The organism is Arthrobacter sp. 05L417 (assembly GCF_056397865.1).
The window spans coordinates 1-49655 of record NZ_JBFTOG010000057.1; the positions used below are offsets into that span (position 1 = coordinate 1).

General features: G+C 64.1%; 37 protein-coding genes, 1 pseudogene and 1 riboswitch. Of the genes and pseudogenes, 9 read left to right on the forward strand and 29 right to left on the reverse strand.

What is annotated here, in order from left to right; translation table 11 throughout:
* Positions 1–288: 288 nt before the first annotated feature.
* Entirely contained in the window at positions 289–1026 is a 738-nt protein-coding gene (locus AC1DJW_RS25060; protein WP_459340770.1) for a response regulator transcription factor, read from the reverse strand.
* A 99-nt stretch (positions 1027–1125) separates the two neighbouring features.
* On the opposite strand from AC1DJW_RS25060, the gene AC1DJW_RS25065 reads away from it, so the two are divergent.
* On the forward strand, positions 1126–2793 hold the full coding sequence (locus AC1DJW_RS25065) for a sensor histidine kinase (RefSeq protein ID WP_476902811.1): 1668 nt from the start codon (positions 1126–1128) through the stop codon (positions 2791–2793).
* Between the two features lie 227 nt (positions 2794–3020).
* The gene (locus AC1DJW_RS25070; protein WP_476902812.1) at positions 3021–3488 is read left to right on the forward strand and encodes a very short patch repair endonuclease; all 468 of its coding nucleotides are present in this window, start codon (positions 3021–3023) and stop codon (positions 3486–3488) included.
* Here the strand turns inward: AC1DJW_RS25070 and AC1DJW_RS25075 are convergent.
* The 13 genes from AC1DJW_RS25075 to AC1DJW_RS25135 all read right to left on the reverse strand — a co-directional run bounded on the left by AC1DJW_RS25075 (position 3430) and on the right by AC1DJW_RS25135 (position 23166).
* Positions 3430–3666: a PLDc N-terminal domain-containing protein gene (locus AC1DJW_RS25075; protein ID WP_284751463.1), complete on the reverse strand. Its 237-nt coding sequence runs from the start codon at positions 3664–3666 to the stop codon at positions 3430–3432. The genes AC1DJW_RS25070 and AC1DJW_RS25075 overlap by 59 nt on opposite strands.
* Before the next feature lie 74 nt (positions 3667–3740).
* A complete protein-coding gene (locus AC1DJW_RS25080; RefSeq protein WP_459340781.1) occupies positions 3741–4931 on the reverse strand; it encodes a 5-methylcytosine restriction system specificity protein McrC in 1191 nt (396 codons plus the stop codon).
* Between the two features lie 91 nt (positions 4932–5022).
* Positions 5023–7257, reverse strand: a complete 2235-nt coding sequence (locus tag AC1DJW_RS25085; protein ID WP_459340772.1) for an McrB family protein — start codon at positions 7255–7257, stop codon at positions 5023–5025.
* Between the two features lie 141 nt (positions 7258–7398).
* Complete coding sequence (locus AC1DJW_RS25090; protein WP_476902813.1) at positions 7399–9330, reverse strand: DUF5107 domain-containing protein; 1932 nt, start codon at positions 9328–9330, stop codon at positions 7399–7401.
* Between the two features lie 151 nt (positions 9331–9481).
* Positions 9482–10222 (reverse strand): copper homeostasis protein CutC, encoded by a 741-nt coding sequence (locus AC1DJW_RS25095; protein ID WP_476902814.1) that lies wholly within the window; start codon positions 10220–10222, stop codon positions 9482–9484.
* A gap of 51 nt (positions 10223–10273) precedes the next feature.
* Positions 10274–10690 carry an acyl-CoA thioesterase gene (locus tag AC1DJW_RS25100; protein WP_284751504.1) on the reverse strand — a complete coding sequence of 139 codons (417 nt, stop codon included), beginning with the start codon at positions 10688–10690 and terminating at the stop codon, positions 10274–10276.
* Positions 10691–10716: 26 nt separating this feature from the next.
* Entirely contained in the window at positions 10717–12813 is a 2097-nt protein-coding gene (locus AC1DJW_RS25105) for an ABC transporter ATP-binding protein (RefSeq protein WP_476902815.1), read from the reverse strand.
* Positions 12810–14543 carry an ABC transporter ATP-binding protein gene (locus tag AC1DJW_RS25110; RefSeq protein ID WP_284751458.1) on the reverse strand — a complete coding sequence of 578 codons (1734 nt, stop codon included), beginning with the start codon at positions 14541–14543 and terminating at the stop codon, positions 12810–12812. The genes AC1DJW_RS25105 and AC1DJW_RS25110 overlap by 4 nt, the downstream gene beginning before the upstream one ends.
* 268 nt (positions 14544–14811) lie before the next feature.
* Complete coding sequence (locus AC1DJW_RS25115; protein WP_476902816.1) at positions 14812–16851, reverse strand: MFS transporter; 2040 nt, start codon at positions 16849–16851, stop codon at positions 14812–14814.
* A gap of 11 nt (positions 16852–16862) precedes the next feature.
* On the reverse strand, positions 16863–17345 hold the full coding sequence (locus tag AC1DJW_RS25120; protein WP_059388130.1) for a MarR family winged helix-turn-helix transcriptional regulator: 483 nt from the start codon (positions 17343–17345) through the stop codon (positions 16863–16865).
* Between the two features lie 179 nt (positions 17346–17524).
* A complete protein-coding gene (locus AC1DJW_RS25125) occupies positions 17525–19189 on the reverse strand; it encodes a thiamine pyrophosphate-binding protein (RefSeq protein WP_476902817.1) in 1665 nt (554 codons plus the stop codon).
* Positions 19186–20250 (reverse strand): agmatinase, encoded by a 1065-nt coding sequence (gene speB / locus AC1DJW_RS25130; RefSeq protein ID WP_390280931.1) that lies wholly within the window; start codon positions 20248–20250, stop codon positions 19186–19188. The genes AC1DJW_RS25125 and speB overlap by 4 nt, the downstream gene beginning before the upstream one ends.
* A 183-nt stretch (positions 20251–20433) precedes the next feature.
* Positions 20434–23166, reverse strand: a complete 2733-nt coding sequence (locus AC1DJW_RS25135; protein WP_476902818.1) for a sialidase family protein — start codon at positions 23164–23166, stop codon at positions 20434–20436.
* Positions 23167–23374: 208 nt separating this feature from the next.
* On the opposite strand from AC1DJW_RS25135, the gene AC1DJW_RS25140 reads away from it, so the two are divergent.
* Positions 23375–25363 carry an APC family permease gene (locus tag AC1DJW_RS25140; protein WP_390280927.1) on the forward strand — a complete coding sequence of 663 codons (1989 nt, stop codon included), beginning with the start codon at positions 23375–23377 and terminating at the stop codon, positions 25361–25363.
* A 30-nt stretch (positions 25364–25393) separates the two neighbouring features.
* On the opposite strand, the pseudogene AC1DJW_RS25145 reads toward AC1DJW_RS25140, so the two are convergent.
* The 3 genes and pseudogenes from AC1DJW_RS25145 to AC1DJW_RS25155 form a co-directional block, all read right to left on the reverse strand.
* Positions 25394–25681 (reverse strand): annotated as a pseudogene (locus AC1DJW_RS25145) (P-II family nitrogen regulator); the annotation flags it as partial.
* Positions 25678–27093, reverse strand: a complete 1416-nt coding sequence (locus AC1DJW_RS25150) for an ammonium transporter (protein ID WP_284751450.1) — start codon at positions 27091–27093, stop codon at positions 25678–25680. The gene AC1DJW_RS25150 and the pseudogene AC1DJW_RS25145, both read right to left, overlap by 4 nt.
* A 260-nt stretch (positions 27094–27353) precedes the next feature.
* Positions 27354–27929, reverse strand: a complete 576-nt coding sequence (locus AC1DJW_RS25155) for a helix-turn-helix domain-containing protein (RefSeq protein WP_059388136.1) — start codon at positions 27927–27929, stop codon at positions 27354–27356.
* Between the two features lie 303 nt (positions 27930–28232).
* On the opposite strand from AC1DJW_RS25155, the gene AC1DJW_RS25160 reads away from it, so the two are divergent.
* Both AC1DJW_RS25160 and AC1DJW_RS25165 read left to right on the forward strand, forming a co-directional pair.
* Positions 28233–29765, forward strand: coding sequence for a sodium:solute symporter family protein (locus AC1DJW_RS25160; protein WP_284751449.1), 1533 nt, complete (start codon positions 28233–28235; stop codon positions 29763–29765).
* Between the two features lie 85 nt (positions 29766–29850).
* A riboswitch (SAM riboswitch) is annotated at positions 29851–29970 on the forward strand.
* A 14-nt stretch (positions 29971–29984) separates the two neighbouring features.
* A complete protein-coding gene (locus AC1DJW_RS25165) occupies positions 29985–30305 on the forward strand; it encodes a hypothetical protein (protein WP_284751448.1) in 321 nt (106 codons plus the stop codon).
* Positions 30306–30356: 51 nt separating this feature from the next.
* Here AC1DJW_RS25165 and AC1DJW_RS25170 read toward each other — a convergent pair whose 3' ends face one another.
* Positions 30357–30545, reverse strand: coding sequence for a hypothetical protein (locus tag AC1DJW_RS25170; RefSeq protein WP_059388139.1), 189 nt, complete (start codon positions 30543–30545; stop codon positions 30357–30359).
* A gap of 267 nt (positions 30546–30812) precedes the next feature.
* On the opposite strand from AC1DJW_RS25170, the gene AC1DJW_RS25175 reads away from it, so the two are divergent.
* Positions 30813–31976: a VIT1/CCC1 transporter family protein gene (locus tag AC1DJW_RS25175; protein ID WP_284751447.1), complete on the forward strand. Its 1164-nt coding sequence runs from the start codon at positions 30813–30815 to the stop codon at positions 31974–31976.
* Between the two features lie 103 nt (positions 31977–32079).
* Positions 32080–32940, forward strand: coding sequence for a matrixin family metalloprotease (locus tag AC1DJW_RS25180; RefSeq protein ID WP_459342645.1), 861 nt, complete (start codon positions 32080–32082; stop codon positions 32938–32940).
* Between the two features lie 105 nt (positions 32941–33045).
* On the opposite strand, the gene AC1DJW_RS25185 is transcribed toward AC1DJW_RS25180, so the two are convergent.
* The gene (locus AC1DJW_RS25185) at positions 33046–34023 is read right to left on the reverse strand and encodes a polysaccharide deacetylase family protein (protein WP_476902819.1); all 978 of its coding nucleotides are present in this window, start codon (positions 34021–34023) and stop codon (positions 33046–33048) included.
* Positions 34024–34034: 11 nt separating this feature from the next.
* Positions 34035–35582, reverse strand: a complete 1548-nt coding sequence (locus AC1DJW_RS25190) for a purine-cytosine permease family protein (RefSeq protein WP_476902820.1) — start codon at positions 35580–35582, stop codon at positions 34035–34037.
* Between the two features lie 108 nt (positions 35583–35690).
* Between AC1DJW_RS25190 and AC1DJW_RS25195 the strand changes: the two genes are divergently transcribed.
* Positions 35691–37199 carry a PucR family transcriptional regulator gene (locus AC1DJW_RS25195; protein ID WP_476902821.1) on the forward strand — a complete coding sequence of 503 codons (1509 nt, stop codon included), beginning with the start codon at positions 35691–35693 and terminating at the stop codon, positions 37197–37199.
* Positions 37200–37205: 6 nt separating this feature from the next.
* Here AC1DJW_RS25195 and AC1DJW_RS25200 read toward each other — a convergent pair whose 3' ends face one another.
* The 8 genes from AC1DJW_RS25200 to glyA form a co-directional block, all read right to left on the reverse strand.
* Positions 37206–38696: an S-layer homology domain-containing protein gene (locus AC1DJW_RS25200; protein ID WP_284751443.1), complete on the reverse strand. Its 1491-nt coding sequence runs from the start codon at positions 38694–38696 to the stop codon at positions 37206–37208.
* 135 nt (positions 38697–38831) lie between these two features.
* Positions 38832–39740 (reverse strand): formyltetrahydrofolate deformylase, encoded by a 909-nt coding sequence (purU, locus tag AC1DJW_RS25205; protein ID WP_390283250.1) that lies wholly within the window; start codon positions 39738–39740, stop codon positions 38832–38834.
* Positions 39741–39742: 2 nt separating this feature from the next.
* On the reverse strand, positions 39743–41134 hold the full coding sequence (locus tag AC1DJW_RS25210) for an L-serine ammonia-lyase (RefSeq protein WP_284751441.1): 1392 nt from the start codon (positions 41132–41134) through the stop codon (positions 39743–39745).
* The gene (locus tag AC1DJW_RS25215) at positions 41134–41769 is read right to left on the reverse strand and encodes a sarcosine oxidase subunit gamma (protein ID WP_390283246.1); all 636 of its coding nucleotides are present in this window, start codon (positions 41767–41769) and stop codon (positions 41134–41136) included. Before AC1DJW_RS25215 ends, AC1DJW_RS25210 begins: the two co-directional genes overlap by 1 nt.
* A complete protein-coding gene (locus AC1DJW_RS25220; RefSeq protein ID WP_476902822.1) occupies positions 41762–44719 on the reverse strand; it encodes an FAD-dependent oxidoreductase in 2958 nt (985 codons plus the stop codon). The genes AC1DJW_RS25215 and AC1DJW_RS25220 overlap by 8 nt, the downstream gene beginning before the upstream one ends.
* Positions 44716–45045: a sarcosine oxidase subunit delta gene (locus tag AC1DJW_RS25225; protein ID WP_476902823.1), complete on the reverse strand. Its 330-nt coding sequence runs from the start codon at positions 45043–45045 to the stop codon at positions 44716–44718. The genes AC1DJW_RS25220 and AC1DJW_RS25225 overlap by 4 nt, the downstream gene beginning before the upstream one ends.
* Positions 45046–45084: 39 nt before the next feature.
* Positions 45085–46305, reverse strand: a complete 1221-nt coding sequence (locus AC1DJW_RS25230; RefSeq protein WP_284751437.1) for a sarcosine oxidase subunit beta family protein — start codon at positions 46303–46305, stop codon at positions 45085–45087.
* Positions 46302–47657, reverse strand: a complete 1356-nt coding sequence (gene glyA / locus AC1DJW_RS25235; protein WP_284751436.1) for a serine hydroxymethyltransferase — start codon at positions 47655–47657, stop codon at positions 46302–46304. Before glyA ends, AC1DJW_RS25230 begins: the two co-directional genes overlap by 4 nt.
* 153 nt (positions 47658–47810) lie before the next feature.
* Between glyA and AC1DJW_RS25240 the strand changes: the two genes are divergently transcribed.
* Positions 47811–48482, forward strand: coding sequence for a GntR family transcriptional regulator (locus AC1DJW_RS25240; RefSeq protein ID WP_284751435.1), 672 nt, complete (start codon positions 47811–47813; stop codon positions 48480–48482).
* 375 nt (positions 48483–48857) lie between these two features.
* Here AC1DJW_RS25240 and AC1DJW_RS25245 read toward each other — a convergent pair whose 3' ends face one another.
* Positions 48858–49139 carry a hypothetical protein gene (locus AC1DJW_RS25245; protein ID WP_476902824.1) on the reverse strand — a complete coding sequence of 94 codons (282 nt, stop codon included), beginning with the start codon at positions 49137–49139 and terminating at the stop codon, positions 48858–48860.
* Between the last annotated feature and the right edge of the window lie 516 nt (positions 49140–49655).

Sequence of the window (49655 nt, forward strand, 5' to 3'; positions counted from 1 at the left end):
CATCCAGAATCGCGTTTTTCTCCCCAACAGTGAAGTGGCGATTCGATTGGCGGACAGGAATAACAAAATCCATCACGGACCTTCCCCGCCCGCGCACCGGACTCCCGCCAACAGGGAACCTGTCACACAAGAGCCTGACACACAGGGTTGGCCGGACGCTCGCTCACATATAGCCACTTTTGGCCGGACGCCCGCTCACATCATGTGAGCAAATGTCCGCCACAGACCTCAGTCCGTACTTTGGGGCGTGACCCGGAGACCGTGACCCCGGCCCGCCACGCGAGAAATTCATGTTTTTGCCGGGGCCAGCCGATAGCCGACGCCGCGCACTGTTTGCAGCCAGCGCGGGTTCTGCGCGTCGTCGCCGAGCTTGCGGCGAAGATTGCCGATGTGGACCTCGACGGACCGTTCGTCGGCGTCGCTCGTGTAGGTCCCGACGTCGTAGGGTTCGTTCCGGAGGCGGCGCACAAGGTCCGCTTTGCTCAAGACGGTGCGGCCGGCCTCAAGCAAAGAGTGCAGCAGATCGAACTCGGTTGGGGTCAGCCGTACGTCCTGGCCGTCGATGGAAACGGTCCGCGTCGCGTAACTGAATACCAGCCCGTTGTGCCGGAAGGTCCGTTGGGAAGACGAAGCCATATGCCCTGTCGCTGGCCTTGAGCGCGGGCGACGCATCATGGCGGCCACCCTGGCGCGAAGCTCGCGGGGCCGGAACGGCTTGGTCAAATAGTCATCGGCGCCGGATTCCAAGCCGAGGAGGGTATCCAGCTCGTCGGCCTTGGCCGTCAACATGACGATATATGCATCGGAAAAGTTCCGGACCTGGCGTGCCACCTCGAAGCCATCAATATCCGGCAAGCCCAAGTCCAAGGTGATGACATGTGGGTTTAGATCACGAGCTGCCCGGATGCCGGCCGCCCCGCTAGTCGCCATATGAACCTCGAAGCCGGCCTGGCTGAGGACAACGCGGACCAATTCCCGGATGTCGTGATCGTCTTCTATGACGAGCCCAACCCGTAATTCAGTCATTTGCAGCCCTCCCAGCCCGCTACGAATGGAAGTATATCGGGCTGCCGGTATCCTTTCTGGCATGCGACGCGACCTTGAACAAATGCGAATTTTGGCCTGATGAAACGTCCGTTTGAATGGGACGCCCAAAGCGGCCGGGTGATGTTTTTTCAGCACGCCTTCCATGAGTACTCACTCAAGGATCGCGTTGCACTCAGCCAATTGCCGCTGACCGTGACGGTGTGCCTTACTGCGGTCTTGGTTGGCCTCTACTTCCCCGCAACCCTCGGCAATCCCCTCTTCGTCATCTTCCTGGCTACCCAAGCCGCAGCGTGGGTCCTCTGCCAGGTAGTCCCGTGGGACAGACTCCCCTTTCCAACATTCCTGACCGTCCCGCTCCTTGACATGGTGTCCATCGGGCTAGGGCGTGAGGGGGGACAAGACAGCCCCATCGGAATCAGCCTCCTGACTGTCTTTCCCGTCATCTGGCTCTGCGCCTCGGGGTTGTATCTACGCTCGGCCCTGGTTGTCTCGTTCCTGGGGCCACTCGCCATGATTTGGACGCCGCAATTCATCCATGGAACGCACACGCCGCAGGATCTGCTGCGGGGATTGCTGCTGCCCATCATGATGCTCGGTATCGGCGTTTCCATCGGCGTGATGACCCAGAGCATGGTCGCCCAGCAGAAGCGCCTTGAGGAAAGGGACGCCGCACTGCTCCGCGCCTTGGCGGACAGCCAGGAGAAGGAACGATTGCTCAACACAGTTCTTGAAACCGTCCACCTTGGCGTCGTCGCCATTGACGCCGATGGCCGCGAAATAATGGCGAACCGCAAGCAGCGGGAGAACCAGGTGCTCGAGGATTCCGGGGACACCGATCGCCACGGCGAGCCAGATGTCTTGGTTTTCGACGCGGACCGCGTGACCCCGACGGACGCGGATCGCCGGCCGATGCGTCGTGCAGCGTTGAGGCAGGAGTTCACGGACTACCTCGTCTGGGTTGGGACGGGCAGGGAGCAGCGTGCCTTCACCACCAGCGCGCGGTCCATGAAGGACTGCGATGGCAACTACCTAGGTTCAGTGGTCGTTTTCGGCGATGTCACGGCGCTGGTGGACGCGCTTGCCGCGAAGGACGACTTCGTCTCGAACGTTTCCCATGAGTTCCGCACCCCGCTGACGTCCATCACAGGGTACGTGGATCTTGTGCTGGAGGAAGCCGAAAACCTCCCGGGCTGGGTGGTGGAGCAGCTTCAGATTGTGCAACGAAACGCTGACCGGCTCCTCTCCCTCGTCTCCGACTTGTTGGCGGTCCGTTCCGGCCGCATGATCGTCCAGCCACACGCGGTGGACGTATCCGAACTGGTCAAGTCGAGCGTTGCGTCGGCCGGGCCGAAAGCGAACGACGGCGGGGTGCGGCTTCAGGTCGACGCCCCGGAACGCCTGGAGGCGCACGTGGATGCCAACCGGATCTCCCAGGTGCTGGACAACCTCATCTCCAACGCCATCAAATACTCCCCCGACGGCGGCGACGTGCGCGTCACGCTGCGGCAGGAGGAAAATGGGCTGGTGTGCCACGTCAAAGACACCGGCATGGGAATGGACAAGCAGGACCAAGCCGATGCCTTCACCCGGTATTTCAGGGCCGGAAACGTGCGCAACACTGCCATTCACGGCGTCGGCTTGGGACTTTCCATCTGCAAGGCAATCGTCGACGCCCACGGCGGGACCATTGGCCTTGAGAGTGTCCCCGGCGAAGGAACAACCTTCACGTTCCGTGTCCCGGCCTGACCCCCACCGACCCTCGCTCACCTATGGGCCATTTCCACCCAACGCTCGCTCACAAACAAGCCGCCCCCAGGCCAACCCTCGCTCACATCATGTGAGCGAGCGTCACGCCAAACGTTCCGACATGTGAGCGAGCGTTTTGGTTTTGGGCACCATACGTGAGCGAGCGTCCGAGGAAGTGCCCACATACCTGAGCGAGCGTTGCAGGGTGCGCTGCGTAGACTGAGGATATGGGCGAGAGCCGCGACCTGCTGACGCCTGAGCAACGCAGCCTGAACATGTCCAAGATCCGGGGCAAGAACACCAAGCCCGAGCTCTTGGTCCGTCGGCTCCTGCATGCCAAGGGTTACCGGTACCGGCTCCATGGCCGGGCCGCGGGCGGGAAGTTGCCCGGCAGCCCGGATCTCGTGTTTGCCGGCCGTCGCAAGGTGATTTTCGTGAACGGATGCTTCTGGCACTTCCACGACTGCAAGGCAGGTCAGCACGCGCCGACGGGCAACGCAGATTTCTGGGCAGCCAAGCGCAACCGCACCCGGGAGCGCGACGCCGGACAGCGCGAACTGCTGAGAGCCTCAGGATGGGAGGTTCTCACCGTGTGGGAATGCGAACTGCGGGACCGTTCGGCTTTGGAGAATCAGCTTACGCAGTTCCTCGACGGCGGCCGAACAGGAAGTAGCTCAGCGGCCCGAAGAAATTGATGAAGCTCGCGGCCCGCCATACAGCTTTGTTTCCCCTGATTTGGGCCGCAGGTGTCTTGGAAATGCTGCGTTGTGCCGCGATGAGCAACGCCATCTGTCCCGCACCCACCACAAGCACGCCTACCCGTTGCCCAGGGGTCATGTCCTTCCAGGACTTTTTCTTTTTCTTGCCGTGCATGATGCCTCCATCTGCAGTGACTTGCTCTCTCAGGCTAGTCCGCCTGCCGCCCGGACGGAACTAGAACCAGCACCTCATAGTCGGGCCTGGCGCACCACTTCTCCCCAGGACTGCTGGGCCAGGTCCGTGACGGCGGCAAGGATCTCCGCCGGTGGCCGCGACAAGTCCAGCGGGTACTCCACAATGTCGATATCCGTGTTGAGGATCCGTCGCAGCTTCATCTCGCCCTTGCCCGCGTAGACCAACCATGCGGTGGGAACTTGCAGCGCGGTGCAGTAGGCCAGGAGTTGATAGTGGTCCGCGTTCAGCGAGGCCCCGGAATCCGTGGCCGACGCGTATTTGGAGTCGTACACCACTACGGGCCGGCCACCCAGGAAATGCACGGCGTCGGGGCGCACGGTGAGCCGGTCCGAATCCCGGACAGCTTCGTTGAGGGTGGCGCCGTATTGAAGCCGCATTTCACCCGGATGTGCCCGCATGGCCTGGCGCAAAGCCACGCCAACGAATTCCTCAAACACAGTGGACATGTCCACGACAAACGAGGCGGTCTGCTGCTTCCCCTCGCCCGCTTCCGCAGAGGCATTCCGCAGGATGAGCTCGGCCAAGCGGAGGACAGGATGGTAGCGGAGGTTCATCCGGTTGGCTTGCCACTTCGGAAGGGGCGCCCCGGACTGCAGCCGCGTGACGGCGTCGAGCTTTCCCTTGAGCTGCCGCAAGCGGCTCAGGACGTTTTGCCGCACGCCGGGAACCTTGCCCATCCGCTCAAGGGCGGCACGCAGAATGCGGTTCTCGGCGATGTCCTCGGTGAATTCGTCGTAGGAGACTTCCAGCGGAACCAGCATCCCGGGGCGGCGCGAGATCTGGTCCGAGATGCGGATGCGGCCCTTGACCGTCCGGAGGGACTCGTCCACGGTGAGATAACCCTGCAGCGGGCCACGGCTGAGTGCCCGCTCCGCCAACTGGGCGAGGGACTCGGCGAGGGCGCTCCACAGGTCCTTGTGCTCGACGGCGGCCACGGAATCCTCGCGGAATCCCTGGTCCCCGGCGTAGCTGAGGAGGAAGAGGAGCCGGTTCAAGCCAAGGCGGTCCTTGGGCCGTACCTCGAACTGGACCGTCGGCGTCCGCACGGACCCGACCTTGCCCACCGGCTCGATGCGGTAGAGGCCCATCCCCATGGGCGAGGCCTTCGCGAGCCCGCTCGAGTTGAGGAGGGCGGCGGTGTCCGGATCAAGCTTGTCCACGATGCCACCGGAGAGCTCGTCCATGACGATGTGCCGCACAGCCGGAGCCTTCGTGGAAGCGCGGACCGCAGGCTTTCCGATGCCCGGGGCGCGGGCTGGCCGCGGTGGCGCGGTCTTAGCGGACCGCAAGTCGACCCAACAACTGGTCCAGACCGAAGCGCTCCTCCAGCTGGGCCCGGTTCAACTGACCGTGGTAGTGCTCCTCCAGGAGTGGCATGAGTTCGTACTTCCAGATCCGGCGCAGCCCGGCGGGGTTCTGGGCCGCGTTCTTCATGAAGTAGGAGGGGCCGATCATCAGGTCCCGGTCCCAATCGTCGATGGAGTCGTTGAGGGCGTCAAGAAGGTCCGCGTTGAGGGTGTCCAGGCCGCGGGCCGTGAGGAACCGCCGGAGCGAACCGCGGATCGGTTCCACCTTCGGATGCAACTCCACGAATGCGAAGCGACGGCGGATGGCCGCATCCATCATGGCGATAGAGCGGTCCGCCGTGTTCATGGTGCCGATGATGTAAAGGTTGTCCGGCAGGCTGAACGGTTCGTTGGGGCTGTACTGAAGGTAGATGCGGTCGTCGCGGTATTCCAGCAGGAAGTACAACTCACCGAAAACCTTTGCCAGGTTTGCCCGGTTCATCTCGTCGATGATGAGGAAGTACGGCTTGTTGGAGTTCCCGGGTTTCGCGGCTTCTTCCGCGAGCCGACGCAGCGGTCCGGCCACGAGCTTGAACGACACCTGGCCGTCGTCGGTCTTGTCCGGCCGGTACCCCTCGAAGAAGTCCTCGTACGCGTAGGACGGGTGGAACTGCACCAGCTTGACCCGCTCATCGGTGCTGTCGCCAGCGAGCTCGGCGGCCAAGTGCTTGGCGAGGTAGGTCTTTCCCGTCCCCGGAGGGCCGTAGAGCACCAATTGGCGGTTCTCCTCCAGGAGTTCGGCAATCTCCTTGAGTGGCTCGAGCTCCATGTGAAGGGAAGCTGCGAACTCTTCCGTGAGGGGGTGGAACCCTTCAATCACGGGTTCGACGACGGTGTCCGGGGCGGCGGTTTCCTCGCCGTCGGATTCGGCTTCGGCGGGCAGGAGGGACTGCAGCGACTGGATGACCCTGGTAACGTCCACGACGATCCCCGACGTGGAGAGCTGGCGCTGGACGTGCCGCGGTGCCTCGGCAATCGGGTGGGTCTCATCGAACCAACGCACCTTGCGGCGGAGCCGGCGGTTGTCCTCGTTGTGTTCCGGCTCGCCCAGGACCACGCCGATCCTGACGGCTCCGGAGTTCTGGAACAGGGCGAGGTCGCCGGGCTTCATCACGGTCAGGAACGCGAAAACGGCGGTCTTGGTGTCCTCCCGCTCCACGTAGCCGAGGTGCTTGTAGTCCTCGTCCACGGCATGCTGGACCACTCCAGCTGTCACCCCGGCGGTGAGTTCGCGGAGGTGTTCGACGTCGAGCGTCGCCTTTTCCTCTTCCCGCCAAGCGGCGAGGAGCTCGGCGGAGTCCTGGTGCGTGCGCAGCAGCCAGGCACGGCGGCCGGGATCTCCCACTTTGCGCCACTGGCTGACGAGCTGGCGATCGTACCAATCGATGCGCTGGCCCGCCTGTTCGTCCAGGTGAAGCCGGATGCGGTGGACATCCGCGGTGATGTCGGCTTCCGTTTCGCCGTGGGCACCGCCAACGAGCGAGGCGAAGGCGTCCCTGATTTCGCGCCGCTCGACGTCGGCGACCACGGGCTCGAAGTAGCTCGGCCATGCCAAGTATTCGATGCTGCGCCGGATGGCTGGCTGGTCCCCAGGAGTTGCCGCCGCGAGTTCATGGAATTTCAGCGGGTCCTTGAGGGCTTTGTTGATGCTCGCATTGGATTGGCCATCCACGTGCGCCACGAATCGGCACAGCCAGGTCAGGTGGTCCCAGATGGTCCAGTTGAACTCCGCGGTCCTGTCACGGATGACGCCGTGATCGGTCATCCCTTCGTACAGCTCCTTGGGGAGCTCGAGTTCGGGATCGAGCCAGGAGGCGGCTTCGGCAACGCGGGCGCGCTTGACCTTGAGCGATTTGACCTCGTGTGCAAGCGGCAGGGACTGCAGGAAGAGGAGTTCGACGGCGAGCAATTTGGCCTCGCGCGAGGCCCCTTCCAGGTTTTGGCGCAGGTTGGTCATCATCGGCGCTTTGGAGTCTCCGACGCCGCGTTCCAAGCGCTCCAAGAGCTCGCCGGCTGCGTCCACCGTCCAAGTGCGGGTGCTGCCGTCGAGCGCCGAGGCCTTGCCTTGCAGCCCCGGGGCCAGCACGAACCACGCCGCATCTTCGATCTCCTTGGAGATACCGGGGGCACGGGTCAGCGGGGTTTTGGTGGAGGGAGTCACCATGCCAACTTACATGGTTTGTCTTGATGCTGGCCAAGCAAAGTCGGCACCCCCGCCACATCCGTCCCGCCTCACACGTTCTGCCACATGCGTCCCACATCTTTCCTCCTGCCGCATGCGCCCCGCACCGGTGCACCCCGGAAGTCAGTGCATCCCAAAGCGGTAGCTGGCAGGCACCGGCTCCCCGGGGCACACTTCCTGCCACAAGGCTGCGATCCCGTCCTCACCCTCCCGGATGTCCGGTATTTCGACGCCGTCCCGCAGCATCGCCGCCGCCTCCGGGCCCCTGCCGACGCCCGCGAGGGCGAGCGCCGTCAGGAAGCGGACGCGTCCGACGTCGGACATTCCGGCAGGTGCCTCGCTCGCCAGGGCGAGTGCTTGGGCGGGGTCTCCGTGCCGGATGCTGAGGGTCATGGCTTCGCTCAGCAAGGGGAGGTTGGACGGTTCCAGCCGGCTCGCTGCGGCAAGTTCAGCCAAGCCTTCGTCGGTCTTGTTGGTGGCAAGCAGCGCAAGGGCCCGGCCACGGAGGGCGAGGACCCTGGAACGTGGTGAGAGTGCGTCGGCAATCAGGGCTGCGCCATACCCGGCGATCGCACCGGCGAGGTCCTGGCGGGCGTGCTTCATCGTGGCCAGGTGGAACTGCGCTTCCGCTCCGCCATCCTTTGCCAACAGTTCTTCCCAATCGGCCCCAGCCACGAAACTCCCGGCGCCTAGGAAACTCGCCCCGTCCAGCAGGCTGTGCCACGGGCCTGTTTCCTCGATCGCGTCAGGGGTTGCATCATCCGTGAAGGGAGTCCCGATTTCGTCCGGCCACGCGCGGCCTGAGTGTCGTCGTCGGGCACTCTCCAAAGCACCCCAGGCGCTGCCGCGCACCAGCATCTCGTCCGGGGGCAGGGCATAGTTCCGCGCGGCTTCGGCGAGGGCGACCTCGAGCTCGGCGTCCGGGACGAGGTCCTCGAGCCGGGTGCTGGCGTGGGTCACGGCGGCATCCCAATCCTGGCCGTGGGAGGTTGCGGGATCCAGCTTGGCGTTGCCGTAGGCCTCTACCCAGCTCCACTCGGCACCGGCAGGCATGGCCAGATGCTCGAACTGGGTTTGGGCGAGCCCAGCCTGGATCTCGGCGTAGGGGCCGGCACCGGGGCTGAGCCATTCCTGCCAGCGTTTCCCGCCGTCGCCCTGGCCCCACACGAACAACTTCTTCCCCCGCAGGAGGCTGGTGGACAGCATGGCCAGGCCATCGCCGTCGTGGTCTACTGCGGCGATCCAATGCCGGTGCCCGGGCTGGATGTCGAAGAAGGAGTCCGCGGCGTGCGCGCTATTGACCAGCCAGGTAGCGTCCATGCCCTGGTGTTCCGTGGGCCGGACCCGGGCGATATCGGTGGTGTAATCGCTCCCGAAAGCCTCCGTGGCGGGCGCGATCACGCGCGTATCCGCCGTCTCGGGAACAGCGGCGTTGCTCCACCAGTACATGGGGACCTCGTGGTCATGCGGGTTCCGGATCCGGACCGCCGTGAGGAGGACGTCCAAGTCCTCAGGAAGCCACATGTCCACTTGGAAGACCACCTCGCGGAGGCGTTCGAACTCCCACATGCGCAACACATCGTGGCCTTCGGGAGTCTTGACGATGGCAGCGTGCAGAGGATCGCACGTGGTGGGCGAGTGCCCGCGGGTGCCGATGTTCCATTCGAGCCCGCCGGCGAACCAGGCCTTGCGCAGTGCGATGTTGGCGAACTGCAGGGTTTCATGGGTGTGAAGGAGCTGCTTTCCCGAGGCCTTGTCGAAGAGCTCCCAGAGCCGGCCGCCCAAGGTGGGGAGGACAACTGCACGCAGTTTGCTGTTCTCCAGCACGACGGCGGGCACGTCGTGGGCGGTCCGCTCGCGGGAGTAGCCGTCCTGCATCAAGTACGGGAACATGTTCGGCACCTGGCCGTAGCGGGCCGCGGCCTGTAGTTCCTCCGGGACGCCGTCGCCGATTCTGTACGGCTGGTCCAACTCTGCCATGACCACCGGCAGCGGGCTATTGGGACCCAACTCCGCCATGTTCAGGGTGACGGTGGAGAAGCTCAGGTTTTGCATCTTTGTGACTCCTGGAGGCTATTTTCGATCGTAAGACTTCACCCATCTTTGACCCAAGTCGCCGCCGTGTAAAGGGACCCACCCAAGTAGCTGGCAGTTAATGTCGTTTTCAGGGCCCAAAACGACATTAACTGCCAGTCAGTTGGGGAGGTCAGCGGGACGCAGCGCGGGCAGCCCTCACCAGGTCCCGGTTGGTGACCATGTACGCCGTCGGGTCTGCTTCGCCGGGTGTGCCGAAGGAGTCACCTCGGTTCTTCCGCGTGGAAACCGTGGTCTTGGCTGACAAGTGGACCGCGCTTAGTCCCGCTGAGTGCAGGGCCGGGATATTGTCCAGGGCGAGTCCGCCGCCTGCCATGACCTCGAGCCGCCCCGCTGCCCGCTGGACCATGCGCTCGAGGGTCGCGATCCCCGCACCCACCGTGGCGGCACCGCCGGAGCTAAGCACCCGGGTGAATCCAAGCTCCACGAGCTGCTCGACGGCGGCCGCGGGGTCCGGGGTCTGGTCGATGGCCCGGTGGAAGGTCAGTTGGGCGTTGGGGTTTGCCTCCAGTGCTGTGTCGGCGAGCTTTCGCGTGGCGTGGACGTCGATGTGGCCGGCTGCCGTCAGGACTCCGATCACTACGCCCTGGGCTCCTTGGGTTAGCAGGAACCGGATCTCGCGGTCCATGGTGTCCACATCGGCGTCGGAGTACAGGAAGTCTCCCGGCCGGCTGTGGATCAGCGGGTGGATCTCCAGCCGTCCGTTGGCAGCTTCCTGCGCGGCGTCCATCAGGCCTTGGCTCGGGGTCAGTCCCCCGAGCTCCAAAGCGCTGCAAAGTTCAATCCGGTCCGCGCCTTCTTCGGCGGCAACGGCAGCGCCCTGGGCACCGACGGCGACGATCTCGAGTTTCATGGGGAAACTCTACGTCCACCGGCAATGCCCAGGGCGTGCTGCCATGCTTCGCTAGGCCCGGTAGGGCTCCAACTGCTCCTTCTGTTCGGGAGTGAGCCTGCGGACACGGCCCGTGGACTCGTCGACGAACGCCAGATGGGTGCTCGCGTTGACGCAGTCCTGGCCGGTCACGGGATCCTTGATGACGTAATGGAGGTCAAAACTTGCACCCTTCACGGCGCCGACCCAGATCTCAACGACTGCTGGAATGTTCCGGTATTCCAAGGTCCGGACGTACCGGACCTTGTGCTCCACCACAAGGGTCATGACCCCGTCTTCAACAGAGTCGAAGACGGAGACCGGTGGTTCCACTCCGGGGAGTCCGGCACCGCGGGGCGGACCGAAGGCCGCGATACGCGCCTCTTCGAGCATGCGCACGATCTGGACGTTGTTGATGTGCCCGTACGCGTCCATGTCTCCCCAACGCATCGGCACGTGGACCGTAATTCGCCGGCTCAGCTGTGCACCGCCGTCGAGTCATCCACAACGGTTTCCTCGGCATCCTCACCGGCAAACTGCGACATGTACAGGCGGTAGTACGCACCCTGCAATGCGAGCAGTTGGTTGTGGTTGCCCTGCTCCACGATGCTGCCGTTTTCCATCACAAGGATGGTGTCGGCGTCGCGGATGGTGGACAAACGGTGGGCGATGACAAAGCTCGTGCGATCCGTGCGGAGGGCAGCCATGGCCTTCTGCAACAACAGCTCGGTACGGGTGTCAACGGAGCTCGTGGCCTCGTCCAGGATCAACAGCGAGGGATCGGAAACGAAGGCGCGCGCGATGGTGATGAGCTGTTTCTCCCCCGCGCTGACGTTGTTGCCTTCCTCGTCGATGATGGTCTGGTACCCATCCGGCAAGGCGCGTACGAAACGATCCACGTAGGTTGCCTTGGCCGCCTCCATGATCTGCTCCTCGGTGGCGTCGAGGTTGCCGTACTTGATGTTGTCGTAGATGGTACCGCCGAAAAGCCAAGCGTCCTGGAGCACCATTCCCACCTTGGAGCGAAGCTCGGAACGGCTCAGCTCCTTGATGTCCACCCCGTCCAGGGTGATACGGCCCGAATTGAGCTCGTAGAACCGCATGACGAGGTTGACCAGGGTGGTCTTGCCCGCACCTGTGGGTCCAACAATCGCCACGGTGTGTCCGGGCTCCGCACTGAGGGAAAGGTTCTCGATGAGCGGCTTGTCGGCGACGTAGCTGAAGGACACGTTCTCGAACTCGACGTGGCCGTCCGTGCGCGGGGGCAGGTGACGGGCCGCGTTCTCCGGCATTTCCTCGTCTGCATCCAAGAACTCGAAAACGCGCTCAGCAGAGGCCACGCCGGACTGGAGCATGTTGGCCATGCCGGCGATCTGGCCGAGCGGCTGGGTGAATTCACGCGAGTACTGGATGAACGCCGTGGCGTCGCCAAGGCTCATGGACCCGGAGGCCACACGCAAACCACCGACGACGGCGATGCCCACGTAGCTGAGGTAGGACACGAAGTTCATGGCCGGGAAGATGATGCCGGAAACAAACTGTGCCCCGAACGAGGCCTTGTACAGGGCTTCGTTGCGTTCGTCGAAGCGCTCCAGCATGTCCGCGTCGCGCCCGAAGACCTTGACCAGCTCGTGGCCGGAGAACGATTCCTCGATCTGGCCGTTGAGAGAGCCGGTGTTCTTCCATTGGGCGGCGAAGAGCTTCTGGCTGCGCGAGCCGATCACGCCGGCAAGGACGCCGGAGAGCGGCAAGGCAACCAGCGCGATGAGTGCGAGCTGCCAGGACACGATGAACATCATGATGGTGATGCCGAAAACCGTCAGCACCGAGCTGACCAGCTGGGCGAACGCCTGCTGCAGCCCTTGCTGGACGTTGTCGACGTCGTTGGTCACGCGGGAGAGGATGTCTCCGCGCTGGCGGGTGTCGAAGTAGTTCAGGGGCAAGCGGTTGAGCTTGGCCTGGACGTCATTGCGGAGCCGGTTGATGACTTTCATGACGATCTTGTTCAGGATGTAGCCCTGGGCCCACAGGAAGATGTTGGCCACGAAGTACATCAAGAGCACGATCGAGATCAGGAACGTGAGCTTGGAGAAGTTGATCCCGTTGGTGAGCTCCATCTTGGAGACCATGTCCGCGAAGTTGTTCTGGCCGGCTTGGCGGAGTCCTTCGGCGAAGGCTGCTTGGCTCACTCCGGGAGGCAATTGCTTGCCCATGACGCCGCCGAAGATGACGTCCATGGCGCTGCCGAGGATCTTCGGGGCGATGACGTTCAGGACGACCGAGACCACCACGAGGCCGATGACGAAGACGACTCCGGCAGCCTCCGGCTTGAGCAGCCCGAGGAGCCGCTTGGCCGACGGTCCGAAGGCCTTTGCCTTCTTGGCCGGCAGGTTGCCGAACATGCCGCCGTCGGCTTCGCCCGGGGTGTATTCGGTTTCCTCGATATCGTCATCGTCCACCGCTGTAACGGCACGGGCTGCGTCGGCATCCTTCGCTTCCGCAGCGTCGCGCGCAGCCTTCGCTGCTTCGGCTTTCGCGGCCCAGCCGCGCTTTTGCTGATTCTGTTCGCTCATGCCACTTCCTCCGCGCTCAGCTGGGATTCGACGATCTCCTGGTACGTGGGTGACGTTTCCAGGAGTTCTTCATGGGTGCCGCGGTCAACGATTCTGCCGTTGTCCAGGACCAGGATCTGGTCCGCGTCCGCAATGGTCGAGACGCGCTGGGCCACGATGATGACCGTGGCATCCTGCGTCTTTTCCTTCAGCGCCCTGCGAAGGCGGGCGTCCGTGGCCACATCCAAGGCCGAGAAGGAGTCGTCAAAGAGGTAGACCTTGGGCTGTGTCACCAAGGCCCTGGCGATGCAGAGACGCTGCCTCTGGCCACCGGAGACGTTGGTTCCGCCTTGGGCCACCCGACGGTTGAGGCCGGAGGACTTTTCCATGACAAAGTCTTTGGCCTGCGCGGTTTCCAGCGCATCCCAGAGTTCCTGGTCCGTGGCGTCGGTCTTGCCGAAGCGCAGGTTGTGTTCGATGGTTCCGGAGAACAAGTACGGCTTCTGCGGAACGGTGGCCACTCGGCTGGTGATCTCGTCGCGGTCCAGGCTGGTGACCGGAACGCCGTCGAGCAACACATCGCCGGACGCGACGTCGTACAGGCGCGGCAGCAAGGACACCAAGGTGGTCTTGCCTGCGCCGGTGGACCCGATGATGGCGAGCGTTTGGCCCGGCTCCGCGGTGAAGGAAATGTTGCTCAACACGGGAGCTTCGGCGCCGGGGTATTTGAAGGTGACATCGCGGAATTCGACGCGCCCCTTCTTTTCCGCGGGCGCTACGGGCGCCTTCGGATCGTGGATGGAGGGTTCGACGTCGAGGACCTCACCGATGCGGTCCGCACACACGGACGCGCGCGGGATCATCATGGCCATGAAGGTACCCATCATGACGGCCATGAGGATCTGCAAGAGATACTGCAGGAAGGCGGTCAAGGAACCCACCTGCATGTTTCCCGCGTCCACCCTTTGGCCGCCGAACCACAGCACTGCCGCCGTGGAAAGGTGCAGGATCATTCCGATGGCCGGGAACATCAAGACAAACAGGTTGCCGATCTTGACCGAAACCAGGGTGAGGTCCTTGTTGGCGTCACCGAAGCGCTTGGCCTCGTAGGGTTCACGGACGAAGGCCCGGACCACGCGGATGCCAATGATCTGCTCGCGCAGGACACCATTGATGGCGTCGATCTTCTTCTGCATGGAACGGAAGAGCGGCATGAGCCGGACCACGAGGTAACCAACCACGGCCACGAGGACGGGCACCGAGACCCAGACGAGCCACGAGAGGCTGAGGTCCTCGCGCAAGGCCATGATGATGCCGCCGACACACATGATGGGCGTGGAAACCATGAAATTCAGGCCCATCAGCATGAGCATCTGGACCTGCTGGACGTCGTTGGTGCCACGGGTGATCAACGTGGGTGCGCCGAAGCTGTTGACGTCCTTGGCCGAGAAGCTGCTGACCTTGCGGAAGACATCCCTGCGCAAGTCGCGACCCATGGCCATGGCGACGCGGGATCCAAAATAGACCCCGGCGATGGCCGCGACGACCTGGCCGAGCGCGACCGCGAGCATCAGCGCGCCGGTTTGCCAGATGTAGTTGGTATCCCCCCGGGATACCCCTTCATCGATGATTTTTGCGTTGAGGCTTGGAAGGTAAAGGGTGGCAATGGTAGAGGCCAACTGGAAGATGATGACGGCCAGTATCTGCGGCAAATACGGCTTGGAGTAGCGCCGTATCAGGGTGACAAGCATGCCCACGGATCCTTAATGAGAGTGCGCGAATGAATTAGTGCGAATGACTTAATACATAGGTAGCAGCAGGCGCTGACAGTATTAGTCCCTCAACTCTACGAAATCCGTTGCCTCAGCGAAATATCGATAGCTAAATATCATCCTTGCGGCGTAGCTGAGCCGCTGCAGCGCTTCCAAACTCGCTGCAGCGGCTCCCCGCCCGCGTCCCGCAGACTCCCGGCCCGGCCGCGGTTAGCCCGCCTCCCGCAGGCGGCGGAGGCGACTCCCCCTAGCCCGCGTGCCGCCCGGTTTCCCCTGCCCTGGACGCATCCCCGGCAAGGAGTAGCAAGGCAGCCCTTTCCTGGCGGCGGCGTTCCCGCTTGAGTTCCTTGCGCAGCGCGGCCAATTCCTCGGCGATCTTCGACTGCTCGACGGCGGTGGCTTGCTGTTCGTGCACGCGCGCCTGGAGCTCGCGTTGTGCTTGGCTCAGCTGAAGCTGTTGCTCGGCCAGCAACCGTTGGGTGCGGGCCAGCTGGTCCTGGACTTCGCGCAGGCCCGCGGCCGGGTCCGGCCGTTCCTGCGTCAAGATGCGGGCGAACTCAAGGTCCAGCTCATCGTGCTCTTTCTCGGCCGCCGCACGGGCGCGGGTGGCACCCAAGGGGGTGCCGCCGTCGTCGGCTGCCAGGGCAAACTCAGCGGATTCGATAACCGGCAGAGTGGAGGTGTCCAGTGTCATGCTTGCCTCGCCGGAAGCGTTTGCCAGCAGCTCCTTCGCAGGCGTTGCGTCGACGGTCTTCCGCAGCGGAACCTCCTTGATGAAGAGCACGGCGATGAACGCGACCAGGGCAATGACAGCGGAGATCATGAAGATCTGGGCGGTCGCATCGCCGTAGGCGGCACGCATGATGTCGCGGATCGGGGCGGGCAAGTCCGTCAGGTCCATGCTCGCATTGCTTGAGCCACCGTTCACCGGAATGTGTGCAGCGGCGAGGCCTTGGGTGGCAAGGTCCTTGACGTGCGTGGCCATGATGGCACCGAGCACGGAAACCCCGATCGCGCCGCCGACGGAGCGGAAGAACGCCACGGAGGCGCTGGCCGTGCCGATGTCCTGGGCGCGGACGGTGTTCTGCACCGCAAGGACCAGGTTCTGCATCAGCAAGCCAAGGCCCAGGCCGAAGATGGCGGTGTAGCAGCACGTGATCCACAGTTCAGTGGTGTGGTCGATGGTGCCGGTGAAGGCAAGGCCGCCGGCAAGGAACACGGTACCCGCCAACAGGTATCGCTTCCATTTGCCGAATCGGCTGATCAGCTGGCCGGATGCCACGGAGCCCAAGAGGTTTCCGGCAATCATGGGCAGCGTCAGGAGGCCTGCCTCGGTGGGCGTCGCGCCGCGGGCTACCTGGAAGTACTGGCCCAGGAACGTGGAGGAGCTGAACATCGCGATACCGACGGCCACGGAGGCCAGGATCGCCAAAGCGGTGGTGCGCTGGGAGATGATCTTCAGCGGGATGATGGGCTGGGCCACCTTGGATTCGACCACTACCAGCAGGGCCAGGAGAAGCACGCCGCCGCCTACCATGAGGGCGGACTGCCAGGAGATCCAGTCGTAGTAGTCCGGGTTGCCGGCGAAGGAAACCCAGATCAGGAGCAAGCTCACGCCCGAGGTCAGCAGGATCGAGCCGAGCCAGTCGATCTTGGCCGGGCGCTTGATGTGCTGGATCTTGAGGGTCACCTGGAGCAGGATGAGCGCGACGACGGCCAGCGGCACGCAGACGAAGAACGTCCAGCGCCAGCCGAGCGGGCTGTCAACGATGAAGCCGCCGAGCAGCGGGCCACCTGCGGTACCGACCGCCATGACGGCGCCCATGTAGCCCGAGTACTTGCCACGGTCCCGCGGCGGAATCATGGTGCCGATGATGGCCTGGGCCAAGGCGGTGAGGCCGCCCATCGCGATGCCCTGGATGACGCGGGCGGTCAGCAGGAAGGGAATGCTCTGGGAGAAGCCGGCCATGACCGAGCCGGCCACGAAGACCACGATGCTCAGCTGGACCAGGAGCTTCTTGTCGAAGAGGTCGGCAAGCTTGCCCCAGATGGGCGTCGTGGCGGCGTTGGCCAGAAGCGCGGCCGTGATGACCCACGCGAAGTCCGTTTGCGTGCCGTGCAGGTCGGACATGATGGTCGGCAGGGCGTTGGCCACGATGGTGCTGCTCAGGATAGCGGTGAAGAATGCCGCTAGGAGGCCTGTCAGGGCTTCCATGATCTGGCGGTGCGTCATCGGCGCGGATGCCGCGGGCACCGCCGTCGAACGTTCTTGTATTCGGGTTGCCATTGCTGCTGCTCCTAAGCTGTGTGGTTCAAGTGGTGGGAGCCGGCCGCCGTTGCCCGGACTGAGTGGTTGAGTGATGTGGTCAATTTCTCCAGGACCTGCCCTGCCTCCAGGGCATCTTCCTCGCTCCATTCCGCGAGGTAGGCCCGCAAATTGAGGCTGCGCTGTTCTTCGAAGTTCCGGACCTTTTCGATGCCGGCTTCGGAGAGGGCCACCAATTGTGCCCGGCCGTCGGCAGGATCGGGTCGCCGAACTACCAAACCGAGTTCTTCCAGTTCGGCGATGTGCCTACTGAGGACCGGTGGGCTGACGCCGAGCCGGGATGCAAGCTTCGTGGCCCGGGACTCCCCCTCGCCGATGAAGCGCATGACCCCCTGCAAGGCGAACCCGACGTCGGCATCCTTCGCGATGTTCGCGGTGACGATGCAACGCAGCACCCGCTGGAGATCGAAAATCTGATGGACGAGTTCGGTTGCTGTGCTGGATGCTACAGCCATGGAAGACACCTCACTTTTGTTTGCCTAAAGCAACTATACGCCTAAATGATTGCTTTGGGAAACTAATGAAGTGTGAGGTGCGTTAAATGCCTAGCGCGAGCTGGCAGGTAATGCCCTCATCTTTCGACAAAAGGGTCATTATCTGCCAGCTCGCGCCGGGGTGGGAAGCGTCTTGGGTGTCAGTCGCCCAAGTGGGTGGGGCCGAACATCTTGAGGAGGGTTTCAACCACGACGACGTTGGGGCCGTCCGCGGCGAAGCCTTCCCGGAGCGCGTCCCCCACGTCGCCCGGGGCCACACGGCGGGCCGGGACGCCGAAGGCCTCGGCGAGCTTGACGAAGTCCGGGCGGGCGAGCTCGGTGGCCGTGGCCTTGCCGAAGGCTCCTACCATGTACTCTCGCAGGATGCCGTAGCCGCCGTCGTCCACGATGAGCCACGTGACGGGGATGTTGTGCTGCCTGGCGGTGGCCAGCTCGGAGATCGAGTACATCGAGGATCCGTCGCCGGAGACGGCCAGCACGCGGCTAGGTTTGCCCACGGTTTCCAGTCCCACGGCACCGCCGATGGCCGCCGGGAAGCCGTAGCCGAGACCGCCGGCGCCCTGGGCCGAGTGGAACTGGCCCTCGCGGGAATCCCAGCAGCTCCAACCCCAGTACGCTGAGATCGTCATGTCCCAGAAGGTCTGCATGTCCGCCGGAACGGCTTCGCGGATGTCGGCCATGAACTTCAGTTCCTTGCCGAGGTCCTGCTCTTCAAGCCGTGCCTTGACCTTGGCCAGGGACTCCTTGACGAGGTCTTCGGGCGTGGTGCCGTGCCAGTCCGGCGCGGCCGCCGTCGCAGCAAGCGCATCGTCCAAGGCAGAATCGAGGGCGGCAAGGGCCTGGCCAGCGTCGGCGCGAATGCCCAGGCCGGGCCGGTTGGACTCGAGGACCCGGGGTTCGGCGTCGATCTGGATGATACGACCGCGCGGCTCGAAGGTGAAGTAGTTGGACGTCACCTCGCCCAGGGAGGAACCAATGACGATCAGCACGTCGGCATCCTCGAGGACATCCGTCATGTGGCAGTCTTCGATCCAGGACTGCAGGGACAGCTCGTGGGTCCATGGGAACGCTCCGTTGCCACCGGGAGTGCAGATCACCGGGGCGCGGAGTTTCTCGGCGATCGACAAGAGCGACTTTTCGGCCCGGCCACGGCGCGTGCCGCCGCCGGCGATGATCGCCGGACGCTCCGCCGTCGAGAGCCATTTGACGGCTTCGCGGATCAGCTCCACGCGCGGCGGGTTGTCGGCCGCTTCGGCGAGGGCGTCCTCCACGGGCGGGACCATGATGGGGTCCAGGAGCACGTTTTGCGGAATCTCGATCCACACCGGGCCCTGAGGGGAGGAAATGGCCTCGGTCCAGGCATCCTGGATGGCCGAGGGAATCCCGGACGCGTGCTGGATGAGGCGCTGGCTCTTGGTGACGTTCGCGGCCGAGGCCTTCTGGTCATCGAGCTGGTGAAGCATGCCCTTCCGGCGCGCCCCCAGGCCCTCCAAGGGGATCTGGCTCGCCACGACCACCATCGGCACGCCGCTCGCGTACGCTTCCTGCAATCCGGCGAGGGACGTCAATGCGCCCGGACCGGTGGACAGGAACAGCACCCCGACCTCACCGGTTGCACGGGAATACCCGTCCGCGGCGAAAGCCGAGTTGTTCTCCACGCGGGAGGACACGAAATGCAGCTTGCCGCGGCCCATCGCGTCGAACAGGCCCAGGGCGTGCTGGCCCGGGATGCCGAAGACCGTCTTCGCACCGAGCGCCTCAAGGGTCTCGACGACGAGGTCCCCGCCGTTGCGCTGGTCCGTCACTTCGTGACCGCCGCGGCGAAACCGGCCGGGCGCCGGGATTCCTGGCCAAGGGCCTGTGCGGCATAGCCGTTCGGGGCGCCATGGCGGTTGCCTTCAACGGCGTTGTCGGCCAGGAGGGTGACGAGCTCGTAGGCAACGTGGCTGGCGGCGACGCCCGTGATCTCGGCGTGGTCATAGGCCGGGGCGACCTCCACGATGTCCGCGCCGACGAGGTTCATCCCACGGAAACCACGGATGATTTCGAGGAGCTCGCGGCTGGTGATGCCACCGGCTTCAGGCGTGCCGGTACCCGGAGCGTGGGCCGGATCCAGGACGTCGATGTCCACGGAGATGTACAGGGGACGGTTGCCGATGCGGTCCCGGATCTTGGCCACGGTTTCCAGGACGCCCTGGTAGTAAACGTCCGCCGAGGTGACGATGCCGAAGCCGAAGCGGTGGTCGTCGTCGAGGTCCTTCTTGCCGTAGAGCGGGCCGCGGGTACCGACGTGGCTGATGGCCTCGGTGTCCAGGATGCCCTCTTCGACCGCGCGGCGGAACGGGGTGCCGTGAGTGTACTCGGCGCCGAAGTAGGTGTCCCAGGTGTCGAGGTGGGCGTCGAAGTGCAGCATGGCAACGGGTTCGCCGGCGCGTTCGGCGGCGGCGCGGAGCAGCGGCAGGGCGATGGTGTGGTCGCCGCCGAGCGTGACGAGCTTGCTTCCGTTGGCCGTCAGATCCAGCGCGTTCTGCTGGATGGTCTCGATGGCCTCGTTGATGTTGAACGGGTTCACGGCCATGTCGCCGGCATCGGCAACCTGGATGTTCTCAAAGGGGCTGACGTCCCAGGCCGGGTTGTACGGGCGCAGCAAACGGCTGGCTTCACGCACATGGTTGGCGCCGAAGCGGGCGCCGGGACGGTAGGAAACACCGGAGTCGAAGGGGACGCCGACCACCGTGACATCGGCCTTGGAAACCTGGTCCAAGCGGGGCAAGCGGGCATAGGTGGCGGCACCGGCATAGCGCGGGATTCGGGCCGAATCAATGGGACCAAGGTTGCCGTTGGCCTCAATACGAAGCTCTTCCAAAATGCGCCACTCCTTTGTGAATAGGCGGGATGGGGTATGACTGTGACACCAATCATACACTCAAAGTTGTCTTATATGCATCACTTGTTTACGCCGGCAAAAGACCCGCAACTCCCCCACAACAAGACCAGGCCGGGCACCCCCGCGCCCGGCCCAGCTCGTCACCTCATGTCCCCTCGCGGGCTACTTGCTCCCGAAGGGCGTCACTTGGAAGTCTCCGAATGACACTTGACGGCCTTCGGTATCCAGCACAACGAGGCTGTCCATTCCGGTTTTCACGTCGTCGGGCAGCACGAAGGAAAGGGTGTTTTGCTGCGTCGGGAAAAACCAGCCCAGACGGTAGCTCCGCTTGTTCACATAGACGTAGTACCACTGGCCATACTCCACGTTGTGGACCGTCACAGTCTGTCCGCTGCGGTATTGATCCGTTCCGAGCCCCAAGTCCAGCGGCGGATTCGTGCCGATCAACTCCTGGGAAGCCAGGGCGGGCTCCCTGCTTGGCTTTGCAGGCTTGACCTTCAGCGCGACCGCTTCCCTGGCCAACTGAAGGGACGCGACCTTGGCGCCATTGTTCGCGCTGACCGGGATGGTCGTCGCCGGGAGTTGCTTGGCAGCAATATCGGCGTCTGTCAGCGTGTAGGTGGATGCGAGGTTGACCGACTCACCCACGGCCAGGGTGGGCTTGGACAATCCGATGACCGCAGCCGAAAGGTCGGTCAACGCCACATTGCCGCTATTGGTCAATGTGTAGGCGAAGGTCACCGTATCTCCCGCACCGGCAAACCCGTCCCCGTCTACATCGTTGAAGGCCGGCACCACCGATCCGTTCACTTGGGGATTGCGGACCAGCAGGTCCACCTCGTCACCCGTAACGGCGTAGTTCTGGGTGGCAGCACCACTGCCCGTTACCTGCCAGACGGTGCTGGGAACGAAGAATCCCTGAGCCACTTCGTCCGCCGTCACGGTGTGCTGCGGCGTGCCGCAGAGGTAGTTGCCCCACACACCAAGGGCGCTGAACCGGCAGTTGCCCGAGCCTGGCGGCAGGAACGGCTGGAAGTTGCCGGACTGCGGGACAACGGATTCCGTAATGTTGCCCGCGCTGTACACCCGGAACTTGTAGGGCACGGCACTGCCCACAGCATACGGATGGGTTGCCAGGTCCCTTCCGGCGTCATTGCGGGCGCCGAAAATGTAGGCGCCCACCACGTTGCTGGCGGAACCACCCGCAACAGTCACAGATACGGGTGCGGTTATCGATGACCCGCCGACGTTCAACCTGGCGGTCAAGGGGACCGCACCTGCCTTGGCGTACGACGGCGCCGTGACAGTCAGCTGGACAGTCGCCGAGGCGCCCGGATCGAGGAAGCCGAGCTGCGCCGTCGTCGACGTCCAATCCTGCAAGGCATCAAGGCTGACGGTCGAAGCGGGAAGCGGTGAACTGTCGTTGTTGGTGACGGTCACGCTGAGCTGGGCGCTGCCACCGTTCGTGACGGTGACGGCACCGGGGACGACGACGGCGGCAACCGGGCTCAGCCAGGCCGTGTCGAATTTCCCGAAGGTGATGGTGTTGCTGTCACCTTCGTACAGGACGCCGAAAGTCCCGTCCGAAAGGGCACTCAGGGTGGAGTAGGACATGCTTCCGGGCTTGAAGACGCGCGAGGAGCCCCACGTCTTGCCGTCGTCGGCAGAGTAGCGGACAGTACCGTCCACCCGCGCGCCGCCGGCGGTAGGAGTGGGCGAATTCGAGAAGAGCAGCTTCTTGGCATCCGCCGATCCTTGAGCCGCGTCCGGATACATCCTGGTGATCGAGCCGTTGTTCCGCGGATCAGGGAGCTGCGTCTCGGCAACAGGCGTGCTGTACGTGACACCGCCGTCGGAGGAATACGCCACCTTCCGGAAATGCGGATTGGCGCCGGTGCTGTCCCGCGAGTTCAACATGACGCGGCCGTCGGAGAGTTCCACCGCCTTGTTCTCGTCCATGCCCGTTCCGGTGGGCTTACCCATGTTCCACGTCTTGCCGTGGTCATCGGAGTAGACGCTGTACGCCTGGATCTGGCGGCTCCCATCGGGCTGGACAATGGTTCCGGCAAACTGCTGGATGAGCCTGCCCGCATGAGCCCCGTACTTGAGCTGAATGCCCTCGCCGGACGAAGCGAACATGCTGACCACGCCGCCAACGTTGGGGACGCCGTTGACAGTGCTGCCGTTTGGCTTGACGGTACTGGTGACCAGCGGACCCGCGAACCCGGCGTAGGCCGAACCCGCCGGGTAGCCGGACGGAACAGGCAGTGTGGGCTGATTGGCCGGATCCGTGGACCAGGTGAGTCCGCGGTCGGTGGAGACGGACACTTGCGAGCTGATCACGTTGGCGTCGGTATCGTCATTGCCGAGCACGCTGCCCGCAAATCCCTGGTTCTTCGAGTAGACGTGGAAGTTGAACACCGTCCCATTGACCTTGTCCACGACGTAGCTGGGGTCGCTGAACCCGTATTTCTGTACGCCCGCTGAGCCCATCTGTCCCCGCGCGATGAACGTGGGACTGCCCCACGTCTTTCCGCCGTCGGTGCTGCGCCGTTGGACGATGGAGTTGGCAGAGGGTGAATCGCCCCCATCGGGACGGCCGTCGTAGGAAGCCAGGAGGACTCCGTCGCCCAGATCCGCGAGAGCGACGATCCGGTAGTACTTGCCGAGCACGGGGTCGATGGCGTTGTCGCCGTTGGAAGCGAGGACCTGCTCGGCATAGTTTCCCGGAAGGTTGGAGGGAACGTTGGGACTTGGGAACGGGTCCAACGCGGCATAGGCGGGCACAACGGTTGACGTCACGAGAACTGCGGCGGCTGCCAAGGAGACGGCAAGTCTTCCCTGGTTCCATCCCGGCCGCCTCCTGACCCTGTCACTGAGTAGCGGGTTATTCATGCGTAGCCCTTTCGTATTTGGTCACATCCAACATAGGACGTTCTATATGCTACGTGATGCCGCTCACATGCCAAATGCTTGAATGCGTCTTTCCTAGAAGTGACCCGCCTCACAAGCGGCGTAAAGATTCCATAAAGACGGGCATCCACTCCCCGGTACACCCGTACGCTCCATCTGGAGCAGTTTCCAGGCTGCGCGAAAGGACCACGTGACAACGCTGACCAGGCCGCCGGCCGAACCCTCTGACCGGCGCAAGCCCGCGGGCGACATCAAACAGGGGCAATTCAAGCGATGGCTGCTCGACGGAATGCCTGAGACCTCGGGAAAGCGCCAGGGTCCACACGGCAAACCGGACGAGGGCCACACTCCCCAGTCCTGGTGGAAGGTCATGTGCCTCACCGGCGTCGACTACTTCTCCACCCTCGGCTACCAGCCCGCCATTGCGGCGCTTGCGGCCGGCATCGTCTCGCCGTTGGCCACGATCGTCCTGGTCGCCGTCACCTTGCTCGGCGCCCTGCCGGTCTACCGCCGGGTGGCTTCCGAAAGCGCCCGCGGCGAAGGCTCCATCGCGATGCTCGAGCGGCTCCTCCCCCGTTGGGGCGGCAAACTCTTCGTGCTCGCCTTGCTGGGATTCGCCGCCACGGACTTCATGATCACCATGACCCTCTCCGCCGCGGACGCGAGCGCCCACGCCATCGAAAACCCCTTTGCCCCGGAATGGCTCCACGGCCAGGAAATCACCATCACCCTGGCGCTCATCGCCGGCCTTGGCGTGGTGTTCCTCAGGGGATTCAAGGAGGCCATCAACGTCGCCGTCGTGCTGGTGGGCGTCTATCTGGTGCTGAACGCCGTCGTCGTCGCGGTCGGCTTGGCGCACGTGGTGACCGAGGCACATGTGGTGACCGACTGGTGGGCAGCACTGAACCAGCAGCACGGCAACCCCTTGGTCATGGTGGGCATCGCGCTCCTGGTCTTCCCGAAACTTGCCTTGGGGCTCTCAGGGTTCGAGACCGGCGTCGCGGTCATGCCCCAGATCAAGGGCAGCCCCAGCGACACCGAGGAAAATCCAGTGGGCCGCATCCGCGGCACCCACAAACTGCTTACGACGGCGGCACTCATCATGAGTGCCTTCCTGGTTGCCTCGAGCTTCATCACGACGTTCCTGATTCCGGCCGCTGAATTCCAGCCGGGAGGGAAAGCAGACGGTCGAGCCCTCGCATTCCTTGCGCACCAGTTCCTGGGCGACGGCTTCGGCACGGTCTATGACATCAGCACCATCGCCATCCTCTGGTTTGCCGGCGCCTCCGCCATGGCCGGCTTGCTGAACCTCGTGCCGCGCTATTTGCCTCGGTTCGGCATGGCCCCGGCGTGGACCAAAGCCGTCCGCCCCCTGGTCCTGGTCTTCACCGCCGTCGGCTTCATCATCACGTTGGTCTTCGAGGCAAACGTGGAAGCCCAAGGCGGCGCCTACGCCACCGGCGTCCTGGTCCTCATGACCTCGGCGTCGATCGCAGTCACCCTGTCCGCACGCCGGAAGAAGCAGAGGGGCAAGACCCTCGCTTTCGGTGCGGTGGCGGTCGTCTTCGCCTACACCACGGTGGCCAATGTGGTGGAACGCCCGGACGGCATCAGGATCGCGGCCCTGTTCATCCTCGGCATTGTCTTGGTGAGCTTCGCGTCGCGGGTACGCCGGTCCTTCGAATTGCGGGCTACGCACATCAAGATGGACCAGAAGGCGCTTGAATTCACGGCCTCCAACGAGGAAGGCCCCATCCGGATCATCGCGCACGAGCCGAAGCGACTGAGCGCCGACCGGTACCAGTTGAAACTGCAGCATGCCCAGCAAGCCAACCACTTACCGGTGGACAGCGACGCGATCTTCATCGAGATCATCGTGGATGACAGCTCCGATTTCGAGCAGGAACTCCTCGTGGAAGGCAAGGTCCGGCACGGCTTCAAGATCCTGGAGATCCATAGCAACAACGTGCCCAACACGCTGGCCGCGGTACTCCTCCACATCCGGGACGTCACGGGGCTCATGCCGCACATCTATTTCCGCTGGACCGAAGGCAATCCCATCGCCAACCTGAGCAAGTTCCTCTTCTTCGGCGAGGGCGAGATCGCCCCGGTGACCCGCGAAGTGCTGCGCGAAGCCGAACCGGACATCACACGCAGGCCCTGGGTGCACGTGGGCTGAACATGGCAGTGTTGGTGCCGCTCCCTGCGGGAGCTCGACCGTCCAGATCTTGCCGTCCCCGAACTGGCCCGTACTGGCACCGGAGATGATGGCGTCCACGATTCCGTCCACCAACTCGTCGGTGGACAGGACCTCCACCCGGATCTTGGGAAGGAGATCGGAGTTGTACTCCGCGCCCCGGTACACCTCTACATGGCCTCGTTGTTGGCCATAACCGTTCGCTTGGCTCACGGTCATCCCGTTGACTCCGAAGCGTTCCAAGGCGTCCCGGACCTCGTCGATCCGCTCCGGCCTCACGATGGCCGTGACGAGCTTCACGTCGACGCCTTGCTACGCATCCGATCTGTTTTCCCGTTCGAGCTGGCTTCTTCATCACCACTGGAGCTCGACGGAGTTTTGCCGTTCTGTGGTTCTCCGGGATTGAATGATCCGCCGACCATGGCCAGCTCGTAGGCGGTTTCCGCGTGCTCCGTGATGTCGATGCCCGCCAGCTCTTCGTGCTCCTTGACGCGCATGCCCACTGTCTTGTGGATCGCCAGCCCAATGAGCGTTGTCATGATCGCTGTCCACGCGGTGACCACCAGGGCCGTCAATATTTGGGGCCAGAATTGGCTCAGGCCGCCGCCGTAGAAGAGGCCACCTTCAGTCTTTGCCGAGGGTACGGCGAAGAAGCCGAGGGACAGGGTTCCCCATAGGCCGCCGACGAAGTGGACGGCAACGACGTCCAAGGAGTCGTCCAGCCCGATCTTGAACTTCAGCCCGATGGCCAGAGCGCACACAGCCCCCGCGATGACGCCGATGACGATCGCGCCAATGGGATCCACGAAGCCACAAGCCGGGGTGACTGCCACCAAGCCCGCGACGGCGCCGGATGCGGCGCCAAGGGACGTCGCGTGGCCGTCGCGGAGCCTTTCGACAAGCAGCCAGCCCAGGAGCGCGGCGCTCGTGGCCAGGAGGGTGTTTGTCCAGGCAAGCGCGGCGATTCCATCAGCCGCCAGTTCCGAACCGGCGTTGAAGCCGAACCACCCGAACCACAGCAAGCCCGCACCGAGCATCACGAAGGGGAGGTTGTGCGGCCGGATATTCGGGTCTTTCATGAATCCGAGCCGTTTGCCGAGCACTACCGCGAGCATCAGCCCGGCCATGCCGGCGTTCATGTGGACGACGGTGCCACCGGCAAAGTCGAGGGCTGAGATCTTGCTGCCGATGATCCCGGTGGATCCGAAGAGGCCGCCGCCCCAGACCCAGTGGGCAATGGGGGCGTAGACGATGGTGACCCAGAGGCCGGCAAACAGCAGCCATGGGCCAAACCTGACACGTTCGGCCACCGCGCCACTGATCAGTGCGACCGTGATGATGGCGAAGGTGGCTTGGAAACCTATGAAGACCATGTCCGGCAGCCCCGGGGCTTTCCCGCCGATGACGCTGGCCAGTCCGCTGAGTCCGAAGTTCGCGAAGGGATCTCCGATGAAGCCGCCCAGGGTATCCGGGCCGAACGCGAGTCCGTAGCCCCACAGGGCCCAGACCACCGCGACCACGCCAATGGCGCCGAAGCTCATCATCATGATGTTGAGGACGGACTTCATCCTGACCAGGCCGCCGTAGAAGAACGCCAAACCTGGCGTCATGAGAAGGACGAGGGCGGAAGCTGCAAGCATCCAGGCTGTTGCGCCAGGATCAAGGGTCTGGGGGTTCACATCCAGCCCTACGCTGAAGAATACTGGGGTCATTTTCGGGAGCCTTCCTGCATATACGGCGCTCCATGGCGCCCGCACGGCGAGACCATTTTTAAAACGAACAGGTCCTGGTACCCCACGGGATACCGACCTTGACAAGTTGCCTTGACTCGAAGGTACAGTCGCCCTGTTTCAGCATTCGGCGCGGATCATTTCAGGGACGTAACACCGCTGGCCCCAGGGTTAAATCCTGAAGTCAGTCATGTTTCCGGCAGGTTACGCGCCGCGTGTCGCAAATACGGCGCGTCACAGCGTCAGCGGCTGGCTGCCGGCACCAGGATCCAGAGCACCTCAACGGGCTCGTCCGTGGGATTGACCCAGGTATGGGGTTCGCGGCCCGGGAAGGACAGCGTGTCTCCCTCTTCGAGCTCGTACTCCTCGTTGGTGAGGATCAATTTGATGCGGCCCTTGACGACGTGAAGGACGTCGACGTCGCAATCGACGGCGTAAAGCTCGGCTTCTCCGCGGCCGCGGGGCTCGATGGAGGCCTGCAGGATCTGCAACCGCCGTTCGGACCGGGCAGTCAGGAGACGCTCCACTATTCCCTGGCCGCCGAGAGAAATCCGCGGCCCATCATCGCGCCGGGTCAGGTGCGTCTCCGGTGCCGCGAAAAGATCGCCGATGGACACTGAAAGAACCTGGCAAAGCGTCACAAGGGAAGCGACCGACGGCGATGTCAGGTCACGCTCCACGCGGCTCAGGAACCCTTTGGTCAGGCCGGTGGCGTCGGCAACCTGCTCGATGGTGAGCCGCTGCGATTGGCGGGCGGCGCGGATTCTGGAACCGATGGCAACGGGGACGTTGCTCGGTTCAACGGGGAGAGCCTTCATTCACGAACCTTTCAGGCCGTTTCTGCGGCCCTGTCATTGCAGCAATAGTAGCCGGATCGCCCGAGTGGCGGACCCTTTGGACAGCCAGAGGAGCGCCGATCCGCCCGCCGCGCAAAGCAACGCCTTGACTGTTACTCGCATCACTACGTATCCTCATAGGCAACAAGTGTTGTTTGTGAGGCACACATCACAGACTACTCTCCCCAATCACCAGCGCAGAGACCTTCCGCAACCCGCTGCGAAACCCAGCGGACCGGCGTCGGAATCCCCAAGAACTCTGCGCATCACTTTCAGGAGCCAACCGTGGACTCTTCGTTCATCAATATTGCGATCGTGGTGGTGTATTTGCTCGCCATGCTGGCCTTCGGCTGGTGGGGCAAGTCGCGCACCAAGAACAACAGCGACTTCCTGGTGGCAGGACGCCGCCTTGGTCCGATGCTCTACACCGGCACCATGGCCGCCGTCGTCCTCGGCGGCGCTTCAACGGTTGGCGGCGTCGGCCTCGGCTACAAGTTCGGTGTCTCCGGCATGTGGTTGGTCGTCGCCATCGGTTCGGGCGTGCTCCTCCTGAGCCTGCTTTTCGCCGGCACCATCCAGCGGCTGAAAATCTACACGGTGTCCCAGATGCTGAGCCTGCGTTACGGCCAGCGCGCCACGCAGACCTCCGGCATCGTCATGCTGGCCTACACCCTCATGCTGTGTGCCACGTCCACGGGTGCATACGCCACGATCTTCGTTGTCCTCTTCGGCTGGGAGCGCTGGCTTGCCATCGCCGTCGGCGGCGCCATCGTCCTGGTCTACTCCACCATCGGCGGCATGTGGTCCATCACCCTCGCCGACCAGGTGCAGTTCATCATCAAGACGGTGGGCATCTTCTTCCTCATGCTGCCGTTCGCCCTCAACGCCGCAGGCGGCCTCGACGGCATCCGTGCCCGCGTTGACGCCAGTTTCTTCCAGTTGGACGGCATCGGAGCGCAGACCATCATCACCTACTTCGTGGTGTACACCCTGGGCCTGCTCATCGGCCAGGACATCTGGCAGCGCGTCTTCACCGCCAAGACCCCCAAGGTGGCCCGTTGGGGCGGCGCCACTGCCGGCATCTACTGCGTCCTGTACGGCGTCGCCGGCGCCCTGATTGGCCTGGCCGCCCGCGTGGCCTTGCCCAACATCGACGTGAAGGCCCTTGGCAAGGACGTTGTCTACGCCGAGGTTGCCACCCACATCCTGCCGATCGGCATCGGCGGCCTCGTCATGGCCGCAGCAGTCGCTGCCATGATGTCCACCGCATCCGGAGCCCTCATCGCCGCAGCCACCGTTGCCCGCGCCGACGTTGTCCCGTTCGTGGCCAGCTGGTTCGGCAAAACGATCAACACCGACGACACCGAGAACCCCGAGCACGACGTCAAGGCCAACCGCTACTGGGTCCTTGGACTGGGCATCGTGGCCGTGCTGATCTCCATGGCGGCGCAAGACGTCGTGGTGGCCCTAACCATCGCCTACGACATCCTGGTAGGTGGCCTCCTGGTTGCCATCCTGGGCGGCCTGGTCTGGAAGCGCGGCACGGGCATCGCAGCGGCATGGTCCATGGCCGTCGGCTCGGTCTTGACCTTGGCCTTGCTGATCGCTTACGCCACGGGAATCATCCCTAGCGAAGACGGCGTCTACGCCAACGATCCCATCTACTGGGGCCTCGGCGCTTCGCTCGTCATCTACGTTGTGGTCTCCTTGCTGACGCCGCCCACGGAACCCGAGGTCCGCGAAGCCTGGGACCGCCGCGTCGCAGGAGCGGTCACCGAGGAACTCCCGCTGGAGGCCCACCCGGTGGCCAGCCACTAAGCTTCACAGAATTAAGTACGACGGCGGCGCCGCACCTTCTCCTTCGAGAGGTGCGGCGCCGCGCCTGCATGTACAGTAGGAACAGCTTCAAGAGATGTGGCGCCAAGCTCCGACTTGCCACACGCCAACCCCATGTTCACGGGTGGTTCGGATGAAGAAGCGGCCCGGCTCGGACCAGAGACAACCGAACGGGCAAGAGCAACTCCACAGGAGAAGGCCATGCCTTTCGAAAACGGCGCTACCGCCACAGCTGAGCGCACCACCCAGACCGGAAGCCTCTTGTTGCCACGCCCCCGACGGGTGGACGAGTTCGTCCGGGTGATTCCCGGCGTCGACCTCTCCCAAGGCTCCATCACGTTCGTGGTGGACGGAAACTTGGAACGCTATTGGCATCATGAGCCACGGCTCATCACCGAAGCGCTTTCAAAAGCGGTCCAGCCCGCCCGCTGGTTCCCGGCGACACGGAAACTCACCCTCACGGTGGCGGCAACCGGGCACCGGGCGGGCGTGCAGCGGCACTTCATCCTGAGCGCGTTCTAGGACCCGGATTCAGCGAGTCAGGTTCAGCGAGGCCGGTTCAGCGAGCAGAGGCTATTCGAACTCTTCGTCCTCGCGGTGTTCCTCGGCGTCGAGCGGGACCACCCGTTCGTCGTCGTCGAGGACCTCGGATTGTTCCTCCCAGTCCTCGTCCACCTCCAGGTCTTCGCTGTAGTCGTAGGCGGGATCGGCCTCGACCGTGGGACGGTCGGGGTGGCGGGCGTGGGTCTCGGTGCTGTCCATGGTGCAACCTCCGTTCGACGTGCCGCTGAGCCCATCGGACAGGCAAGTGAGGCAGCCGGTCCAACGCCACCCCGCCAATTCGTGGACCCTGTCCATCCATCCCAGCACTGCCCCCTGCGGCGGTCAAGGCCTCCCGCGAGCCTCCCGGTTTTTGAGGCACGCCTAAAATGTCCAGTGAGGATTACCGGCCGAAAAACCGCGGAAATTGGCGATAGAGTGGAGCCGCAATGAGGCGATGAAGCCCGCCCCAGCGACCCAGGAGTCCCGGTGCACCCGCACACAAAACCCTCGTATTCAGACAATCCGTCGGACTCAAGCAGTCCATCGCAAGACGAAGCAGCCCCCAAGACTCCCCCGTCGTCGTCGGACATCAAGCGCTGGCGGCAGTACTTGGCGGACGAGCGCGCCGAGGCCGCCGTGTACCGTCAACTGGCGCAGCGCCGCGATGGCGAGGAACGCGAAATCCTGTTGGCTCTCGCAGATGCCGAGGGCCGCCATGAGGCGCACTGGCTCAAGCTCCTCGGCGAACATGCCGGCATGCCCAAGGCAGCCTCCGTCCGGAGCCAAATGCTCGGCTTCCTGGCCCGGAACTTCGGATCCGTGTTCGTGCTGGCCCTCGCCCAACGGGCTGAAGGCCGTTCGCCTTATACGAAGGATCCAGCAGCAACCCGCGCCATGGCGGCTGATGAACAGATCCACGAAGAAGTAGTCCGTGGCCTGGCGACGCGCGGCCGCAATAGGTTGTCCGGCACCTTCCGCGCGGCCGTATTCGGCGCCAACGACGGCTTGGTCAGCAACCTTTCCCTCGTGATGGGCATGGCGGCCACGGGCGTTCCCGCAACCGTGGTCCTGTTCAGCGGTATCGCCGGCCTCCTGGCGGGCGCGCTGTCCATGGGTGCCGGCGAGTATGTCTCGGTCCGCTCGCAACTCGAGCTCCTCAAGGCCACTCGCCCCACCCAGGCCACGCTGACCGCAGCCCCGGCCCTGGACATCGAGCACAATGAGCTGGTCCTGGTATATCTGGCCCGGGGCATGTCCCGCGAAGCCGCCGAACACCGGGCCGCCGAGCGCATGGGCCTCTACAGCTGCGATTGCGATCCCAGCCTCTCCCTCCACCCCGAAGTGGAAGAAACCGTCAATGAGCACGAGGCCGTGGGCTCCGCCTGGGGCGCCGCGATCTCGAGCTTCTGCTTCTTCGCTTCGGGCGCCATCGTGCCCATCCTGCCGTTCATCTTCGGCATGACGGGCTTCGCAGCGCTTGCTGTGGCCGGTACGCTGGTGGGCATCGCGCTTCTGTCGACTGGCGCCGTCGTCGGCTTGTTGTCCGGGACCTCGCCCCTGACCCGCGGCCTCCGGCAGCTCGCCATCGGACTCGGTGCGGCCGCGGCCACGTATGGGCTGGGCCTCGTCTTCGGCGCTGTGATCGGATAGCAGCGCCGGCCCGGGGGGCGCCGGTACAGGGACTTGGGGAGAAGACGTGCATTCAAACTACGGGTTCGACGGCGGCCCGCCACCCAAACGCGCCAGTACCGCGCTGGCGCTGTTCCGGAACGTGATGGTGGTGGCCGTGGTTGCGGCCGTAGCCGTGCTCGTCAGTGGCTTCCTCCGGGGAGACCCCGTCATCACCGGGTTGCTTCCGAACCTGGCTCCTTCCGCCCATGCCACGGCAAGCAGCTCCGGGCAGGCGGCGCCCGCGCAAGGGCAGCAAAAGGCTGCCCGCGCGCCGGATACCCCGCCGCCTGGACTGGAAGAGGCCGGCCACCCGCTCGGCTCCCCCGCCAAGCCCGCTGTGGCCAGCAACTCCTACAAGTTCCTGGCCACCAATGCCGACGGCACACCCGTGAGCTACTCTCCGTGCCGTCCATTGCACTACGTGGTCAACGCAGCCCTCGCCCCGGCCGGATCCGAGGGGCTCATCGCCGACGCCATCGCCAAGATCGCTGCTGCCACGGGCCTCAAGTTCATCGACGACGGCGCCAGCACGGAAAAGCCCGCCGAGAAGCGCAAGCCGTACCAGCCCGCGCTCTACGGAGATCGTTGGGCACCCCTGCTGATTTCCTGGAACACTCCCGAGGCGGCTCCGGGCTTGGCTGGATCCGTCATCGGCACTGGCGGCAGCACCATGTACAGCTTCGGCTCCGGACCCAAAAGCTACGTGACGGGAAGCCTGGACCTGGACGCCCCGCAAATCACGGAACTGCTGGGCATCTCCGGCGGAGCGCATTACGTCTCCGCGGTGATCCAACACGAATTGGGCCACGTGGTGGGCCTAGACCACGTAGACGATCCAATCCAGCTCATGTACCCGGAGATCGGCGCCCCGGATGGCTTGGCGGCGGGAGACCTGAATGGACTTTACAAACTCCACACCGCCCTGTGCCGCAGCGACTTGTAGCCCGGCCCACCCTTAGCTCCCGCCCCACCCCAACTAGCTCGCATTAGATGTCGTTTTGAGCCCTGATAACGACAACAACTGCGAGCTAGTTGGGCGGGGATGGGCCTAGTTGGGGGCGGGTTGTAAGACGCGGGCAGGTTTGAAGCTGGCCCCGGCGCCTGGATAGCTCGGGACCTCAATGCGGGCATGGCTGTGGATCTCGTTCACCGTGGCCTTTGTGTGTTCGGCGATCCGTTCCAAGGTGGTCACCCACATCCCGTCCATAGCCTTGACTCGCTCGATCAACTGCTCCAAGGCAACGGCCTTGGATGGACGGCCGGAGATGAACGGGTGGTTGGTCAGGACGAAACAACTGCCTTGGGCGTGGTGGGCCTCGGCTTCGAGGGTCCACATCTCCAAGACCTTGGAAGGACTCTCGATGACGCCGCTTCCTGTCACTCCCGGATAGAACGCGTATTGTTCCCAATCGTCCAAGGCCCAATCCACGGGAATCTCCACAATGTCCCGTGAATCGATGTCCCCTGAATCAACGTCCCGTGAATCACGCGAGGCGACCGCCATGCGGTAGGGAGCATCGCCGTCGAGCAGGCTTGAATCGTAAAGGAAACCGCGGTCCGCGAGCAGCGCCGGCGAATGCCAGTTCAGCTCCCACCACGGCGCCCTGTAACCGACCGGCCTGACCCCGGCTACCTTCGCGAGGGCTTCGAGCCCGCGGTCCAGGTAGTTGGCCTCGGTGGCGGCGTCGATTCCCTGCATGGGTTCGTGCAGGTAGCCGTGGTGGGCGACTTCATGGCCGCCGTCGACGATCCGCCGCACCACGTCCGGGTAGCTTTCCGCCGTGAACCCCGGGATGAAGAAGGTTCCCTGGATCTCTTGGCGCTCGAGGATCTTCAGGAGCCGTGGAACAGCGACCCTAGGGCCGTACGACTGGTGGCTCATGAGGGACATGCGCCTGGTGCTCGTGGGATCGTGCGCGATGGTGCAGGATTCGGCGTCGACGTCGAACGTGAAGGACGCCGCGGCCCTGAAGCCTTCAGGCCAAGTGATCGAGTGTGCCTCGTCAGGAAAAGCGTTGGTGGTCATCGGGCGTCCTTTCAGTCGTTGACCAGATTGGCGACGGCGTCTTCCGCAAGGGGCTGCGACGACGCGCCTGCGGAAGGCACTGCAGTTTCTGAAGGCACTGCGGCCGCGGATGCCAGCGGGAGGTATCGGGCATGGACCCGGGGGCCCAAAGCGCCATAGACCGCGGCGGCAACAAGTCCACCGGCCAGCCAGGACAAGTCGATCCCGCCCATGGCCGTGGCGATGGGGCCTTGCATGATCGGCAGGACGCCGTACATGAACAGCCATGTGGCAAAGATGCCCACCAAGAGCGCGGTGATCCCGGCCCAGTTGAATGCAGGAAGCCGCCGGGTGCCCACGGGATCGAAGAGTCGCTCGACTGCCACGGGGCTACGCTTGTCCACCCAAAAGTAGTGCACCAGCATGATGCCTCCCCACGCGGCCACCCACGCCACGAGCCCGCCGAGCCACGTGCTCAGTGTTGACGCGAAATCCTCCTGCAGGATGAAGAACACGACGCCGACCAAGGCCAGGAGCCCGACGAAGAGGTTCAAGGAACGACGCTTGGCCTTGATATCCAGTGCCTGGGCAGCCACCGAAAAAGTGTAGATGTTCAGGATGTTCGTCGCGATGGGACCGTGCAACACCAGGAAGAGCACCGGGATGGCCAGGACGCCGAAGTTGTCGACGATGAGGTGGCCGGGATCGGCCGTGCCGCTCTTCGTTGCCAGGCTCGCGCCCAGGATGCCGAGCCACACCACCGGCAGGAACTGGCCGAATACTGAGGCAAGGTAAACCTTGTGCTTGGGGACGGACTTGCTGACGAAGCGTGAATAGTCCGCCGCGTAGGTGAACCAGGTGATCCCCCAACCGATGCCGATGACAGTCATCACGGTGGTCATCGCCGCGATTCGCGCCCCGCCTTCAAGGACAGCACCGGGAGGGCCCGCGTAGCCCCAATCGATGTTCATGCCGAACCAGGCCACGGCGGACATGGCGATCAACACCACGATGGTGGGCGGGACGGTCCACTTTTCGAAAGCCGCGATCGCCTTGTAGCCGAACCAGGCAATGGTGACCTGGGCGGACATAATCAGGAAGGCCACCAGGATCTTGGGGCCCACGTTGGGCTGCTCCGGGTCGACCATGCCGAGCTTGCCGAGGAGTGCCATCACGAGGTCCAGGATGATCCAGGTGTTGACGGCGCACCAGCCGATTCCGAGGAGTGCCTGGATGGCGCTCGGGAGGTAGTTGCCGCGGCGGCCGAAGACGGCCCGGGCCAGGACCATGCCGGTAGCACCCGTCCGCTGCCCCAGGAGGACAAACAGGCCAAAGAGCGCCATGCCGATCAGGTTTCCCACCACCAGGACGGTGACGGTATCGGCAAAGCCCAGTCCAAGCTGGACGCCGAGGGCCCCGAGGACCCAGTTGATCGGGGCAAGGTTTGCGCCTGCCCAGATCCAGAATTGGCCCGCTACGCTGCGGGTACGCGCTGATTCGGGAATGGACTGCAGGTTCTGTTCGACGTCGGTCTGCGCCGTTGCAGCCCCAGGCGTCGCAGTGGATAGGTTCTCGTGCATTGGGGGATCCTCCGTGTAGGAAAGGGACTACTTCAATGTATGTGCCCCACATCACAGCAACAAGATACGATGTGTACGATAGATCCCAACAATTAGTTACGGAGTGTCATGTCCCTGCTCCTTGCCGACGCTTTCGAACACGAGAGCCTGAAAGCCGCTGAACCAGTCCTGCGGACGGATGTGCCCGAGGCCCTGTCCCGCCAGCTCCGTTGGGTCCATTCAAGCGAAGTGCTGGACATCGCTCCGTTGCTTCGGGGCGGGGAGCTGCTCCTGAGCGGGGGGCAGGGCCTCGCCACCGCTTCGGACGAGCGGCGGGTGGACTACGTCCGCCAACTGGCGGCGCGCGGCATCACCGCTCTGGCCATCGAGACAGGTCCCGAGCTGCCCGCCATACCCGAGTCCATGCTCGACGCCGGCCAGGAGGCCGGGCTGCCCATCATCGAGTTGTGCAAAGTGGCCCCCTTCGTCGGCATCATGCAAGCCATCAACTCGCTGCTGGTCAGCGAATCGGTCGCGCAATTGCAGTTCGGCGACGAAACGAGCCATGCCATGGCGGCGGAACTCGCGCATGGAGGCGGACTGGATCAGCTCCTCGCCGTGCTGGCCAGCCGGACGGATGCAGGCGCAAGGCTCGTCTCGCCGTCGGGCATCACTTTGGGAAGCGCGACGACGGGCGTGCAGCCCGAGTCCTGCACCGTCACCACAGTCGATGTGCCCGTCCGCGGCGTGCTCGCGGCCCGCCTGGAGTTGGAAGTGCCCGACGACGGCGACGCGAACCTCGCGCGAGTGGCTGGCGAGCGGTGCGTCGATATCCTCGGCTTGGCGTTGCTGCAACGCATGCCTCCCGGGCTCAAGGAACTTGCCGGCATCGAGCTCATGCGGGCGATCAGTTCGGGTACCCAGTCATGGCGTCTCCAGCAATTGGGACCGGCCTCAGGGTTCGCGGCGAGCGGGCCGGTAGCCGCCGTCGTGGTGCGTTCCTCAGCGGCTGGTCAACTCCGGACACAGCTCGACGGCATCCTGCATGACGCGGTTCCGCAAAGCGCGAGTTATGCGGACAACGCCGAATTGATCGCCTTGGCCGCGCTCCCCCACGGCGCGGCAGTGGCCTCGCGCATCGCGCTCATCCAAGCGCTTCAGGCCTTGGAAGTTCCCGACGGCTCGGTCATCGCCGTGGGTCCGCTGGCCCAGGGAATCGGCGAGGCGCCATGGTCGCTGGCAGAGGCGCGCCGGACGCTTGAGCTCATCCCGCGGACCATCCAGCGATCCGGATCGGCAGACGCGAACGCCGTGGTGAACGCGGAGGACTTCGCCGTCGAGCGCCTGGCGGAAGCAAGCCTCGACGAGGCCGCCCGCGAGGGATTCGTGCGGCGGCAGCTCGGCGCCGTCGTCGAGCATGACGAGCAGCGGCGCTCGGAGCTGATGCGGACGTTGGCGGTGTGGCTGGATACGGGGTGCAACACGGCACAGGCGGCACGGGAACTGCACTTGGAACGGCAGTCGATGCACCACCGGCTCCAACGGATTTTCGAGCTGTGTGGCGGGGATCCCCGGGGAACAGGCCGGCTGGCCGCGCTTCATCTGGCAACCCGCCTGGCCCGGCTCCGGGCTGCATGACCATCCCTACTGGGTGCCCAGGTACCACTCGGTCTGCCAGCGGTGGAGGAACGCGGCCATGGCGTCACGGTTGACCGGGCTCAAGGGCCGGAAGGTTCCATCCGCGTAACCCGTGCTGACCTTGGCCGCAGCCAGCCAGGTGATCTCGTTGTAGAAGTCCGATTGCGGGGTGATGTCGTTGAACGGGGACGTCGCCGGGGCGGTCCAGCCGGGTGATCCGCTGAAGCGGTAGAGGAAGGCTGCCATGGCATCCCGGTTGATGTTGTCACCGGGACGGAAGCTGTGCTGGCCGTTGCCGTCTACCCAGCCCGTGGTGATGCGGTAGTGCGCCAGCCACGTGACTTCCTTGTAGAACGCGGAATTGGGTGCCATGTCCACGAATGGTGAGGTTGCGGGTGGCGTCCAGGAGGGCGAGCCGGCCTGACGATAGAGGAAGGCGGCCATCGCGTCCCGGTGTACGGGGAGGGACGCCCCGTAGCTTCCGTCCGGGTAGCCCGTGGTGATGCCCTGGCTCGCGAGCCACTGGATCTCGCGGTAGAACTGGCTGCTGACGGGGACGTCGGAGAACCGCTGGGTGCACTGCGGGGTTCCCAGGGCGACCTTGGCGAGGGCGTAGCGAGCCGCGTCGATCGCGCCGTCTGCGACACCCATGACGAAATATTCCGGGTGTGTGGAGCACACCTGAGGGATGGAGCCGGTGGGCACGGTGGCGATCGCCTTGCTTCCGTCCGCGCTGTAGCTCACTTGGGCGTTGGTACTGGTTCCGGGAGTGCCCGACTTCCAGAAGTAGCCGTAGGGAAAGGCGTTGGTCCAGGTCTTGTCCGGTCCGGAGGTGAAATACCCTGGCACGCTGCGGAAGATCAACTTGTCCGTGTAGGAAGCCAGTGAGGTGGTGGAGTCCTTCTGGATGAAGAAGGTCAGTGGCAGGGCCTGCGAAAGGCCAAAGTCAATCGAAGCAGTCGGGGACCCGGCCGGCCCCCCGGCTGTCAGGCCGCTTTGGACGAAGATCCCGCCGTTTCCCGGCGCGATAGGAGTTCCCGTGACCACTACGACAAAACCGGAGTAGGCCTGGGGCGGGACGGTGGTGTTGGCGCAATTCCCCGTGGCGTCATGACAGTACTGCATGGATCCCGGGGTCAGGCCCCCCAAGCCCTGCGGGATCGGGATAGACAGGTGGAGGGTTGAGGAGTCGGCCACGGCGTCGCCGGCAAGAAGTGGCGTGGCCGTGTTGTCCTCCGCGTTGTAGATCCCGTAATGGAGTGTGCTGTTCACGCTCTTGCCGAGCACCGCGGAAGCGTCCGACGGGAGTTTGAGGTCAAGGGTCGTCGCCGACGACGAGAGCTGCACCGGTGGGTTGTTGGCGTAGATCTGCGCCCACGCAGGTGTCGGATCGATGGTGATGACTGGATCAACGGCTTGGGCCGGGACAGCTGTAGATGAGACTACGGTGATTGCAAAAATGCAAGCGGCTATTATGCCGCCTTTCCGACGGATCACGAATGTACGCGCCTTTCAAAATGGCGAGTACCTCGCCCCCCAATGATTGCCGGTGACCGGCAACTGCAACCCTATGCGAGGAAAACCCGGCTCGCAACGCCTGAACGGCCCACCCTTTGGTGGGCCGTTCAAACCCTACTTGAGCACTACGGTCCTGTTGCCTTGCAGGATCACGCGGCCTTCGCAGTGCCAGCGGACGGCGTTGCTGAGTGCTTTGCACTCGGTGTCGCGGCCGGCCGCCACCAGGTCGTCAGGACCGAAGGTGTGGTCCACTTCCACCACTTGCTGGGCGATGATCGGCCCCTCGTCCAACTCGCCATTGACGTAGTGCGCGGTGGCACCGACGGTCTTTACGCCTCGCGCATAGGCCTGGTGGTACGGCTTGGCACCTTTGAAGCTGGGAAGGAACGAATGGTGGATGTTGATGGCGCGGCCGTCGAGTTTCCGCGCGAGATCGTCGCTGAGGACCTGCATGTAGCGTGCCAGGACCACCAGCTCGACGTCCAGGCGATCGATGAGGTCAAGAAGTTGTCCTTCGGCCGCCGCCTTGGTGTCCGGGGTGACGGGCACGTGGAAGAACGGAATGCCATGCCATTCGACTGTCCGCCTGTGGTCCGGGTGGTTGGAGACTACCCCGACAATCTCGACTGGCAGTTCCCCGATGCGGGCCCGGAACAGGAGGTCGTTGAGGCAATGCTCGAACTTCGAGACCATGATCAGCACCCGCCGCTTGGCACCATGGCGTTGCAGCTGCCAGCGCATGCCGAACTTTTCGGCAACAGGCGCGAAGGCATCACGTAGCGAGTCGATGGTCGATTCGTCACCTTCCGATGCGAAGTGGATCCGCATGAAGAAGTGGCCGTCCAGTTGGGAATCGAATTGCTTGTTGTCTATGATGTCGCAGCCGTGTTCCAGGAGGAATCCGGAAACGGCGTGCACGATCCCCCGGGTCTCCGGGCAGTCGAGCGTCAGGACATGCTCAACGGTGGTAACCGGCAGTGCCGCCCCACGTCGCGATGCGGGTTCGTTCTGTGTGACAGTCATGGCTAGCACTCCACTACGTTGACGGCGAGGCCTCCGCGGGAGGTCTCCTTGTACTTGCTTTTCATGTCCGCTCCTGTCTCTCGCATGGTTTTGATGGCTTTATCAAGGGACACTTTGTGGCTGCCGTCGCCATGCAGGGCAAGGCGGGCGGCATTGATGGCCTTCACGCTGGCGATCGCGTTGCGTTCGATGCACGGAATCTGCACCAACCCGCCTACGGGATCGCATGTGAGGCCAAGATTGTGTTCGATACCCACTTCCGCGGCGTTCTCCACTTGCTCGGGAGTGCCACCGAGGACCTCGCACAGGCCCGCGGCGGCCATGGAACAGGCGGAACCCACTTCACCCTGGCAGCCGACCTCGGCGCCGGAAATGGACGCGTTGATCTTGAACAGGATCCCGACGGCGGCCGCCGCGAGCAGGAAGCGGACCACGCCGTCGTCGTCGGATCCCGCCACGAACTTCGTGTAATAGTGCAGGACAGCCGGGACAATACCGGCCGCTCCATTGGTGGGTGCAGTGACGATCCGACCGCCGGCCGCGTTTTCCTCGTTCACGGCCAGCGCGAACAGGTTCACCCATTCCATGGCGAGCAGCGGGTCTGCCGAGCTTGAGCCCTGCAGTCCGGCGTCGGTGTCCCTGAGCGTCTTGAACAACGACGGCGCCCGTCGCCTCACGTTCAAGCCTCCCGGCAGGATTCCTTCCGCGGAGCAGCCATTGTCCACGCATTCGCGCATGACTGCCCAGATCTGTAGCAGCCGCTCGCGAAGCTCTGCCTCGCTGCGCCACACGAGCTCATTGGCGAGCATGACATCGGAAATGGACATGTCCTCCCGTGCGCAGATCGCCAGGAGCTCGTCCGCCGTAGTGAACGGATAAGGCAGCACGGTGCTGTCGGCCACTACTTTGTCGCTTCCGGACGCGTCACCGTCCACCACAAAGCCACCGCCGATCGAATAGTAGCTTCGTTCGCTGAGCACTGTCCCTGCGTGGTTGAGGGCGCGGAAAGTCATGCCGTTGGGGTGGGCAGGCAGGGATTTGCGTCGGTGCAGCAGCACGTCTTCGTCCCAGTTGAAGTCCACGCGGTGATGTCCGGCTATCCGCAATTCGGCGTCAAGCGCGGCCGCGGCAACCTGGTCGTCGGCAGTGGACGTGTCCACCGTTTCCGGCGATTGGCCCTGCAGTCCCAGCACCACGGCTTTGTCCGAGCCGTGGCCGCGGCCGGTGGCGCCCAGCGAGCCGAAGAGCTCTGCCTGGACGCGCACCGTTGCCGCGAGTTGCCCGGAGGATTCCAGGCCGTCGGTGAACTGCTTTGCCGCCCGCATCGGGCCGACCGTGTGCGACGACGACGGCCCGATGCCAATGGAAAACAGGTCAAGAACGCTCAGTGCCATCAGGGGACCTCAGGAGAGGCGTATTCCCTCATGCCGTCAAGCAGCCAGCGGCCCAGGAAGTCGGCGAACGAAGCCCGTGGAAAGATCCGGAAACTGTCCTCGCCGGTCTTGAACAGCATGGCGGGGATGTTGCCGATTTCCGTGGCCAAGGCTGTTCCGGCGCGGAAGGCGCGGGGGTGCAAGTCCAACGAGCACCCCTTTTCAAGGACGTCCCGGGCACGGATCCCGGACAGTTCGAAGGTGGTGCGGTTGGCGGACAAGTCCACCACTTGGCCCGGGTCGTCGCCCAGGGCCTCCACCAGGGCGCGGACAAGGTCTCCGCCCAGGGAATCGTGGGCCGATTCCGGTGCGACCACCAAGAATTCGTCCGGCCCAAGCCAGAGGGTGGTTGCCCTCTCATCCCCGCTGATCTCGCCGCAGGCGACCGGCAGGCCGCCGGTCACGGACGCGAGGCGGGCTCCGGCGTCGGAATTCCTGTCAACCCGGATCCCCACCATGGTCTGGAACGGGATTTCCTTCAGCGCCACGGTTCCGGCCACGGAACCGGACTCGAAGGTCGGCGCGAGGTGCGACGCCGGGCTGCGGCGTGCCGCACGGAGCGTCTCGGGGTTTGCGGGTGTTGCTGTTTCAGCCATCTTTACGGGTCCCTTCAGCGTCGAAAAGTACGGTTTCTCCCACAACGACGTCCAGCAACTGGTCGCCGACGGAGGCCACCAGGGTCTCGCCGATGCGGTTGCGGCCGTTGGTGATCAGTGCCAGGCCGAAGGACCGGCCCAAGGCGGCACTGTGGTAGCTCGAGGTCACGAAGCCCTGCATCGGCACGGGACCGTATGCCGGGTTGACCGGAATTCCCTTTTCCACGAGCTGGGTGCCTTCCGGGAGACGGAACGAACCATCCGCCGGGAGGACGCTGACCAAGTGCTTGCGGTCCGTGCGGACTGCGTCTTCGCGGCTGTATGAACGCTTACCGATGAAGTCCTTGGCCTTGGAAACGATCCACTCCATCCCTGCGTCCTGCGGGGTGACGGTGCCGTCCGTGTCCTGCCCGACGATCGGGTAGCCCTTCTCGGCACGCAGCACGTGCATGGTCTCCGTACCGTAGGGGGTGATGTTGAACTCGGCACCTGCGGCAGCAACGGCTTCCCAGGTGTTGAGCCCGTACCAGGACGGAACATTGATTTCGTAGGCAAGCTCACCGGAGAACGAAATGCGGCAAACCCGTGCCTGGACTCCGGAGGCCAGCGTGGTTTCGCGGAACGTCATGAACGGGAATGCTTCGGCGTCGAGCCCTCCGTCGGCCGCCAACTGCGGGGCGACTTTGGCGATCACGGCGCGGGATTTGGGCCCGACGACGGCAATCGTGGTCCACTGTTCGGTCACCGAAGTGCACACGACGTCGAGTTGCGGCCACTCGGTCTGGTGCCATTCCTCGAGCCAGTCAAGGACCTTGGCGGCGCCGCCGGTAGTGGTGGTCATGAAGAAGCGGCCCTCGTCGAGGCGCAAGGTCACGCCATCGTCGAAGATCATGCCGTCCGGGGTGCACATGACGCCGTAGCGGGCCGAGCCGGGGGCAAGCTTCTTGAACGCGTTGGTGTAAATGCGGTTCAGGAACTCACCGGCATCCTTGCCGCGGATCTCGATCTTGCCGAGGGTGGTGGCGTCCATGAAGCCCACCGACTCGCGGACTGCGGCGCATTCACGGAGCACTGCGGCGTCCATGTCCTCGCCCGCTTGCGGGTAGTACCACGGACGCTTCCACTGGCCGACGTCCTCGAAGAGCGCTCCCTGGGCAACATGCCAAGGGTGGATGGAGGTCACGCGGGCGGGATCGAACAGCTCGCCGCGCTGACGTCCGGCCAATGCCGCGAAGGCCACCGGCGTGAACGGGGCACGGTACGTCGTGGTTCCGATGTCACCGATACTGCGACTGCCTCCGGCGGAGGCCTCGCCAGCCTGCTTGAGGGCCGCCGCGATCACGCCGATGGCGTTGACGCCGGACGTCTTGCCTTGGTCGTTGGCGGTGCTGATGGAGGTGTACCGCTTGATGTGTTCCACCGAGCGCATGCCGGCCCCTGTGGAACGGAGCACGTCGGCCACGGACTGGTCGCGCTGGAAGTCGACGAAGTGGTGGTGCCACTCCCCCGCGTTTCCGCTCTGGCCCGGCACGAGCCACAACTGGCGGGTGGGGGCGGAGGCTTTCGGCTCGGAGACCGGTGTGGGAACCGTCTCGGTGTTGAATCCCGCGGCTATGGCTGCCGCGGCACCGGCTGATACGCCTTCGCCGAGGCAGTCTGCCAGTTCGTAGCTGCCGCGGCCGGAGCCGACAACCTGCTGGTCCCTGACCACGGAGCTCGGCACGAAGCCGGCCAGGTCATCGTCCCAGCGCAACTTGCCCTGGCGCTGGCTGTGGAGGTGGACCACGGGGCTCCAGCCACCGGAGACCGCCAGCAGATCACAAGCGATCCGTTCGACGCCGGAGGTGACTTCGCCGTCGTCGTTGAGGCTGCGGATGGTGACGCCGTCGATCCGGCCGTTCTCCCCCGCGCCGGAGGTATCGGCGACGGCGCTGCCGACGAGGACGCGGATGCCGCTTTCGACGGCGGAGGCAGCTTTGTCGCTGAGCTTCGGGCGGGCGTCAACGACGGCGGCGACCTTGACACCAGCGGCCAGCAGATCCGCGGCCAGCAAGTAGGCCGAATCGTTGGTGGTGCCGATGACGACCCGCCGTCCGGCGGCGACTGCATAGCGGTTGAGGTAGCTGCGGACCGCCGAGGCCAGCATGATGCCGGGCCGGTCGTTGTTCTCGAAGACGAGCGGACGCTCGTGGGCGCCGGGGGCCAGGACCACCTGCTTGGCACGGATGTGCCAAATACGCTGGCGGGAGACGCCGTCGGCGGCCGGGCTGCCGAGGTGGTCCGTACGGTTCTGTGCCGCGATCACATAGTTCGCGTCGTAGGAGCCGAACGCGGTGGTGCGGTTGAGGACGGTGCATTCGGCGGCGGAAACGAGCTCCGCCTCGACGTCGGCGATCCATTCCAGGGCCGGCTTGCCTTCGATCACCTCGGCGAGTTCCGGAACAGTGGAGCCGGAGAGCAGCGAGCCGCCGAGTTCGGGCTGGTCATCGATCAGGATGACCCGGGCACCGGTGCGGACCGCTTCGCGGGCAGCCGCGAGGCCGGAAACGCCGCCGCCAACCACCAGGACGTCGGTGTGGACGTACTTCTTGTCGTACTCGGCGCGGTCCTCGTTGGGATCGAGCTTGCCGAGGCCGTTCAGGAACTCAACGTTGAGCCCGTCCACGAGGGACACGGTGGTTGCCGGAAGCATCGACTCGGCGACATGCCCGGGGAAGCGGGCAGCCACCTTGACCAGGGCGTTGGATTCTTCCACGCCGGCAGACATGATGCCGCGGGGCCGATCCTCATAGAGCGAGTTGCCTGCGTTGATGCGGCCGTTGGCCAGCAGTGCGGAAGCAACAGTGTCGCCGGGATGGCCGGTGAATTCCTGGCCGTCCACAGTGAAGCGCCATGAGATGCTGCGGTCGATGCGGCCGCCGGTGGCGAGGCGGGCGTTCTGCGGGGTCACTTGGTTGCTCCTTCCGGGGTGGTGGCTGCTGAGGTGTTCACATCGGCGCGTTCCATGTCAGGTCGCGGTTGGCCCATTTTGTAGATGGCCTGGATGTCGTAGCTGACGGTGTCACGGAGCATGTTGAACCATTGGCGGCAACCCGTGCTGTGCACCCAGCGTTCGGCGAAGGCGCCTTTCGTGTTGTCGCGGTAGAACAAGTACTCGGCCCACTGGCGGTCGGTCAGTTCGTCCGGGTTTTCCGGATAGGCCACGTGGGCCTGGCCGCCGTAGTGGAATTCTGTTTCGTCTCGTGGCCCGCAATTGGGGCAGCTGATGAGCAGCATGGTTGGTCTCCTAAAGGGCTGCGGCTAGTGGGGCTGCGGCTAGTGGGCGACGGCGGCGGCGCCGTGTTCGTCGATCAGGGCACCGGTCTCGAAGCGTTCCAGCGAAAACGGCTTGTTGAGCTCGTGCGGCGTACCCGTGGCGATGGTGTGTGCGAAGGTCAGGCCGGCAGCCGGCGTGCCCTTGAAGCCACCGGTTCCCCAACCGCAGTTGACGAACATGTTCTCCACCGGGGTGGTACCGACGATCGGCGAGGCGTCCATAGTGGTGTCCACGATTCCGCCCCACGTCCGGAGCACGTGGGCCCGGGCGAAGATCGGGAAGAGTTCCACGGCGGCAGCCATCTGGTGCTCGATCACGTGGAAGGAGCCGCGCTGGCCATAGCCGTTGTAGGAGTCGACGCCCGCGCCCATGACCAGTTCGCCCTTGTGTGCTTGGGAAACGTAGACATGCACGTGGTTGGACATGACCACCGTGGGGTGGACGGGTTCATGCAGCTCCGACACCAACGCCTGGAGGGGGTGGGACTGGATCGGGAGGCGGAAGCCGGCCATTTCGGCGAGGACGGAGCTGTGGCCGGCGGCGGCGAGGCCAACCTTTTCGGTGTGGATGGTTCCCTGGTTGGTCTGGACGCCCACCACGCGGTTGCCGTCCTTGAGGAAGCCCGTCACTTCGCAGTTCTGGATGATGTCCACGCCGAGTTCATCGCACTTTCGGGCGAAGGCCCAGGCTACGTGGTCGTGCTTCGCGATGCCGGCCCGTGGCTGGTATGTGGCGCCCATGACCGGGTAGCGGATGTTGTCGCTGATGTTCAGGATGGGGCAGAGTTCCTTGACTTGCTGCGGGTCCAGCCATTCGGCGTCGACCCCATTGAGCTTGTTCGCGCCGACGCGGCGGATGCTTTCGCGGACGTCGCCGAGGGTGTGGGCGAGGTTCATGACGCCGCGCTGGCTGAAGAGGAAGTCGTATTCAAGTTCCTCGGGCAGGATCTCCCAGAGCTTCAGGGCGTGCTCGTAGATAGCAGCGCTCTCGTCCCACAGGTAGTTGGAACGGATGATGGTGGTGTTGCGCGCCATGTTGCCGCCGGCCAGCCAGCCCTTTTCCAGGACCGCGATGTTGGTCATGCCGTGGTTCTTCGCCAGGAAGTACGCGGTGGCCAGGCCGTGGCCGCCACCACCCACGATCACGGCATCGTAGGAAGCCTTGGGCTCCGGGTTACGCCACAGGAAATCCGGGTGTTCGGGGAGTTGGTCTGCGCTCACTGGGCTGCTCCAATCATTTCTGCCTCAAGTTCGGTGGCAGCGGCGTCGTTGTCGCTACCGCTTTGGGAAAGATGCGGGTAAAGCGGAAATTGCTCGGCGAGTGCGGTAACCCGCGCACGGAGTTCGACGGCGGCCTGGTCGCCCAAGGTGCCGCTGCTTGCTGCGGCGATCAACGCCGTCGCGATGATGTCCGCGACCTCCGCGAATTCCTTGGCACCGAAGCCGCGGGCGGCGAGCGCCGGGGTGCCGATGCGGAGTCCGGAGGAAACCATCGGCGGCCGGGGGTCGAACGGGACGGCGTTGCGGTTCACGGTGATGCCGATGCGGTGCAAGGTGTCCTCGGCCTGCTGGCCGTCCAGTTCCGAGTGGCGCAGGTCAACGAGGACCAAGTGGACGTCGGTGCCTCCGTTGACCACCGAGATCCCTGCTGCGGCCACGTCGTCCTTCAGGAATCGTTCGGCCAGGAGCTTGGCGCCTTCCAGCACCCGTGCTTGGCGTTCCTGGAATTCAGGCTCTGCCGCCATCTTGAAGGCCACAGCCTTGGCCGCGATCACGTGCTCCAGCGGGCCGCCTTGCTGGCCGGGGAAAACCGCGCTGTTGATCTTGCGTGCGTATTGTTCCTTCGACAGGATGACCCCGCCGCGCGGGCCGCCGAGTGTCTTGTGGGTTGTGGTGGTCACGACGTCGGCATACGGCACCGGGTTGGGGTGCAGTCCCGCTGCGACGAGGCCGGCGAAGTGGGCCATGTCCACCATGAGGTAGGCGCCCACGAGGTCGGCGATGCGGCGGAATTCGGCGAAATCCAGGTGGCGCGAGTAGGCGGACCAGCCGGCAACAATCAGCTTCGGGCGGTGTTCCAGGGCGAGGGCTTCCACTTCTGCCATATCCACCCGGAGGTCGGATTCGCTGACGTGGTACGGGATTACGTTGTACAGCTTGCCGGAGAAGTTGATCCGCATGCCGTGGGTCAGGTGGCCACCGTGTGCCAGGTCGAGGCCCATGATGGTGTCCCCCGGCTCGAGGAGCGCGAACATGGCCGCGGCGTTGGCCTGGGCGCCGGAGTGCGGCTGGACATTTGCGGCTTCCGCGCCGAAGAGGGCCTTGACGCGATCGATGGCCAGCTGCTCGATGACGTCGACATGCTCGCAGCCACCGTAGTAGCGCTTGCCCGGGTAGCCTTCCGCGTACTTGTTGGTCAGGACCGAGCCCTGTGCCTGCATGACGGCTGCAGGGGCGAAGTTTTCGGAGGCGATCATTTCCAGCGTGGACTGCTGGCGGATGAGTTCCTGGGCGATCGCCTGTTCAACCTCCGGGTCCGCCTGGGCGAGCGAGCGGATCAGCGGTTCAACCATCGTGGTCTCCTTTTGAGATACTTATATTTACTGACTAATCAGCAACTGATATATTAGAACTATTGCCATAGTATGTTGAAGATCACACAGCCGTCAACAGCCCGGCGGCAACCGATCCGCCAGACTTGGAATTGTGGCAAACGGGAGAGGCACATGAGCACTGCACTGGAAGCACCGGACACGGGCACGCAGGGAACGTCCTTGGCGGAAAACGCCTACCTGCTCCTACGCGACCGGCTCATCATGCTGGACATCAAACCCGGAGACCCCATCAACGACGGGCAGATCGCCGCGGAACTCGGCATCGGGCGGACACCCGTGCGCGAGGCCATCAAGCGGCTGGAAAGCGACCACCTTGTGGTGTCGTATCCCCGCCGGGGAACCTTCGCCACCGGCGTCGACATCACCCAACTCGCGAACGTCTCCGAAATCCGGGAGCTGCTTGAGCCTTTGGCGTCACGGCGGGCTGCCCGCATGGCCAGCCCGAAGCTGAGGGAAGAGCTGCGCGAGGTCGCCGCAGCCATCAGCGGCCTGGAGGCACACGACGCCGGCCAGCAGGAACTCATGCGCTACGACATCCAGGTGCACCGGCTCATCTACAGGGCAGCGGCCAATCCGCACCTTGAGGACGTGCTGATCCGCTACGACAACCTGGCAACCCGCATCTGGTGCCACATGCTGGACAAGATGCCTTCAGTGACGGGCCACGTCGCAGAGCACGCAGAACTGCTCACTGCAATCGCCGACGGCGATGCGGACCGCGCGTCTGCGCTCGCCCTGCACCACGTGGTGAGTTTCGAAGAGTCGATACGCAAGGTGCTCTAGGTCTGGCAGGTACCGCGGCTTAGCCGTTTCGCTTCCAGTGTTTGGGCCACTTCACGTTCAGCAGCAGCAATCCCAGCAAGAGCCCATCAACTGTCATTACTCCCGCCATGAAGTAAGCCCAACCGATAATCATGGTTCGCTCACCACCAGTCGGCGGCCCGAAGTGCGGGGGTGCATCAGAACACACATACCAATCTCCTGACCCGGATCCCCCCAGTCACTCGATAGTGCATCAAGTGTGGCACGACGGCGCCCAAGAAGGAACGGCTTTTGGCGATCGACGCATCAGCCGGATCGAAGGAATTAACAACGACGGCGTGTCCTTTCCGGGGCGTGTCGCCGTCGTGCGCGCCTGAGAGCGATGAACAGCGGGAGCTACACTTTTGAGACCTCGCCGCTGTGGGGGCCAATTGTTCCTGTCTGCAGGCTCAGGAGCGTCAAGAGGATGACCATTCCGAGCAGCACAACGGCCGCGGCGATGGTGACGGTGCGGTTCCGGCTCGGCGTTTCTCTGGCTGCAAGAAAGAGGGCAGATCCTGACAGGACAGCAGAGATAGCCGTGAACGGATAGAGCGGCAAAATCAACAAGATGGCCGCTCCCAGCAGGAAAAATCTGGAGAGCGCAACACCTGAGCGCTTCCTTACCAAGGGCTGCATGATTGGTCATCTCCCGAGCCGCCCGAGATGATTGCGTGGCTGGAGACCTGGCCATTGTCGCGCCACCCGATTGCAAACGTCTCACCCCACGTGCCGTTGAACCAGGAACGTGTTGCTGACGAACCCTTGCCACACCATCCGCCACTAACGGTCAGCTTGTAAAGCCACCCTCCGAAGGCATTCGTTCCTATCACCCAGGACGAAGTGTTCCAGCCGCCGGAAGCCAGAGTGCCAAGCTGAGCAGGGGGATCGTCGGACTCAAAGACCTTGCGAGCCACGGCCTCAGCCTTCGCAGCTTCCTTGGGTGCGTTTTCCACTCTCGCCTGAGCGTCTCCCGCGTTGGCATCGACGCAGCCATGGCGCGTATGGGACTGCCCCGGCTTTTGTTGACTCGGGGTCTTAGGCCGCTGTGAGCGCGGTCCGGTTGATTGTTTCATATTCGATTGGCGTGAGTTTTCCCAGCCGTCTTTGCCGTCGCCGGCGGTGGTAGGTCCTTTCGATCCAGGTCGTGATGGC

Excerpts from the sequence above, each read along its gene's own strand:
- AC1DJW_RS25060 (WP_459340770.1), bottom strand. The coding sequence starts at position 1,026 with ATGACTGAATTACGGGTTGGGCTCGTCATAGAAGACGATCACGACATC.
- AC1DJW_RS25065 (WP_476902811.1), top strand. The coding sequence starts at position 1,126 with ATGAAACGTCCGTTTGAATGGGACGCCCAAAGCGGCCGGGTGATGTTT.
- AC1DJW_RS25070 (WP_476902812.1), top strand. The coding sequence starts at position 3,021 with ATGGGCGAGAGCCGCGACCTGCTGACGCCTGAGCAACGCAGCCTGAAC.
- AC1DJW_RS25075 (WP_284751463.1), bottom strand. The coding sequence starts at position 3,666 with ATGCACGGCAAGAAAAAGAAAAAGTCCTGGAAGGACATGACCCCTGGG.
- AC1DJW_RS25080 (WP_459340781.1), bottom strand. The coding sequence starts at position 4,931 with ATGGACGAGCTCTCCGGTGGCATCGTGGACAAGCTTGATCCGGACACC.
- AC1DJW_RS25085 (WP_459340772.1), bottom strand. The coding sequence starts at position 7,257 with ATGGTGACTCCCTCCACCAAAACCCCGCTGACCCGTGCCCCCGGTATC.
- AC1DJW_RS25090 (WP_476902813.1), bottom strand. The coding sequence starts at position 9,330 with ATGCAAAACCTGAGCTTCTCCACCGTCACCCTGAACATGGCGGAGTTG.
- AC1DJW_RS25095 (WP_476902814.1), bottom strand. The coding sequence starts at position 10,222 with ATGAAACTCGAGATCGTCGCCGTCGGTGCCCAGGGCGCTGCCGTTGCC.
- AC1DJW_RS25100 (WP_284751504.1), bottom strand. The coding sequence starts at position 10,690 with ATGCGTTGGGGAGACATGGACGCGTACGGGCACATCAACAACGTCCAG.
- AC1DJW_RS25105 (WP_476902815.1), bottom strand. The coding sequence starts at position 12,813 with ATGAGCGAACAGAATCAGCAAAAGCGCGGCTGGGCCGCGAAAGCCGAA.
- AC1DJW_RS25110 (WP_284751458.1), bottom strand. The coding sequence starts at position 14,543 with ATGCTTGTCACCCTGATACGGCGCTACTCCAAGCCGTATTTGCCGCAG.
- AC1DJW_RS25115 (WP_476902816.1), bottom strand. The coding sequence starts at position 16,851 with ATGGCAACCCGAATACAAGAACGTTCGACGGCGGTGCCCGCGGCATCC.
- AC1DJW_RS25120 (WP_059388130.1), bottom strand. The coding sequence starts at position 17,345 with ATGGCTGTAGCATCCAGCACAGCAACCGAACTCGTCCATCAGATTTTC.
- AC1DJW_RS25135 (WP_476902818.1), bottom strand. The coding sequence starts at position 23,166 with ATGAATAACCCGCTACTCAGTGACAGGGTCAGGAGGCGGCCGGGATGG.
- AC1DJW_RS25150 (WP_284751450.1), bottom strand. The coding sequence starts at position 27,093 with ATGACCCCAGTATTCTTCAGCGTAGGGCTGGATGTGAACCCCCAGACC.
- AC1DJW_RS25155 (WP_059388136.1), bottom strand. The coding sequence starts at position 27,929 with ATGAAGGCTCTCCCCGTTGAACCGAGCAACGTCCCCGTTGCCATCGGT.
- AC1DJW_RS25165 (WP_284751448.1), top strand. The coding sequence starts at position 29,985 with ATGCCTTTCGAAAACGGCGCTACCGCCACAGCTGAGCGCACCACCCAG.
- AC1DJW_RS25170 (WP_059388139.1), bottom strand. The coding sequence starts at position 30,545 with ATGGACAGCACCGAGACCCACGCCCGCCACCCCGACCGTCCCACGGTC.
- AC1DJW_RS25185 (WP_476902819.1), bottom strand. The coding sequence starts at position 34,023 with ATGACCACCAACGCTTTTCCTGACGAGGCACACTCGATCACTTGGCCT.
- AC1DJW_RS25190 (WP_476902820.1), bottom strand. The coding sequence starts at position 35,582 with ATGCACGAGAACCTATCCACTGCGACGCCTGGGGCTGCAACGGCGCAG.
- AC1DJW_RS25195 (WP_476902821.1), top strand. The coding sequence starts at position 35,691 with ATGTCCCTGCTCCTTGCCGACGCTTTCGAACACGAGAGCCTGAAAGCC.
- purU (WP_390283250.1), bottom strand. The coding sequence starts at position 39,740 with ATGACTGTCACACAGAACGAACCCGCATCGCGACGTGGGGCGGCACTG.
- AC1DJW_RS25210 (WP_284751441.1), bottom strand. The coding sequence starts at position 41,134 with ATGGCACTGAGCGTTCTTGACCTGTTTTCCATTGGCATCGGGCCGTCG.
- AC1DJW_RS25215 (WP_390283246.1), bottom strand. The coding sequence starts at position 41,769 with ATGGCTGAAACAGCAACACCCGCAAACCCCGAGACGCTCCGTGCGGCA.
- AC1DJW_RS25225 (WP_476902823.1), bottom strand. The coding sequence starts at position 45,045 with ATGCTGCTCATCAGCTGCCCCAATTGCGGGCCACGAGACGAAACAGAA.
- glyA (WP_284751436.1), bottom strand. The coding sequence starts at position 47,657 with ATGGTTGAACCGCTGATCCGCTCGCTCGCCCAGGCGGACCCGGAGGTT.
- AC1DJW_RS25240 (WP_284751435.1), top strand. The coding sequence starts at position 47,811 with ATGAGCACTGCACTGGAAGCACCGGACACGGGCACGCAGGGAACGTCC.
- AC1DJW_RS25245 (WP_476902824.1), bottom strand. The coding sequence starts at position 49,139 with ATGCAGCCCTTGGTAAGGAAGCGCTCAGGTGTTGCGCTCTCCAGATTT.